We start from the raw sequence: 55,377 nt of genomic DNA, 5'->3' as shown, positions 1-55,377 counted from the left end.
ACCTGGATCGTCGGATTGCTGGTGATCGGCCTGGCGGTTTGGCAGGGCGTGGCGCTGCTGTTCTAGCCCTGGCCGGCCAACAGGCGGGTGTCCTCGGCGGCGGCGGCCAGGGCGTTCTCCAGGGCCTCGAACAGGCGGCCGATCTCGATGGGCTTGGCCACTAGGCCGTTCATGCCGGCGGCGTCGTACTCGGCCCGCTGGTGGGTCATGGTGTTGGCGGTGAGCGCGATGATCGGCGTCCAGCGCCGCCCGGTCTCCGCCTCGCGCGTCCGGATGGCGCGGGCCGCGGCGGGGCCGTCCATTTCCGGCATCTGGACGTCCATCAGGATGATGTCCCAGTCCTCGCGCTCCCAGGCCTCCACGGCCTCGCGACCGTTGGCGACGATCACCGGCTCGATCCCGGCCTGCATCAGCAGGGTCTTGAGCACCAGCTGGTTGACGTCGTTGTCCTCGGCGGCCAGCACCCGGATGTCGAGGGACTGCGGCCCGGTCTCCGGGAACGGGGCCGGCGCGCGCGCCGGCTTGGCCACGGCGTCGCCGACCCGCGGCAGCGGCAGGACGACCCGGAAGGTGGAGCCCTGCCCCAGGACACTCTCGGCCTCGATGCCGCCGCCCATGAGGCCGGCCAGTTCGCGGCAGATGGCCAGGCCCAGGCCCGAGCCGCCGAACCGGCGGGTGGTGGAGGCGTCGGCCTGGAAGAAATTGTCGAACAGCCGCGACAGGCTTTCCGGCGCCATGCCGATGCCGCTGTCGACGACGGTGATCTCGACGATCTCGTCGCGGCGCACGATGGACAGGTTGACCCCGCCGGACTCGGTGAATTTCACCGCGTTGGAGATCAGGTTGTAGAGGATTTGCCGCAGGCGGGTGGAGTCGCCGCGATAGGCGCCCAGGGCGGTGTCCTCGATCTCGAAGCCGAACGAGACGCCCTTGCGGTTGGCCAGCGGAGTGAAGGCCGCCACCACGCCGCGCGCCAGGTGGGCCATGTCGAAGTCGACGAGCTCCAGCTCCAGCTTGCTGGCCTCGATCTTGGACAGGTCCAGCACGTCGTTGAGCACGGCCAGCAGGGTCTCGCCCGAACGGCGGATGACCCTCAGGCGTTCGCGCTGCACATCCGACAGCTCGTCCCCGCCCATGGCCTGGGCCATGCCCAGCACTCCGTTCAGCGGTGTGCGGATCTCGTGGCTCATGGTGGCCAGGAAGTGCGACTTGGCGCGGTTGGCGGCCTCGGCGGCGCGCTCGCGCTCCTGGGCCTCCTGCTTGGCGGCCGACAGCTCGGCCCAGGACTGGGCCAGTTGCGCGCGGGCGGTCCAGAACAGGGCGGCGAACAGGCCCAGGACCGCGGCCGGCGTCAGGGCGGCCAACAGGTCGCCGCGCGCCAGGGCGGTCTGGGTGAGGCCGAAGCCCACCAGCCCCAGCACCGCGATGTGCGGGCCCACCCCGACGAGGAAGGCCCACGGCGACAGGTGGTGGCGCATCAGGACGTGGACCATGCAGACGGCCATCAGGGCGAAGCTGAACAGCCGCGCGGCCGGGTCGCCCCAGATGATCAGCCCCAGCGCCGCCCCGGCGTAGAGGGTGTTGGTGACCGCGACGAGCGCCGCGCCCCGCCAACCGCGCCGGGTATGACGCGCCTCGGTCCAGACGGCGCCGAGCACGACGGCCGTCCAGGCGGCGACCGCCACCCAAGGGACCAGGGGCAGGGCGGCCACGGCGGCCAGGGCCGTGATGATCAGGCCGCCGGCCAGGTCGCCGCGCCGTCTGACGGGCGTGGCGGCCGGACTCGTCGTCGCGGGTTGCGGGCTTCCGACCATGAGACGCACCTCCGTGCGACAGTGGCGGTCAAAAACCCTGAAATTGCGTTACCCGTTATAGTAGCGCTTCGCCATCGCCACCGTCTCAAATTGAGAGGGTTAGGCGCCTACGACCGCCAGCGACCAGACGATCCGACCCAGGGCCCCGAACAATAGGACGGCGGTGGCGGCGAACTGGATCATGAATCCGGCCTCGCGCTTGCCCGGGTCGGCGAAATAGCCAAGCGCATAGACGATGCGGCCCACGATCCACACCACGCCCAGGCCGGCGGCCACCAGGTCGTTCCAGTAGACGGCGAACAGCCAAAGGCTCGCCAGGAACACCGGCAGGGCCTCCAGGGTGTTGTAGTGGACCCGGATGGTCCGCTCGAGCAGCGGGTCGCCGACCATGGCCGGGGCGGAGATCCCACACTTGGCGCGGGCCTGGCCGACGCGGACCATCATCCAGAGATAGGTGAGAAGCGCCGCGATGGTGACGAGCGCGACATAGCCGTGTGGTTGCATGGATTTTCCCCCGAAACGCTGTTGGCGGTAGCTCCGCCGTTGGCGGCAGACTGCCACGGCGCGAAGGCCGAAGGGAACTAATCCGCCAAGTCGACGCGTTCTTAAGGTCGGTCCACGGAACGTTGGGAGACCCACCATGCAGGTCGAGTCCGAGGCTATCCGCGACATCCGCTATGACGAAGCGCGGGCGAAGCTCTTCGTCACCTTCCACGACGGCGATGCGTACGTCTATGTGGGCGTGCCCGGCGAGGTGCACCGCAGCTTCGTCGACGCGGATTCGAAGGGCCGGTTCTTCGCCTTCGAGATCCGCGACCAGTACCCCTACAACAAGCTCGGCGGCTAACCCTTGATGCGCTGGTCGCGCTTGGCGGCCACGCGCAGGCGAAGCGCGTTGAGCTTGATGAAGCCCGCCGCGTCGCGGTGGTCGTAGGCGACCTTGCCCTCCTCGAAGGTGACCAGGTCCTGGTCATACAGCGAGTAGGGGCTGGTGCGGCCGACGATGCTGACATTGCCCTTGTAGAGCTTCACCCGCACCTGGCCGGTGACCATGGCCTGACTGTGGTCGATGGCCGCCTGCAGCATCTCGCGCTCGGGGGCGAACCAGAAGCCGTTATAGACCAGCGATGCGTACTTCGGCATCAGCTCGTCCTTCAGGTGCATGGATCCGCGGTCCAGGGTGATGGACTCGATGCCCCGGTGGGCGGCCAGCAGGATGGTCCCGCCGGGGGTTTCGTAGACGCCGCGCGACTTCATGCCGACGAAGCGGTTCTCCACCAGGTCCAGGCGACCCACGCCGTTGTCGTGGCCGAGCTCGTTGAGCCGGGTCAGCAGGGTGGCCGGGCTCATCTTCACCCCGTCGATGGCGATCGGGTCGCCCTTCTCGAAGTCCATGGTGAAGACGGTCGCCTTGTCCGGCGCGTCCTCGGGGGCGATGGTGCGCATGTGCACGAATTCGGGGGCCTCGACCGCCGGGTCCTCCAGCACCTTCCCCTCGGAAGAGGAGTGCAGCAGGTTGGCGTCGACGCTGAAGGGGGCCTCGCCGCGCTTGTCCTTGGTGATCTGGATCTGGTGCTTCTCGGCGAAGTCCAGCAGGGCCTCGCGGCTCTTGAAGTCCCATTCGCGCCAGGGGGCGATCACGTGGATGTCCGGCTCCAGGGCGTAATAGCCGAGCTCGAAGCGGACCTGGTCGTTGCCCTTGCCGGTGGCGCCATGGCTGACCGCGTCGGCGCCGGTCTGCCGGGCGATCTCGATCTGGCGCTTGGCGATCAGCGGCCGGGCGATGGAGGTGCCCAGCAGGTACTGGCCCTCATAGACCGTGTTGGCGCGGAACATCGGGAAGACGAAGTCGCGGACGAACTCCTCGCGCACGTCCTCGATGAAGATGTTCTCGGGCTTCACGCCGGCGGCCAGGGCCTTGGCGCGCGCGGGTTCGATCTCCTCGCCCTGGCCCAGGTCGGCGGTGAAGGTGACCACCTCCGCCCCGTACTCGGTCTGCAGCCACTTGAGGATGATCGAGGTGTCGAGGCCGCCGGAATAGGCGAGGACGACTTTCTTGACGGAGGGCGTGGTCGTGTTCATGGGCGGCACCTTAGGCCAAGATCAAAACAATTGGATTGCAAAGACACCAAGAATGAGTGCGATTGCAGCATTGGATGCCAATCTGGCGTAGGAATGAGGCGTGTGGCGCCAATGAAACTCGACGCGATCGACCGGCGCATCCTGCGCGCGCTGCAGCGGGACGGCCGCATGCAGAATATCGAACTCGCTCGGGAGGTGGGTTTGTCGCCTTCGCCCTGCCTGCGCCGGGTGCGTCTGTTGGAAGAGGCCGGCGTGATCGAGCGCTATGTGGCGGTGCTGGATGGCTCGAAGCTCGGGGTCGGGCTGACCGTGTTCGCGCGCGTCTGGTTCAAGACCCAGGACGCCGACGTCACCAACCAGTTCGCCGAGGCCGTCCGGAGGATGCCGGAGGTGATGGAGTGTTATCTGACCACCGGCGAATGCGACGCCCTGTTGCGGATCGTGACTGCCGACCTCAACAGCTACTGGCGCTTCCAGGCCGACCACCTGACCCGCATCCCCAGCGTCCAGAGCGTCAAGACCGACGTGCCGATGGAGACCGTCAAGCGCAGCTTCGAGATCCCGCTTCCCTGAGCGCGGGCCTCAGGGTTTGAGCGCACCTTCGGCCTCGAGAGCCGCCAGCGCGCCCCTCAGCCACTGGAGGTGCATCAGGGCGATGACCGCCGCCAGGGTGGCCCGCAGGCCGAAGAAGATCACGTCGTAGCTTATGCTGGTCACGCTACGGTGTCCCCACAGCAGGACCGCCCCGAAGGCGAAGGCCAGGACCATGGGCAGGCCCAGCGCCAGGTTGCGCTTCAGGCGCAGGGCCTTTCGCGGGTCGCCCTGCATCGGCACCTTGGTGTCGGCGTCCATGCGCCGCCAGGCGGTCAGGCTGGCCGAGGCCATGATCGAGAGGGCGACGATCCAGAGGATGTCGGCGGCGATGGAGAGCAATGTCATCTAGACCGTCACCTGGGTTCCGAGCTCGACCACCCGGCCCGGGGGGATCTTGTAGAAGTCGGTGGGATTGGCCGCGTTCTTCATCAGGAAGATGAATACCTTGTCCTGCCAGAGCGGCATGCCCGACTGGGCCGAGGGCACGATGGAGCGGCGGCCGAGGAAGAAGCTGGTGGCCATGATGTCGAACTTCAGGCCGAGCTTGCGGCACAGGCCTAGCGCCTTGGGCAGGTTCGGGCTCTCCATGAAACCGTAGGTGATGAAGACCTTCTTGAAGTCCTCGTTGACCGGCTCAATGCGGATGCGGTCGTCCTCCCTCACGCGCGGCGTTTCGGCGGTGACGATGGTGAGAATGATGTTCTTCTCGTGAAGAACCTTGTTGTGCTTGAGATTGTGCATCAAGGCGACCGGCGCCATGTCCGGGTCCGAGGTCAGGAAGATCGCGGTGCCGGGCGCGCGGTGTGGGGCCCGGGCCTTGAGGATTTCCGACAGCTCGATCAGCGGCACGGAATCGCGCCGGGTCTTCTCGCTGAGGATCTCGGCGCCGCGGTTCCACGTCCACATGATGACGACCAGGGCGCCGCCCATCACGAGGGGCAACCAGGCGCCCTGGGGAATTTTCAGAAGGTTCGAGCCGAGGAAGATCACGTCGATGGCGCCGAAGCCGATCACCGCCGCCAGGGCCTGCCACAGCGGACGCTTCCACATGTAGCGGATGATCACGAAGAACAGCAGGGTGTCGACGAACATCGCGCCGGTGACGGCGATGCCGTAGGCCGCCGCGAGACCCGATGAACTCCGGAACATCGCCAGCAGCACCAGCACGCCGATCAGCAGATAGGTGTTCACCTGCGGCACGTAGATCTGCCCGGCCTGGGTCTCGCTGGTTCGGCGTATGTCGATCCGCGGCAGCAGGCCAAGTTGGACCGCCTGCTGGGTCAGGGAGAAGGCGCCTGTGATGACCGCCTGGCTGGCGATCACCGTCGCGGCGACCGACAGCAGCCACACCGGCCAGTAGATGACCTCTGGGATCATCTGGAAGAAGGGGTTCACCCGGGCCATCGGGTTGTCGAGCACCAGGGCGCCCTGGCCGAGATAGTTCAGCACCAGGGCGGGCAGGACCAGAATCACCCAGGCCGTGCGGATGGGCTTCTTGCCGAAATGCCCCATGTCCGCATAGAGCGCCTCGGCCCCGGTGACCGCCAGGAAGACGCTGCCCAGGATGACGAAGCCGAGCAGGCCGTTGGAGAACAGGAACATCACCCCGTAGTGCGGGAGCAGCCCCCGGATGATCGACGGATCGTCGCCAATATGCAGCAGCCCAAGCGCTCCAAGGGTGACGAACCATAGGGCCGTGATCGGTCCGAACAGCCGCGCCACGCTGGCCGTGCCGCGGGACTGCACCATGAAGAGGGCGATGAGGATGCCCGCCGACAGGGGAAGCACGAGGGGCGCCAGCCTATCGCCCATGCCGGGGACTTCCTTGAGCCCCTCGATAGAGCCCAGGACCGAAACGGCGGGGGTGATCACACCGTCGGCGTAGAACAGCGCCGCGCCGACCACGCCCAGGATGAACACCGCCCGGGACCGCCGGCCAAGCGAACGCTGGGCCAGGGCCATCAGGGCCAGCGTACCGCCTTCGCCCTTGTTGTCGGCGCGCATCAGGAAGACGACGTACTTGATCGTAACGATGAGGATCAGCGCCCAGGTGACCAGCGACACCACGCCTAGCACGGCGAGTTCGTCGGTTCCGCCGCCGCGCGAATGGGCCAGGGCCTCGCGCATGGCGTAGAGAGGGCTGGTGCCGATGTCGCCGAACACCACGCCCACGGAGCCGAGGGCGAGCGCCCAGAAGCCTTCCTTCTTGTGAGCGGAGTGCGACTCTTCTCCAGCACCCCGAAGGGCGTCGGCCGGATCAGCCATCCAAAGTCTCCGGGAACGAGGAGGAGGTTCCCTTGGGCGGCCCGATGCCGTCGCGGCGGGCGCGATACACCCGATTGGAGCCCCATACAACGTCGGCGTGGCCGCGTCATGCTGACGCTCACGGTCTCGAAGCGCGCGCGGCTTGACCTTCCCGGCGCTTTGGCCACCTTCGGAGCCTGACCGCTTCGAGAGGTTCGAGGGCCGACATGGATCGCAGACTGGCGCTGGTGACGGGGGCTTCGGCCGGCATCGGCGCGGCCTTCGCACGGATCTTCGCCAGCCACGGCTACGACGTGGCGCTGACCGCCCGGCGCACCGACCGGCTGGACAAGCTGGCCGAGGAGATCCGCCTGCGCTACGGCGTGGAGACCCTCACCGCCACCGCCGACCTGGCCGAGCCCGACGCGCCCGTGGCGATCCTGGAGCACCTGACCGCCCACGGGCGGGTGGTGGACGCCCTGATCAACAACGCCGGCTACGGCATCCCCGGCGGCTTCCTGGAGACCCCGTGGGAGGCCCACGCGGCCTTCCTGCAGGTGATGCTGACCGCACCGACGGAACTGGCCCACAGGGTGCTGCCGGGCATGGTCGAGCGTCGCTTCGGGCGGATCGTCAATGTGGCCTCCCTGGCCGGCCTGATCCCCGGCTCGGCGGGGGCGACGCTCTATGGCGCGACCAAGAGCTATCTGGTGAAGGCCTCCCAGAGCCTGCACCTGGAAAACCAGGCGACCGGCGTGCATGTGAGCGCGCTGTGTCCGGGCTTCACCTATTCGGAATTCCACGACGTCAATCACACCCGCGACCAGATCAGCCGCGGCGTGCCCGAGTGGATGTGGCTGGGCGCCGACGAGGTGGCCGCCGCCGGCTACGAGGCCGTGGAGGCCAACCGCGCCATCTGCGTCCCCGGCGCGCCCAACAAGGCCATCGCCGCCTTCGCCAAGCTGGTCCCCGACGACTGGGCCCTGGCGCTCATGGCGAGCCAGGGACCGCGATTCCGGGGGAAGGTCTAGAGCTATACGAAGGCCGTCATCCCGGTTTGCGAGGCAAGACCGGGACCCATGAACACCTGATGGGGCAGGAAGTGGCGGGCGCTTCGCCATCTGGATTGGATTCGGCGCCTATGGGTCCCGGACAAGCGCTCCGCGCTTTCCGGGATGACACTCTTTGATTGGAAGTAGCGCTACTTCGCGTAGGGCGCCGCCGCCTCGCGCAGGATGACGCCCGCCGTCGACTCGGCGATCCCCGCCAGGATGAACTGCACCGCCAGGGCGCACAGGATCAGGCCCAGCACCCGGACCACGATGGTCAGGCCGATGCGGCCCAGTAGCTTGGTGATCACCGGGGTGGCCCAGAAGCTGAGCATGGTGGCGAGCGCCAGGGCGGCGATCACCGCCACGCCAACCGCGGCCCCGGCCAGCCCGAACCGCTTGGCCTCGCTGGCGTAGATCACCACCGTCGAGATGGCGCCGGGCCCGATCAGCAGCGGCATGGCGAAGGGGACGATCATCCGCTCGAACCGGGCGCGGGCCTGGGCCTTGCCGCCGGCCGTCGTCCCGTCGTCGCCGTCGAGGGTCAGGCTGGCGGTGAAGTCGTTGCGCACCATGTCCAGGCCCAGCAGGAACAGGATCACCCCGCCGGCGATCCGGAAGGCCGCCAGCGAGATGCCGAAGAACTCCAGCAGGGCCAGGCCGGAAAAGTAGAAGAAGGTCAGGAAGACCAGCACGAACAGCGAGAGGTAGACCGCGATCAGGCGGCTCTCGCGGCCCTTGACCCCATTGGTCGCCGCCGCGAACAGCGGGACGTTCCCGATCGGGTCGATCAGGGCGAACAGGGCGACGAAGAAGTTGACCGCGAAGTCCCACTGGCTCATGGCTGGGTCTTAGCCCAATTCGACGCCGCGCCGAACTCCGCTTTGGAGGTCGCGCGCCCCTGCATGGAGCCCGCCATGAGCCTCGCCGCCGCCGCCGTCCGCTGCGATCCCCGCCTGATCGTGCCGCTGGACCTTCCGACGGTGGAGGAGGCCTGCGCCCTCGTCGCGGCGTTGGGCGACGCGGTGAGCTTCTACAAGGTGGGGCTGGAACTGTTCGCCACCGGCGGCGGCATGGGCCTGGCCCGCGAGCTGAAGGGCCAGGGCAAGCAGGTGTTCCTGGACTGGAAGCTGCACGACATCGGCACCACGGTGCAGCGGGCCGCCAGCGTCCTGGCCGACACTGGCTGCGACTTCCTGACCGTCCACGCCGAGCCTCAGGTCATGGAGGCCGCGGTGCGCGGCAAGGGCCGTTCGTCGCTGAAGATCCTGGGCGTCACCGTCCTGACCAGCCTGGCCGATCCCGACCTGATCGAGATGGGCTTCACCGAGACCGCCCGCCAGTTGGTCGAGCGGCGCATCCATCATGCGGTGAAGGCCGGCTGCGACGGGGTGATCGCCAGCCCGCACGAGGCGGCCCTGGCCCGCGCCATCGGCGGCAAGGACTTCCTGGTGGTGACGCCGGGCGTCCGCCCCGACTGGTCGGCCAAGAACGACCAGGCCCGCGCCGCCACGCCCGCCGAGGCGCTGAAGGCCGGGGCCAGCCACATCGTCTGCGGCCGCCCGATCAGCGCCGCCAACGACCCGCGCGAGGCGGCCCTGCGGGTGGCGGCCGAGATGTTCGGGGCTTAGTGCTTGCCGCCGCCGCAGCCGCCCTTGCAGCCGCCGCCGTGGTGGCCGCCGCGGCCGCCGATGCCGACATTGACGCGCGAGGACGAGACGGCCGAGGCTGAGGCCCGCGACGAAGCGCCGGCGAAGGCGCCCGCTCCGACGACGGCGTAGCCCCCGCCCCCGCCATAGCCGCCGCCGTCCATGTAACCGCCGACGCCGCCGTAATCGTAGAAGAAGCCGGGGTGGACACCGATCTCGCCCGCGACGCGGCCGCCGCAGGTCGAGCGACAGGCCGCGCCCGGCCAGCCGTAGTTCTGCGAGGCGTAGCCATAGGTCGGGATCTGGTAGCCGTAGCCTCGAGTGCGCTCGCGGCCATGGTCGTAGCGCGGCGCCTCGACATAGCGGCGCTCATGGTCGGACGGGCCGTAGCGGTCTGGGACGCGATCTGGGTCCACATAACGCCCGCGCCAGCCGCTGTCGTATTCCTCGTCCTGGATGCTGCGCTCGGCATAGGCCATCCGGCGGTCGTCGGCGTAGCCGCCCTGTTCGTAGCGCTCACCGTAGCGGTGGCTGGGACCCTGTCCCGGCCCGCCCATCAGCTCGGGGTAGCGGTCCTGGGCGACGGCGGAGCTCGCGCCGCTCACCAGGGTTAGACCGACAACCGCGCTCAAGATCCGACGCATGACCGCCTCCGCACACAAGACTTCGAGCGGAACCTAGGCGCGGGGCGGCCACCTCGCGACCGCTTGCCCCTCAGGCGGGAGCGTTAGGGTTAAAAATCAACCGCTATGCCCTTGCGCTCCCAGTCGCCGAAGCGCGTGGGTTCGGGGCCCTTGGGACCGCCCAGCTCGGCGGCGCGTTCGGCGGCCTCGGCCTCGACCGCATGGCGCGCGGCGGCTTCTTCCAGCGCCCGGCGGGCGGCGGGGGTGAGCGCCTTGTCCGGCGCGGCGTTCGGCGGGGTCTGATCGGTCATGGGTCGAATTTAGGGCTTTCGTCGACCGTTCGCCAGCATCGGCGGGCTTGCGTCGCCGCTTCTTTGGGGGCACGCCGCGCCGGTGACCACAGACACCGACCTCGGCCTGCCGGCCCGCCGCGCGGCCCTCGACATCCTTTCGGCCAGCCTGGCGCGCCGCGCGGGCTTGGACGAAGCGCTCAACCGCCCGGCCTTCGGCGCCCTGCCGCCCCGCGACCGGGGCTTCGCCATGGCGCTCGCCATGGCCACCCTGCGCCGGCTCGGCGCCGTCGATCGGGCGCTCGACGCCAAGCTCGCCAAGGCCCCGCCGGACGCGGTGCGCAACATCCTGCGGATCGGGGTGATCCAGGCCTTCGTGCTGGACACCCCCGCCTTCGCCGCGGTCACCACCAGCGTCGACCTGGCGGCCAGCCATTCCTCGACCCGGGCCTTCAAGGGCCTGGTCAACGCCGTGCTGCGCGGCCTGCTGCGCGAGCCGCCGAACCTGGACGAACCCGAATCCCTGGCCCCGGGCTGGCTGTACGCCCGCTGGAGCGCGGCCTTCGGACCCCAGGCGGCGCACGACATGGCCGCCCTGATCGCCGACGAACCGGCCACCGACCTGTCGGCCCGGTCGGCCGAAGGGCTCGAGGCCCTGGCCGCCGAGCTCGAGGCTGAGGCCTTGCCCGGCGGGACCCTGCGCACCGCCCGCAAGGGTGACGTGGCCGCCTGGCCCGCCTATGAGGCCGGCTCCTGGTGGGTGCAGGACGCCAGCGCCGCCATCCCCGCGCGCCTGCTGGACGTCAAGCCCGGCGAGACCGCCCTCGACATGTGCGCCGCGCCCGGCGGCAAGACCCTGCAGTTGGCTGCGGCGGGGGCCACCGTCACGGCCATCGACCGTTCCGCCGCGCGCCTGGTGCGGGTGAGCGAGAACCTGCAACGCATGGGGCTCGGCGCCGAGGTCACCGCCGCCGAGGCCGGCGACTGGGCCGACACCCGCGAGTTCGACGCCGTGCTGTTGGACGCCCCCTGCAGCGCCACCGGCACCTATCGCCGCCATCCCGACGTTCTGTGGGCCGCCCGCCCCGGCGACGTGGCCGCCCTGGCCGGGGTGCAGGCGCGCCTGCTGGACTCCGCGGCGCGGCGCACCAAGGTCGGCGGGCGGCTGGTCTACTGCGTCTGTTCGCTGGAGCCCGAGGAGGGCGAGGGCCAGGTCGCGGGCTTCCTGGCGCGCCATCCCGGCTTGTCGCTATCACCCGTCGCGCCCGGCGAGGGCGGCGCGCCGGAGGCCAGCCGGCTGGCCGACGGGACGCTGCGGCTGCTGCCCCACCAGCGGCCGGGCGGGCAGGACGGCTTCTACGTGGCCCGGTTCACCCGTAACGCCTGACGAAATGTCGGTTGGCGCGACGGCCGGGCTTGGCTAAGTCGAGGATCATGACCCGCGCTCCGATCATCGCCCCGTCCATCCTGGCCTCGGACTTCGCCAAGCTGGGCCAGGAGGTCGCCGCCATCGAGGCGGCCGGCGCAGACTGGGTGCATGTGGACGTCATGGACGGTCATTTCGTGCCCAACATCACGCTCGGTCCCGACATCGTCAAAGCCCTGCGCCCGCACGCCAAGATCCCCTTCGACGTCCACCTGATGATCGCCCCGGTGGACCCCTATCTCGAGGCCTTCGCCCAGGCCGGCGCCGACATCATCAGCGTCCATCCCGAGAGCGGTCCGCACCTCAACCGGACCCTGAAACGCATTCGCGAGCTGGGCGCCAAGGCGGGGGTCGTGTTCAACCCCTCCACGGATCCCAGCGTCATCCAGTGGATGATGGACGAGGTCGACCTGATCCTGGTCATGTCGATCAATCCGGGCTTCGGCGGCCAGAAGTTCATGCATTCGCAGCTCAGGAAGATCGAGCGCCTGCGCAAGATGATCGACGAGACCGGCCGGCCGATCGAGTTGGAAGTCGATGGCGGGGTGACCGTGGAGACCGCCCCGCTCTGCGTGGCCGCGGGCGCCACGGCGCTGGTGGCCGGCACCGCCGTGTTCAAGGGCGGCCCCGAGGCCTATGCCGGCAATATCCGCGCGCTGAAGGGCGGCTAGGGTCTTGGCCGGCGGCCCTCCGGCGATCTTCGACACACCCGGCGGCGCCTGGGCCCTGGCCCTGGCGGAGGGCGGACGCCGCGCGCTTCGCCGCGAATGGGCCGGGACCGGGCTGCACCGCTGGCTGCTGTCGCGCCCGAGGGCCGAGGGCCTGGCCGGCGAACCCAAGGATCCTCGCCCGGCCGATCTGGCCGCTGGACGGCGCATCCTGGCCGGACGTTTCGAGTTCGGCGGCGCCAGCCTGGAGGCCGGGGTGGGCGGCGATCCCTGGGACCGGCCCAGCCCGTCCCGCCGCTTCGCCGCGGCCCTGCACCGGTTCGACTGGAGCCGCGACCTGATCGCCGTGGGCGACGACGGCGCGGCCGAGGCCTTGCGGCTGACCCTGGACTGGCGGCGGCTGTTCGGCCGCTGGAACGGCTTCGCCTGGTCGCCCGAGGTGCTGGAGCGGCGGGTGTTCAATCTGGCCTGCGCGGCCAAGGCCATCAGCGCCAAGGCCTCGGACGCCGAGGCCGGACTGATCGCCCAGGACCTGGCCCGCCAGGCGCGGCACCTGGCGGGCCTGATCGACGGACCGGTGCGCGCCGCCGAGCGCGCCTGCTCCGCGGCCCTGGCCGGCGGCGCGCTGGCGGGCGACGCCGGGGAGGACCTGATCGCCAAGGGATTGTCGCGGCTGCAACGCGTCCTGCCGGTGACGGTGCGGCCGGACGGCGGGCACGCCTCGCGCTGCCCACGCGCGGCCTTGGAACTGCTGTTCGACCTGCAGGCCCTGGACGAGGCCCTGGTGCATCGAGGGATCGCCCCGCCCGACGAGATGCTGCGGGCCATCGACCGGCTGGCCGGCGCGGTGCGCTTCTTCACCTTGGCCGACGGCGGCCTGCCTGACCTGCAGGGCGGCGAGGGCGGAACCGCCGCCTATGTGTCCGCCGCCCGGGCCAGCGAGGGCGCCTCGGCCAAGCTGCCCACGGCGCGCAACGGCTACCAGCGACTGGAGGGCCGCAGCCTGCAGGTGATCGCCGACGCCGGCCCGCCGGCCCGAGGGCCGTGGAGCGTCACCGCCTGCGCTCAACCCCTGGCCATGGAGCTGCTGATCGGCGGCCGTCGGGTGATCGTGGCATGCGCCTGGTCGCCCGATGCGGTGGGCCCCCCGGCCCTGCGGACGGCGGACGCCGGCTCGACCGCCACCCTCGGCGACCAGGCCTGCGGCGCGCCGCTGGGCGGGTTCCGCGCCGGGGTGCTGGGGCCGCGGCTGGTGGGCGCCTATGACGCCGTCGACGCCCGGAGGCAGGAGGCCGAAGGGGCGGTCTGGCTGGAGCTGGCCCATGATGGCTGGGCCAGGCGGTTCGGCCTGCGTCACGAGCGCCGGCTCTATCTCGACCTCGCCGCCGACGAGCTGCGCGGCGAGGACCGCTTCCTCCCGGCCCGGCCCGGCGTCGACCTGGGCGAGGCCGGCCGCCGCTTCGTGCCCTTCACCGTGCGCTTCCACCTGCACCCGGACGTCAAGGCCAGCCTGGCCCGCGACGGCAAGAGCGTCCTCTTGCAGGCGGGCGACCAGGAGCACGGCTGGTGGCTGCGCAACGACGCCAACGACGCCTCGGTGGAGCCCTCGGTCTTTTTCCAGGATAGCCAGCCCAGGCGAGCCCAACAGGTCGTCCTGCGCGGCCAGGCCCGGGTTGAAACCGGCGCCCGCATCCGCTGGAAACTCGCCGCCGCCGACATCTGGCCGCCGCCACAGTGACAATGCGCTGTCAATCCGCTGCTGGATTGACCTGACGCCGCTCCGGGCCTATGCCGCCGCCATTCCGTGTGACTGGCGAATGAAGGTGGGCGACCACCGGGGAGCGCGGAATCTCATATGCCGCTCGCCTGGGCAATTTCCTTGAAACGCATCAGGAGACTGCCGTGCCCGCCGCGCCGAATTTCCCGCCCGCCCCCGACCGTGTCGCGCCCAAGCGCGCCCTGATCTCGGTTTCCGACAAGACCGGCCTGGTCGAGGCCGCCAAGGTCCTGGCCGAACTGGGCGTCGAGCTGGTTTCCACGGGCGGCACGCGCGCCGCCATCGCCGCCGCCGGCCTGGCGGTGAAGGACGTCTCGGACCTGACCGGCTTTCCCGAGATGATGGACGGGCGAGTGAAGACCCTGCACCCCATCGTGCATGGCGGGTTGTTGGGGGTGCGCGACGCGCCCGACCACGCCAAGGCCATGGCCGACCACGGCATCGGCGCCATCGATATCGTCTATGTGAACCTCTATCCGTTCGAGGCCACGGTGGCGAAGGGCGGCTCCTTCGAGGACTGCGTCGAGAACATCGACATCGGCGGCCCGGCCATGGTGCGCTCGGCGGCCAAGAACCACGGCTATGTGGCCATCTGCACCGAGATCGCCGACCTGGAAGAGGTGCTAGCCGAGCTCAAGGCTGACGGCGGCACGAGCCTCGACCTGCGGAAGAAGCTGGCGGCGCGCGCCTATGCCCGCACCGCGGCCTATGACGCGGCCATCTCGGCCTGGTTCGCCAGGTCGCTGGGCGAGGCCGCCCCCACCCGCCGCGCCTTCGCCGGCAAGCTGGTCCAGACCATGCGCTATGGCGAGAACCCGCATCAGGCCGCGGCCTTCTACGCCGAGGAGACCCCGCGCATCGGCGTCGCCACCGCCCGCCAGATGCAGGGCAAGGCGCTCAGCTACAACAACATCGCCGACACCGACGCGGCCATCGAGCTGGTGGCCGAGTTCGACCCTGCGTCGGCCGCCGCCGTGGCGATCATCAAGCACGCCAATCCCTGCGGCGTGGCCCTGGGCTCGGACCTGAAGAGCGCCTATGAGCGCGCCCTGCAGTGTGATCCGGTCTCGGCCTTCGGCGGCATCGTGGCGGTCAATCGCCGGCTGGACGCCGCCGCCGCCCGGGAGATCATCAAGGTCTTCACCGAGGTGGTGGTGGCCCCCGAGGCCGACGAGGACGCCATCGCGCTCTTCGCCAAGAAGAAGGACCTGCGCCTGTTGCTGACCGGCGGCCTGCCCGATCCGCGCGCGGCGGGCGACGCCTACAAGCAGGTGGCTGGCGGCTTCCTGGTGCAGAGCCGCGACACCGCCCACATCACCGCCGCCGACCTCAAGATCGTCACCAGGCGCCAGCCGACGCCGGCCGAGATCGCCGACATGCTGTTCGCCTTCACCGTGGCCAAGCACGTCAAGTCCAACGCCATCGTCTACGCCAAGGATGGCCAGACCGCGGGGATCGGCGCGGGCCAGATGAACCGCAAGGACTCGGCGCGGATCGCGGCCCTGCGGGCGGGCGAGGCGGCGGAGGCCGCGGGCTTGCCGGCGTCGCTGGCCAAGGGCTCGGCCTGCGCCTCCGACGCCTTCTTCCCCTTCGCCGACGGTCTGCTTCAAGCCGCGGAAGCTGGCGCGACCGCTGTGATCCAGCCGGGCGGCTCGATCCGCGACCAGGAGGTGATCGACGCCGCCGACGCCGCCGGCCTGGCCATGGCCTTCACTGGCGTGCGGGTGTTCCGGCACTAGCTCACCGGGCTGGCCCTACCGCTTCTTCCCCACCTCCGCGCTCGCCAGTTCGCGCAGGGCGGCGTTGGCGATGGTGAGCTTGGCGAAGCTCCAGCCGCCGCCGGCCGCCTCGATCTCCTCCACCGACTTGCGGGCGGCCTCGGCGAGGTCGCGGCGCAGGGCGGTCCAGGAGCCGATGGCGGCCTGGGCGGTCTCGACGCTTTCGCCCGCCTGGGCGTTCCCGGCGAAGGCCATGATCGCCCGGGTGACCGCGGCCTGTTCGGCCAGCAGGTCCTCCACCAGGCGCCGCACGGCGGTGCGCTCGAAGCTGTCGCCGGCCGTGAATCCGCCGGCTGCGGCGCGAAGGCGGTCGAAGGCGAAGACGCGTCCGACCTGGTGATAGAGCCGGGCGACGTTGGCCAGGGCCCAGCTTGAGGCGTCGGCCAGGTCGACCAGGTCGACGGCGGTGGTGAGCGGCTGCAGGTTGGCGACCGGGCGGGCCAGGTCCTCGGGCGCGCCGGCCTCGATCATGCGAGCCACCTGGGTCTCCAGGCGCTCGCGTTCGACCGGGGAGAGGACCTCCGGGATCAGCTTCTTGAGCGTCGCCGCGCCGGGGCCGTAGCGCTTGACCAGGGCATCGACCCCACCGCCGGAGCGGGCCGCGCGGCGGGCCAGCCAGAAGGTCTCGCCGCGCAGGGTGTAGGCCAGGCGCCGGTAGAGGGCCATCTGGCCCGCCGCCGGGATCTTGCCGTCCAGGGCCGAGACCTGGTTCCACAGGGCCGGGAGGCCCAGCACCGCCTTGGCCGCCTCATAGGCGGTGATGAAGGCGGTCACGTCGCAGGAGGCCGCGGCCATCAGCCGTTCGGGGAAGGACGGTCCGCAACGGTTGATGACGTCGTTGGCCGTCACGGTGGTGATGATCTCGCGGCGCAGGCGGTGGCGGCGCAGGGCCTCGTCGAACCTGCGCACCCCCTTGGGGAAATAGCCCTCCAGGACATCCTCGAAGAACGGGTCGTCCGGGACCTCGCTCTCGACCATGTGCCGCTTGAGCTCCAGCTTGCCATAGGCCAGCAGGATGGCCTCTTCCGGCCGGGTCAGCCCCTTGCCGGCCTGGCGACGCTCGGCGATGGCATTGTTGTCGGGCAGGCCCTCCACCGCGCGGTCGAGCTGGCCGCGGGATTCCAACAGACTCATGAACCGGGCGTGCGGTTCCAGCTCGCCCGGGGCGTCCTGGTCCATCAGCGAGAGCGCCAGGGTCTGGTCGTAGTTGTGGGTCAGCACGTGGCGGCCGACATCCTCGGTCATCGACTTCAGCAGCTTGTCGCGCTTGGGCCGGTTGAAGACCCCGTTGCGCTCCAGCATGCCGGTGAGGATCTTGATATTGACCTCGTGGTCGGAGGAATCGACCCCGGCGGAATTGTCGATGGCGTCGGTGTTGATCCGCCCGCCCTTCAGCGCGAACGCGATGCGGCCGGCCTGGGTGAGGCCGAGATTGGCGCCCTCGCCGATCACCTTGACCTTGAGCTCGTCGGCGTTGACGCGGATGGCGTCGTTGGCCTTGTCGCCGACCTCGATATGGGTCTCATGGCGCGCCTTTACATAGGTGCCGATGCCGCCGACATAGAGCAGCTCGGCCGGCGCCTTGAGGATGGCGTGCATCAGTTCTGCCGGGGTCAGGCTGTCGGCCTCGACGCCCAGCAGGGCCTTGATCTCGCGGCTGAGCGGGATCGACTTCAGGCTGCGCGGGAATATCCCCCCGCCCTTGGATATCTTCTTGCGGTCGTAGTCGTCCCAGGACGAGCGTGGCAGGGCGAACATCCGCTCGCGCTCCTTGTAGGCGGCGGCGATGTCCGGATCGGGGTCGATGAAGATGTGGCGGTGGTCGAAGGCCGCCTGCAGCCGGATTTGGGTCGAGAGCAGCATGCCGTTGCCGAACACGTCGCCGGACATGTCGCCCACGCCGACCACGGTGAAGGGCTCGGTCTGGATGTCCTTGCCCAGTTCGCGGAAGTGGCGCTTGACCGCTTCCCAGGCGCCGCGGGCGGTGATGCCCATGACCTTGTGGTCGTAGCCCGCCGAGCCGCCCGAGGCGAAGGCGTCACCCAGCCAGAAGCCGTAGGACTCAGCCACGCCGTTGGCGATGTCGGAGAAGGTGGCCGTGCCCTTGTCGGCGGCGACCACCAGATAGGGGTCGTCCCCGTCATGCACCACGACGCCCTGCGGATGGATCACCTTGCCCTCGGCGTCGAGGTTGTCGGTGAGGTCGAGCAGGCCGCAGAGGAAGGTGTTGTAGGCGCGGATGGCCTCGGCGCGGATGGCGTCCGGGGTCCCGCCCTTGGGCAGCTGCTTGGGATAGAAACCGCCCTTGGAGCCCACCGGCACGATGACGGCGTTCTTGGTCTGCTGTGCCTTCACCAGGCCCAGGACCTCGGTGCGGAAGTCGTCGCGGCGGTCGGACCACCGCAGGCCGCCGCGGGCGACGGGGCCAAAGCGCAGGTGCACGCCCTCCACGTGGGTCGCCCAGACGAAGATCTCGCGATAGGGCTTGGGCAGGGGCAGGTCGGCCACCTGCGGAGAGGCGACCTTGAAGCTGATATAGGGCTTCACCCGGCCCTCGGCGTCGAGCTGGTAATAGTTGGTCCGCACGGTGGCGGCGACCAGCAGGGCCAGGCGGCGCAGGACCCGGTCGTCGTCCAGGCTGTCGACCAGCTGCAGGGCCGAGGTGATCTCGTCCATGACCTTCACGGCCTGGGCGGAGCGGGCGTTCAGATCGGCGGCGATAGCCGGGTCGAACTTGGTGCGGAACAGGTCGAGGATCAGCCGCGCCACGCCCGGATGGTTGGTGAGCGCGGTCTCGGTGACCCGCTGGCTGGGATCGAGGCCCGACTGCTGGCGGTGACGCGACAGGGCGCGGATCAAGGCGGCCTCGCGCCAGGAGATCGAGAGCTCCAGCACCAGGCGGTTGAAGCCGTCGTTCTCGGTGGCGCCGGTCCAGACCGCCACGAAGGCGTCCTCGAAGGCCGCGCGCAGGTCGTCGAACACCAGATGCTCGCCGTGGGCGTCGTCGATCTCGAACTCGTGGACATAGACCCGCCGGGCGCCGGCCGGCGTCACGGGGAAGCCGCTCTCGACCATGGCCATGAGACCCATGTTCTCCAGGATCGGCAGGACGTCGGCCAGTGGTGCGGGCGCGCCCGGGCGGTAGAGCTTGAAGCGGAACTGGGTCTTGGAGTCCGCGGCCCGGCGGAAGGCGCGCACCCGCACCGGCTCACCGGGAGCCAGGCTCTCGATGACCGCGATGTCGGCCAGGGCCTCCTCGACGTGGTAGCGCTCGCGGTAGCCGGCGGAAAAGGCCTCGGCGTAGCGGCCGACGATCTGGGCCACCTGCGGGGTGTCGCGGCCCGAGCCGCGCACGGCCGCGGCGAAGCGGTCGGACCAGGTGCGGGAGGCCGCGGCGATCTGGGCCTCGACGGCCTTCAGGTTGGGTTGGTCGTGGGCGCCCGGCTGGAAGCCGATGATGAAGTGCACCCGGGCCAGCGGCGAGTCCGAGAAGGTCGGATAATAGGCCGACACCCGGCCGCCATAGGCTTCGGCCAGCAAGTCGCCGGCCCGCTCGCGCAGGGCGGAATCGTAGCGTTCGCGTGGCACGTAGAGCAGCACGGAGGCGAAGCGGTCGAAGGGGTCGCGCCGCTCGAACAGCCGCACGCGGGGCCGGTCGTAGAGGTGCAGTATGGCCAGCGACATGGCCAGAAGGTCGTCCTCGGCCGCCTGGAACAGCTCGTCGCGGGGATAGCTCTCCAGGATGTTGCGAAGCCGCTTTTCGTTGTGGCTGCCGGGGACCTTGCCGGCGCGGGCCAGGATGTTGGCGACCTTGGCGCGGATCAGCGGCACCGTATGGGCCGGCTCGTCATAGGCCTCGGCGGTGAACAGGCCGACGAAGCGGATCTCGCCCGAGGGTTTGCCGTCGGCGCCGTACCGCTTGACGCCCACATAGTCCATGTAGCCGCGCCGATGGACGCGCGAGCGGACATTGGACTTGGCCACGGTCACCGGATCGGCCCCAAGGCTGGCCTGGATCTGGGCGGTTAGCAGGGCGGGCTCGGAGGTGCGGCGCAGGACCGTGCGCGTGGGATCGCGCAGCACGCCCAGGCCGTCCTCGGGCAGGAAGAGCGGTTCCTCGGCGGCATAGTCGCCGTTCTTCAGGCGCGGATATTCGTAGATCCGCGCGCCGAGATAGACGAAGTGCTCGTCGTGCAGCCACTCCAGGAAGTCCGCGTCCTCGTCGCGAGCGGCGCTGGCGGGCGAGATCTTCAGCTCAGCAATGGCGCGAGCCATCAGGGCCAGCATGGCCGGAAAGTCGTCGACGGCGGCGCGCACGTCGTCGAGGGTCGCCTTCAGCCCGGCGATCAGGGCGGCCTCGCGATCGGCCCCGACCTTCTCCAGGATCACCTGGATCATCGATTCGCGGCGGGGAACGCCCTCGGCCAGCCGCGCGCCCTTGCGGTCTCGGGCCACGGCGACGATGGGGTGGAACATGGCCCGCACCGACAGCCCCTGATCGGCGATCTCGCCCATCACGCTGTCGACCAGGAAGGGCGCGTCGTTCTGCAGGATCTCCAGCCGTTCCAGCTCCGGGGCGCCGTCCACGGGGGCCAGCCGGATCGCCGGGGCCGAACCCTTGCGCGTGGCGGCGAAGCCCCAGAAGTCGGCCAGCAGGGCCGCGAGCGCGGCGGTCGAAATCTCGGGCAGTTCGTCCGGGGCCGCGTCCTCCGCCGCCTGGGTGATGAAGTCGCGGGCCGCGTCGCTCTCGTCGCTGACGAGCTTGCCGAAGGCGGCGATCAGGGCGCGCTGGGCGGAGCTTTTTCTGGGAGCCTTGCTCACGACCCGCCTCCATTCTCAAGAAGGGGGCCTCCAGACACGAGAACGCCGCCGGAGGAGAGAGTCCGGCGGCGCGTTGTTCCGCCCTGGGGGGCGAGGCGGAACACTCGGGGCTCGCGGCGGCTGGGGCTAAAGCCGGCGTCGCCAGGAGATCGGGGGTTTCCCGAACAAGACTGAGATAGGTAGGAAGAAGCCAAGTTGAAGACCCTGGTTTTCAGGATATGGGTTCACGCTTGCGTGACGCGGGGGTGCGCCTTTCGGGCGAGGGTTTCTTGTCCGGCGTGCCGGTCGGTTTGTGGTCGCGCAGTTTCTCCGGCTCGCCGTCGGCCGAGAGCAGCACCGCCAGCCAGCGGGTGCCGCTGAACTGGGCCAGGATCACCATGGCCATGACGGTGAGCGGCGTGGACAGGAACATGCCCGCCATGCCCCAGAGCACGCCCCAGAAGGCCAGGCTGAGCAGGACCACAACCGGGTCCATGTTGAGGCTGTCGCCCTGCATGCGCGGCAGGACGATGTTGCCGACCACGAACTGGATGGCCTGCAGCGCCCCCAGCAGGATCACCGCGGGCCAGAAGGTCGGGAACTGGACTAGCGCGAAGATCGGCGGCGCCAGGATGCCCACCGCCCCGCCGATCACCGGGATGTAGGAGGCGATGAAGATCAGGAAGGCCCAGAAGATCGCGTTGTCGAGGCCCATCACCGCCATGGCGATCCAGGACGCCACCGCGATGATCAGGCCGGTGACCGTCTGGACCCACAGATAGCGCTCCACCCCGTCGCGGATGCGGCGGAAGGCCGCCATGGCCTCCGCCCGCTCGGCATGGTGCGGGAACAGGCCCACGACCTTGCGCTGGAACCCGCGCCGCGAGGCGATGATGAAGCCAAGATAGATCAGGATGAAGAAGGCGTCGGAGGCGAATCCCTGCAGGCCCTTGGCGACGTCGGCCAGGTAGGCGCCGGGGTTCAACTGGACGAAGAGCTCGTTGACCGTCGGCGGCACGTCGACGCCCAGCAGGCCCGCCACCTGGGCGATCAGGCCGTTGAGGCGAGGCGTGTAGGCGACCAGCTGTCCGACGAAGCTGGTGGCGTTCTCGGCGATGACGAAGGTCGAGCCGCCGAACAGCAGCACCGAAAGCACGATGGCCGCCGGCAGGGCCGCCCGCTCGCTCACCCAGGGCAGGCGCGAGCGGATCACCCGGGCGAAACCGTCGATCATCACCGCCAGGAAGACCGCCAGCGCCAGGGGTGTAAGGATGCCTCGCAGCCAGTAGAGCGCCGCCCCGCAGGCGATCACCGCCAGGATGACCGTGGCGGTGCGGGTGACGGACGATTGGGAGGCGGCTTCGGGCATCGGTCTCTCGCGGAGCTCCCTGTTCGACCGCGACTGTCCGCGTCGGGGAGGTCCGCGTCAATTTTGGCGATCCCTACCCTGGTTCGAGCGGGAATTGCAGGTGTTTTGCCGTCGGATCGTTAAATTTCGGTCCAACCTGCTCGGATTCTACAGGTAATCGGCATTCACATTTCGCTCCCGGTTTGTCGGTGGTCGCCGGCGCACGGCGCGGCTAGCTTGGCCGACGCTACGAAGTGTTTGGGAGCAAACGATGTCCGACGGCGTCATGATCGGCTTTTCCGACCATCCGGAAATGCTGCGGCTGGACCGCGCCAACCGCCATGGCCTGGTGGCCGGCGCCACGGGGACCGGCAAGACCGTCACCCTGCAGATCCTGGCGCAAGGGTTGTCGGACGCCGGCGTGCCGGTGTTCGCCGCCGACGTGAAGGGCGACCTCTGCGGGATCGCCGCGTTGGGCGCACCCAATGAGAAGATGCTGGCCCGCGCCGCGACCATGAACCTGACGCTCAACCCGGCCGCCGCTCCGGTGGTGTTCTGGGACCTGTTCGGCGAGCAGGGCCACCCGATCCGGGCCACGGTGTCGGAGATGGGCCCGCTGCTGATCTCGCGCATGCTTGAGCTGAACGACGTCCAGGAGGGCGTGCTGAGCGTGGTGTTCCGCGCCGCCGACGACGAGGGCCTGCTGCTGCTGGACCTGAAGGACCTGCAGGCGGCGCTCACCTTCGCCTCGGACAACGCGCCGGCCCTCGGCGCCAAGTACGGCAATGTCTCCCCCACGACGGTGGCCACCATCCAGCGCAAGCTGCTGATGCTGGAGGACCAGGGCGGGGCGGGCCTGTTCGGCGAGCCGGCCCTGCAGCTCTCGGACCTGATGCGCACCGATGGCTCGGGACGCGGCTACGTCAACATCCTGGCGGCCAATCGGCTGATCGCCAGCCCGCGGCTCTACGCCACCTTCCTGCTGTGGCTGATGAGCGAGCTGTTCGAGGAGCTGCCCGAGGTGGGCGATCCCGACAAGCCGCGACTGGCCTTCTTCTTCGACGAGGCCCACCTGCTGTTCCGCGACGCCCCCAAGCCGCTGCTGGAGAAGGTCGAGCAGGTCGTTCGCCTGATCCGCTCCAAGGGGGTGGGGGTCTATTTCGTCACCCAGAACCCGGCCGACATTCCCGAGACGGTGCTGGGCCAGCTCGGCAACCGCATCCAGCATGCCCTGCGCGCCTATACCCCGGCCGAGCAGAAGGGCCTGCGCGCCGCCGCCCAGAGCTTCCGGGAGAACCCGGCGTTCGACACCGCCGAGGCGATCCAGGGCCTAGGCGTGGGCGAGGCCCTGGTCTCGGTGCTGGACGAGCGCGGGGCGCCGACCGTGGTGCAGAAAACCCTGGTCCGGCCGCCGGCTTCGCGCCTGGGTCCGATCACGCCCGCTGAACGCACGGCGGTCATGGGCCAGAGCCCGGTGCGCGGCCTCTATGACGCCGCCAAGGATCGCGAGAGCGCGTTCGAGACCCTCAAGGCCCGCGCCGCCGCGGCGGCCGAGGTCGTGGAAGCCCCGCCCGCCCGGCGAGCCGCGGAGCCGGATGACGAACCCGCGCGCCGCGCCCAGCCGCGCGCCCGCGCCTCGAACCGCCAGGGCATGGGCGAGGCCTTCGCCAAATCCTTGCTGCGCCAGGCCGGCAGCACCATCGCCCGCGAGCTGATGCGCGGCCTGCTGGGCAGCCTGAAGAAGCGGCGGTGAACATTCGGGACCGCTGCCCTAGCCCGTCCTCTCGAGCCGTCGTCTCGAGGCAAGGGTGGGTGAGGGGAACCCCGCCCTAGACGCCCACCCGCTCATCGCCCAACGCGCCGCGGACGGCCGCGGCGAGCTGGTCGGCCCGGAACGGTTTACGCAGCACGGGCCAGGATGAGGCGTCCGGCGCCTCGTGCAGGCGGTCGCCGGCATAGCCGGTAGTGAGGATGATCGGCAGGTCGGGATGGCGCGCCCGCGCGGCGCGGGCGAGCTCCGCCCCGTTCACGCCGCCCGGCATGACGATGTCGGAGATCAGCAGGTCGAAGCGCTCCGGCCCGGCGAGCCGGCGCAGGGCCGAGGGCCCATCGGCCTCGCTGGCCACCCGGCAGCCGAGATCGGCCAGCAGGCCCTCGGTGACCGCTCGCACGGCGCTGTCGTCCTCCACCAGCAGGATCCGCGCGCCCTGCGCCCGGCCGTCGTCATCGACGTGGTCGGCGGGCGGCTCGGCCTGCGCCTCAGGTTCGGCGGCGGGCAGATAGAGGGCCACGGTGGTCCCGCGCCCGAGTTCGGACTCGATGGTCACCGCCCCGCCGACCTGCTTGATGAAGCCGTAGACCTGGGCGAGCCCCAGACCCGTTCCCTTGCCGACCTCCTTGGTGGTGAAGAAGGGTTCGAAGGCCCGTTCCAGGGTCTCGGCCGCCATGCCGACGCCGGTGTCGGTCACGCTGACCACGATGTGGTCGCCGGCCTGGGCGCCGGCGACCTCGCCCTCCGCCAGGGTGCGACGGGCGGTGGCGATCTCCACGCTCGCCCCGGGCCGGTCGGCGGTGGCGTCGACGGCGTTGACCACCAGGTTCAGCAAGGCGGCCTCGAACTGGGCCGGATCCAGCCGGCTCATGCCGACCCCGGGATCGCCGCTCAGGGTCAGCGGGACGCTCTCGTCGCCGACGCGGCGCGCCAGGGGCTCGACCTGTTCGATCAGGCCGTGGACGTCGACCACCTCCAGCTTCAGCTCCTGGCGGCGGGCGAAGACCAGCAATTGGCGGGTCAGGCGCTCACCGCGACGGCCCGCGGCCAGGGCCGCTTCGCCCAGCCGGCGCACCCGGGCGGTGTCCTCCGGATGACGCAGGATCATGTCCAGGCCGCCGATCACCACGGTCAGCAGGTTGTTGAAGTCGTGCGCGACGCCGCCGGTCAGGCGGCCGACGGTCTCCAGCCGCTGGGCCTGGGCCAGGGCGGCCTCGGCGCGCGCGCGCTCTTCCAGGCTCTGCTGCAGTTCGCGGGTGCGTTCGGCGACGCGGACCTCCAGGTCGGCGCGGGCCTCGACGATCTCGGTGATGTCGCTGGACGTGCCGAACCAGCGGTGGATCGCCCCGGCCGGGTCGCGGATCGCCGAGGCGCGGCCGTTGAACCAGCGATAGACCCGGTCATGGCGGCGGATGCGGTATTCGATGTCGTAGGGCAGGCCGCCGAGCACCGCCTGGGCCCAGGCCTGCTGGACTCCGTCGCGGTCCTCGGGATGGACGGCCTCCAGCCACCCGTCGCCATAGTGGTCGGCCGCGGGGACGCCGGTATAGGCGGTCCATTGCGGGCTCAGATAGTCGCAGTAGCCATCGGCCCGGTTCGACCAGATGAGCTGCGGCAGGCTGTCGACCAGGGCGCGGACGCGGGCCTCGCCTTCGCGAAGAGCGGTTTCGGCGACACGCCGGTCCGTCATGTCGACGCACGAACCCACATAGCCCATGAAGGCGCCTTCGCTGTCGAAGGCCGGGGCGGCGGCCTCGTCCAGCCAGCGGTAGCGGCCATCGTGACGGCGGATCCGGTATTCCAGCCGCGCGGACTCGCGGCGGGCGAAATGCTCGGCATAGGCCGCCAGCAAGGGCTCGCGGTCGTCGGGATGGACATTCTCCAGCCAGCCGCGGCCCTGTTCCTGTTCCAGGGTGCGGCCGGTGAAGGCCAGCCAGGTGTCGTTGAACCAGTTCGCCCGCTGGTCGACGCCGCTCATCCAGATCAGCACGGGCGCGGCGTTGGCGATATTGCGGAACTGGTCGCGGCCCCGGACGGCGGCGGCCTCGGCCTCGCGTTGCGCGGTCACGTCGCGGAACGAGACCGCCACCCCACCCTCGAGCTTCACCGCGCTGGAGCGCAGATAGCGTTCCTGGCCGTCGATGACGCGGCGGACCTCGATATCGTCCGGGCCGCCGGAGGTCATCACCGCGGCGAAGCGGGCGATGGTCGCCGCTCCGGTCTCGCCGGGAAAGGCCTGGCTCACCCGGCGGCCGACCAGGCCCTTGACGCCGTCCGGGGCGATCTCTTCGGCGGCGGGATTGGCGTAGACCCAGGCGAAGTCGACGACCGCCCCGTCCTCGATGACCGCCTCGAGGATGACGAAGGCGTCCAGTCCGTGCTCTTGGAATATCCGGAAACGCTCCTCGGCGGCGATCCCGCGGACGATGGCCAGGCGCAGCGCCTTGGCGATGACCACGGTGGTGAGCGCCGTGACCATGAAGAAGATGAGCTGCGAATAGTTCGGGGCGTCCATCCACGGCGCGGCCACGACGCCGACGCTGGCCAGGGTGGCGATCAGCCCTCCGCGCAAGCCCGCCACCAGCGTCGCGAACAGCACCGCGGGATAGAAGGCCATGAAATTGGGGGGATCGGCCAGGATGAAGCCGGCGGCGTGGTGGAGACCGCTGGCGAGCGCCACCGCGCCGAGGGCCGCGGCATAGGCCGCCGCCGGGTGTTCGATCGCGGTGGCGAACCTCTGCGCCCAACGTCCGATCATGACGCGATCACGCCCCCCAACAAAGCACTCCGCCCTACGGAAGGCCGAAACGGGGCGGAGGTAAAGCCGCGTCATAGATAAGGCGGACCGGCCTTATCGACCGGTCCGCCCGAAGGCCCTATCGCGGGGCCATCCGGATCGCCCCGTCGAGGCGCACGTCCTCGCCATTGAAATAGCCGTTGGTGATCATCTCCAGCGCCAGGGAGGCGTAGTCCTCAGCGTTGCCGAGGCGCTTGGGGAAGGGCACCGAGGCGGCCAAGGCTTCCTTCACCTGCGGTGGCGCGGCGTTCATCAGCGGGGTGTTGAAGATGCCGGGCAGAATGGTGTTCACCCGGATGCCGTCGCCGGCCAGGTCGCGGGCGATGGGCAGGGTCATGCCGACCACACCGCCCTTGGACGCCGAATAGGCCGCCTGGCCCATCTGGCCGTCCTCGGCGGCCACCGAGGCGGTGTTGACGATCGCGCCGCGCTCGCCGTCGATCGGCTCCAGGTCCAGCATGCCCTTGGCCGACTTGGCGATGCAGCGGAAGGTGCCGACCAGGTTGATCTGGATGATCATGTTGAAGGCGTCGAGCGGGAAGTGGCGGGTCTCGCCGGTGGTCTTGTCGCGGCTGGCGGTCTTGGCCGCGTTGCCGGTGCCGGCGCAGTTGACCAGGATCCGCTCCTGACCGTGGGCCGCGCGGGCCTTGGCGAAGGCCGCGTCGACCTCGTCGTCAGAGGTCACATTGACCTTGCAGAACACACCGCCCACTTCTTTTGCGACCGCTTCGCCCTTGGCTTCGTTCATGTCGAAGATGGCGACCTTGACGCCGTGGGCCGCGAGTTGGCGCACGGTGGCTTCGCCGAGGCCCGAGGCGCCGCCGGTGACGACCGCGGCGATAGAGGAATCGAGTTTCATGGACGCTTGGCTCCCGTTCTCGTCTAAACTGATGTCGGAGGCTTTAGCCCGATGAGCGCAGACTCAAAAGCGTCACGCCACGTCAACGGCGGCGCTTTCGATCCCAAGCAGGCCCTCGATCCGGCTAGGGCCCTGGTCCCGTCGGTGGTCCAGGTCAACGAACAGCGGGTGGCCAAGGGCTTCTGGCCGAAGATCCGGCGCACGGCGGCCAAGATCCCCTTCGCCGGCGACGCGCTCTCGGTCTGGTTCTGCGCCAAGGATCCCGCCACGCCGCGCACGGCCAAGGCCATGATGATGGCGGCGCTCGCCTATTTCGTCCTGCCGGCCGACGCGATCCCAGATGTGCTGGCCGTGGTGGGCTTCACCGATGACGCGGCGGTGTTCGCCGCCCTCATGGCCCTGGTGGGCAAGAACCTGAAGCCTCGGCACCGCGAGGCGGCGCAGGGCCTGCTGACCCAGATGAAGCGCGACGACGACTAACGGGCGCGCCAACCCCCTGAAGGGTCGTCATCCCCGGGCTTGTCCTTGGGGACCCATGCACGCGGATCGTTCAGGCAAATTCGCGACCGCGGAGTTCATGGATGGCCGGCACGGAGGCCGGCCATGACGAGCTTGGTTGGGGTCTAGAGCGGCTCTTCGCTCACCACGACGCCGGCCTTCTTGAGCTTGCTGAGCTGGTGCTCGCGCCAGGTGATGAACAGGGTCGAGGCCACCACCAGGGCCGCGCCGGCCACGGTCCAGACGCTGGGGATCTCGTGGAACAGCGAGACCCCGACGATCACCGTGAACACCAGGCGGATATAGTCGATGGGCGCCATGGCCGCCGCATCGCCGATCGACATGCCCTTGATGTAGCAGCCCTGGGTGATGGTCCCCAGCACCCCCATGGCGCCCAGCAGGACCAGGTCGAAGGGCTCCGGCCAGCGCCAGGTTAGGATCGCCCCGGGTATGCCCAGGATCAGGCCCAGCGTCGCGGCCCAGACCAGCAGCACGGTGGGCGAGTGGTCCCGGGTCATCACCTTCATTCCGGTGATGGTGAGCGCGAACAGGAAGGACGAGGCCAGCATGGCCAGCGCCGGCAGGCCGATGGCGAACGCACCGTCCACCCCCGGCCGCAGCATGACCAGCACGCCGACGAAGCCGACCACGGCCGCGCCGATCCGCAAGGGGCCTACGGTCTCGCGCACCACCAGGGCCGCCAGCGGCACCAGCCACAGGGTGCGGGTGAAGCTGAGCGCATTGGCGTCAGCCAGGGGCATCTTCTGGAAGGCGTAGAAGGACAGGATCATCCCCACCGTGCCCGCCGCCGAGCGGAACAGCAGGATGCCCGGCCGGGTGGTCGTATAGGCGCCGCGCCCGCGTCGGATGATGATCGGAAGCAGGACGATGAAGCCGGCCAGCTGACGGTAGAAGGTCTGCAGCGCCGCGGGGTAGTCGTCGCCCAGGAACTTGATCAGCGTGGTCATGCCGGTGAAGGCCAGAGCCGAGGCCACCATCCACAGGGCCCCGTGCACATTGGGCGTCAGGGCGGCGCGGGGCTCAGCGCTCACGGATCCATCCGGTGACCGACAGCCGCTCGCCGGCCGCGTAGCTGGCCACCTGGGTCACCGCGTGGAGTTGGGGCACTCGGAAGATGTTCAGCGCATTGAAGGTCGGGACATAGGCCTCGGCCACATGGCCCTCGGCGTCGTGGAAGGCCAGCAGCCCACCCCAGTCGGTGCGCCAGGCCGGGGTGAAGTTCAGCACATAGGCGTAGAGCCGGTTCTTGCCCTCGACGCCGTCGTCGTGGACGGAGAGGAAGTCGCCGGCCCGGTAGCGGGTCGCCTGGGCGTCCACATAGGCCGGACGCGGGTCGCCCGTCAGCCTGCGGACGAACTGGAGGAAGGCCTCGCTGTTCAGCAGGTCATAGACGGACTCCAGGGGCGCCAGGGGGCCGCCGACGCGCTGGCCGGCCTCCATCAGGTCCGACAGCCGCCAAGCGTCGAACTGGTACTGGAACCCCGCCTTGCCCCCCTCGACCATGGCCGCGGCGAGCGCCGCCCGGCGCTCGGCCGGCATGGCCGCCAGTGTCTCCAGGGCGAAGTCGTAGCCCTTGGCGCCGACATGCATGGACTTGTGCCATGGCGTGGCGGTCGCCAGCGCCGTGCTCACCGCCCGAGCCTGGGCGAGCGGCAATATGCCGGGCAGGTGCAGGCGGCCGAAACGGGCGAAGGCGGCCGCCAGCTTGCCGGGGTCGAGCCCCGGCGCGAGTTTCAAGCTGGGGGCCGGGCCGCTCAAGACTGGGCGGGCGCCAGGTCGCCGAACATCGCGGCGAAGGGCGAGCCGGCGCTTTGGTCCCAGGAATGGCGGCTGCCCACGGTGATCCCGCCGTCGACCACGATGTGCGTGCCCGAGACGAAGGCCGCGGCGTCGGAGGCGAGGTAAAGCGCGGCTTGGGCGATGTCGTCGGGCATGCCGGCCTTGGGCACCGGCTGGACCTTGGCCCCGGCGTCGGCGACGCGGGCGGCCATCTGGTCGGCGACCTCGCGCGGCAGGCCCATGGAGGCGCCGAAGATCGAGGTGGCGATCAGGCCGGGGCAGATGGCGTTAACCCGGATCTTCTGCGGCGAGAGCTGGGCCGCGGCCGAGCGGCTCATATGGATGACGCCGGCCTTGGCGGTGGAATAGGCGATGGGTCCCCAGCCCGCCTGCAGGCCGGCGATCGAGGCGGTGTTGATGATCGAGCCGCCGCCGCGCTCCAACATCAGCGGCACGGCGTGCTTCATGCCCAGCGCCGGACCGCGCACCAGGACGTCGAAGATCCAGCTCCAGTCCTCGGCGGTGATTTCGGTGATCGAGGTCATCCGGTCGGAGATGCCGGCGTTGTTGAAGAGGATGTCCAGTCCGCCGAACTCGGACTTGGCCAGCTTCAGCGCGGCCTCGATCTCGCCCTCGTCGGTGACGTCGCAATGGGCGTAGGCGACCTGGCCGGGGAAGCGCTTGGCCAGCATGGCGCCCTTTTCGTCCTGGATGTCGGCGGCCACGACCCGGGCGCCCTCGGCCACGAACAGCTCGACCGTTCCCAGTCCGATCCCCGACGCGGCCCCGGTGATCACCGCCACCTTGCCGCCCAGACGTCCCGCCATGCTTTCCCCTCCGCTATGTGATCGGCGATAACTAGAGCCGGATCGACGTCGCGTCGAGAGCTAGGCGCCGTTCGGGTGTCGCGCCAAGCCCAGATGCTTCGCCGCGCGGGGAAGCATCTGGAGGGGTCGTTCATCAGTCGATGGTGACCACGACCTTGCCCATGGCCTTGCGGCTGCCCAGGTGGGCGATGGCGTCGGCGCCCTTGGCGAGCGGGAAGCTCTCGGAGACATAGGGCTTGATCTTGCCCTTGGCGTAGAGCTCCAGCAGCTCCTCGATGCTCTGCTGGAAAAGGCCGGGATTGCGCGCCGTCCAGTTGCCCCAGAACACGCCGACGATGTCGCAGCCCTTCAGCAGGGCGAGGTTCAGCGGGATGCGCGGGATGTCGCCGGCGGCGAAGCCGATCACCAGGTAGCGGCCTTCCCAGGCGATGGAACGCAAGGCCGGCTCGGCGTAGTCGCCGCCCACCGCGTCATAGATCACGTCGAAGCCCTCGGCCCCGCCGGCTTCCTTGAAGAGTGCGCCCAGAGCCTTCTGGCCGTCCTTGTCGAAGGGCCCGCGGCCATAGACCACCCCGGCGTCGGCGCCGTGCTTGATGGCCAGGTCGACCTTCTCCTGGGTGGAGCAGGCGGCCACGACGCGCGCGCCCATGGCCTTGCCCAGCTCCACGGCCGAGAGGCCGACGCCGCCGGCCGCGCCCAGCACCAGCAGGGTCTCGCCGGCCTTGATGTGGCCCCGGTCCTTCAGCGCGTGATAGCTGGTGCCGTAGGTCAGGATGAAGGCCGCGGCGATGTCGTAGGGCATGGCGTCGGGGATCTTGGTCAGCCGCCCGGCCGGGGCGCTGACCTGCTCGACCATGCCGCCGGAGCCGATCTGGGCCAGGACGCGGTCGCCGATCTTCACATTGGTCACACCCTCGCCGATGGCGGTGATCACGCCCGACAGCTCGCCGCCCGGCGCGAACGGGCGCGGCGGCTTGGCCTGGTACTTGTCCTCGATCATCAGCACGTCGGGGAAGTTGATCCCCACGGCCTTGACGTCGATGGTCGCGAAGCCGGCCTTGGGCGCTTCGGGCGCGGGGATGTCCTCGTAGACCAGGGTCTCGGGTCCGCCCGTAACCTTGCTGAGCACCGCTTTCATCGTCGTCTCCCGCGTCGTTTTGGATTTGCGGCGGACGCTAGCGCAGGGGCGCGGGGCGCGGAAGGGTCGGACGAACATTTGTTTGATTGCCGCCGCGCGGGAGGGCCGTAGGCCGTTCATTTGGCGGAAGGGTCGCCTTGGCCTATATTGGCCGGCTTCCAGACAGCGAGTTTCCCTTGGGCGTCACCCTTGATCTTTCGCGCGGATCGTCCGCGCCCGCGGCCGTGAAGCCGAACCTCTCCGGCCTGACCCGCAAGGGTCTCGCCGAGGCGCTGGTCGTGGCCGAGGTGGTGAAGCCCGAAAAGGCCAAGATGCGGGCGACCCAGCTCTGGCGCTGGATCCACCACTATGGCGTCACCGACTTCGCCATGATGACCGACGTGGCCAAGGAGACCCGCGCGGCGCTCGCCGAAGCCTTCTCCCTGACCCGCCCCGAGATCGTCGAGCGCCAGGTGTCCAAGGACGGCACCCGCAAGTGGTTGATCCGCATGGCTCCGGGCATCGAGGTCGAGACCGTCTACATCCCCGATGTCGGCCGCTCCGGGGCGCTCTGCGTCTCCAGCCAGGTGGGCTGCACGCTCAACTGCACCTTCTGCCACACCGGCACCCAGGCCCTGGTGCGCAACCTGACCGCCGCCGAGATCGTCGCCCAGGTCCAGGTCGCCCGCGACGACCTCAGCGAATGGCCCTCGCCCAAGGAGGACCGCCGGCTCTCCAACATCGTCTTCATGGGCATGGGCGAGCCGCTCTACAATCTGGACAATGTCGCCGACGCCATCGACATCATTTCCGATGGCGAGGGCATCGCCATCTCGCGGCGGCGGATCACCGTCTCCACCTCGGGCGTGGTCCCGGAACTGCACGAGCTGGGCGAGCGCACCCAGGCGATGCTGGCCATTTCGCTGCACGCCACCAACGACGCCCTGCGCGACGTCTTGGTGCCGCTCAACAAGAAGTACCCGATCGAGCAGCTGATCGCCGGCATCCGCGCCTATCCGGGTCTGTCCAACGCCCGGCGGGTGACCTTCGAATACGTGATGCTGAAAGGCGTCAACGACAGTCCGGCCGAGGCGCTCGCCCTGCTGAAGCTGCTGAAGGGCGTGCCGGCCAAGATCAACCTGATCCCGTTCAATCCCTGGCCGGGCACGGACTACGAATGCTCGAGCTGGGGCGCCATCGAGAAGTTCGCCGCCATCCTCAACAAGGCGGGCTACGCCTCGCCGATCCGCACCCCGCGCGGTCGCGACATCCTGGCGGCCTGCGGACAGCTCAAGTCGGAGAGCGAGAAGGTCCGCGCCAGCGCTCGGCGGAAGGTCCCGGCCGAGCCGCTGGCGGCGGAGGGCATTGTGGTCTAGCGCCACCGTGATAACCCTTCGCCCCGACCTTTAACATTCGCTGACGGGCCCCCATGCCGCCAGACCTGCAGTCCCCCGAGATCCAGGCCTTCGCCACCGGCTTCCCGATCACCCTGATGCATATCGCGGTGACGGTGCTGATCCTGGTCCTCGCCGCGGGCGTCTACATCCTGCTGACCCCGCATAAGGAGATCACCCTGATCCGGGCGGGGAATTCGGCCGCGGCCCTGTCGCTGGGCGGCGTCCTGCTCGGCCTTTCCATTCCGCTGGCAACCTCGCTGGCGCGCTCAACCTCCATGCTGGAGATCGCGCTCTGGGGCGCCGCCGCCGTGGCGCTGCAGCTGCTGGTCTTCCGCCTGGTGGACATGCTGCTGCGCGGCCTGCCCCAGCGGATCCAGGAGGGCGAGGTGGCCGCCGCGGCCCTGCTGGTCGGGGCCAAGCTCGCCACCGCCGTGATCATCGCCGCCGCGGTCTCGGGCTAGGCCCCGGATGCATTTCCCACGCCTGCCCGACTGGCTGGTCTATCTGGCGGTGGTGCTGGCCCTGCTGATCGCCGCCGTGGGCCGCCAGGAGCGCGCCGACGCCCCGCCGCCGCCGCCGCCGGTGGCCGGCGACGAGGGCCTGCCGCTGGGTCCCGCCTCGCCCTTCGACCCGTCGGTGGTGGTGGACGTTCCGGACAGGGCCGAGCCCGGGGTGGGCACCGCCTTCTCGGTGGCCGACAAGGGCGTCTGGGTCACCGCCCGCCACGTGGTCGACGGCTGCTCGCAGACCGCCATCGTGGTGGCCGAGGGTCGCGGCGTGGAGGCCACGGTCCGCATCGACCCGCGCGGGGAGGCTGCGATCCTCACCACCGAGGGCGGGGCGCCGCCCCTGCCCATGGGCCTGGACCAGCCCCTGCGCCGAGGTGACCGCGCCTATCACCTGGGCTTCCCGCAGGGCCAGCCGGGCGAGGCGACCTCGCGTCTGCTGGGCCGCGAGAACCTGGTGGTGCGCGGCCGCGGCGCGCGCACCGAGTCGGTGCTGGTCTGGGCCGAGACCGGCCGCACGGACAATCTGAAGGGCTCCCTGGCCGGGCTTTCCGGCTCGCCGGCCCTGGATCGCGCGGGCCGCGTGGTGGGCGTCACCGTGGCGGAGTCCCCGCGCCGGGGGCGGATCTACACCACCGCGCCGGAGACCGTGACCAGCGCGCTCTCGGCCACCAAGGAGCGAGCCTCGGGCTTCGCCATGGGCGAGCCGATCACCATCGACAACTACGGCCGGGTCGCCGACACCCTGCGCCGCGACCTGCGGGTGGCGCAGGTGATCTGCCTGAAGACCTAGGCGGGTCCAGATCCTCCCCCAGCGCGGAGCGCGATTTGGGGGAGGCGGACCGCAAAGCGGTGGAGGGGGTTGAAGCGCGCGAGAGCGAGTCAAGGTCCTCCTCAGTCGGCTTCGCCGACAGCTCCCCCAGAGGGGGAGCATCTGGTCTAGGCTAGATCGCGGGCTCGACGGCCGCGTCGGTGTCCGCCACGGCCCTTGGCGTCTTGGCCGCGACCATGAAGGCCAGGACCACGCCGATCACGCCGATCAGGGCCGAATAGAGGAAGAACACCACATAGCCGGCGCCCAGCGCCTGGGCGGTGACCCCCGACTTGGCCGCCGCCGCGGCATAGGCCTCGGGCGGGGTGGCGACGAACAGGGCCTTGAGCGCGGCGAAGGCCCCCCCGGCGTCGGCCGAGGCGGCCGCCCCCTCGACGATCCGCCCTGACTGCGAAGCCACCAGCTTGCCCGGCAGGGAATAGAGCGACGAGAACAGGGCGTACTGGGTGGCGGTGAAGCCCGCCGAGGTCAGGCTCGACATGTAGGCGATCAGGCAGGTGCCGGAGAAGCCGCCGGCGATGTTGTCGACACCGATGGCGATGGTGAGCGCGCTCATCGATGCGCCCTGGGTGGCCAGCCAGGCGAAGACCAGGTTGCTCAACGGTCCCGCGAAGGCGCCGACCACCAGGGCCCGCAACAGGCCCAGCCGCACCACCGCGAACCCGCCCAGGCCCACCCCCAGCATGGTCATGGGGATGCCGAACACCTTTCGGATCTCGGCGATCTCGATCTTCGAGAACCCCAGGTCCTGGTAGAACGGGTTCATGATGTTGAGCACGAAGTCCGAAAGCCGGTAGAGGCAGATGGTGGCCAGGATCAGGGCCGCCAGGCCCCCGAACCGGGCGAAGAACTCGCGGAACGGTTCGCCGAGCGCCACGCCCAGATAGCGGCCCGGCCGGGTCTGGACCCCGGGCACCGGGCAGGCGGCCAGGAAGATGATCGTCCCGCCGACGATGACCCCGGCGATCTGGGCGAAGACGCCCCACGGCTTGGCCTCCCAGGCGGCCTTGAAGCCCTCGGCGGTGCTGGCCTGGCCCAGGCGGGCCATGGCGTCCGTGAGGATCGCCACATTGCCTGACAGCCCCGAGCCCAGCACCAGGGCGCCGAACACCAGCACCGCCAGGCGGGCGAACCATTCCGGGATCTCGAAGGCCGGGCGCGAGGGGATGTCCTCGGCGTGGATCGGGCGGATCTCGTGCTGGGCCTCGCGCGGCGCCCCAAGGACGCCCGCGACGCCGATCAGCATCAAGAGCGCCATGATCGCATAGCTCATGTTCCAGGACAGGACCTCGGCCAGGGCCAGGGCCGCGGCGCCCGCCGCCACATTGGCCAGCCGCCAGCCCCACTGGTAGGCGGCGGCCATCACGCCCTGCTTTTCCTGGCCCGCCGCCTCGATCCGCCAGGCGTCGATGACGATGTCTTGCGTGGCGCCGGCGAAGCCGACCACCACGGCGAAGAGGGCGATCAGGCCCAGATTGGTCGCCGGATTTCCGCCGGCCATCAGCCACAGGCCGATCATGATCGCCGCCTGGGCCACCAGCATCCAGGAGCGGCGATGGCCCAGCCACTGGGTCAGGCCCGGCACCTTGGCGCGGTCGATCAGCGGCGCCCAGAGGAACTTGAAGGAATAGGCCAGGGTCGCCAGGCTGAGGAAGGCGATGGTCTCCAGGCTCAGGCCCGCGTCGCGCATCCAGGCCGACAGGGTGTCGAAGATCAGCAGGTTGGGCAGGCCCGAGGCGAAGCCCAGGGCCAGCATCACCAGGGACCGGCGCTCCAGATAGACGGCCAGGGCCTGCAGGGCTCCGCGCTTGGGCGCCGGCGCAGCTTGGCTTTCGGTGGTCATGGACAGGCGTTCCTGGCGCGCGGGGCCGGCCCCGCCGTCAGCGGACCTTGGCCCGCTCCGCTTTTCCCGTCCAGTCGCCGCGCCCGGTCCATTTGGCCAGCGCCCGGCGCAGGGCGTCGGGGGAGAGCGGCTTGACCAGGAAGTCGTCCATGCCGGCCGCCAGGCAGGCGTGGCGGTCTTCCTCGAAAGCGTTGGCGGTGAGCGCCACCACCGGGGTCCGGACCCCCAGGATCCGCGCCCGCTCGGTGGTCTGCAGGCCCGACATGCCGGGCATGCGCATGTCCATCAGGATCAGGTCGTAGTCGCCGACCGCCAGCGCCGCGAGCGCCTCTTCGCCGCCGCCCGCCTGGTCGACGGCGCAGCCCTCGCGGGTCAGCAGGGTGCGGGCCAGCAGGGCGTTGATGGGATTGTCCTCGACCAGCAGCACGCGCGCGCCCGGCGCCGCGGCCGGGGCGACGCGGTCGTCCTCCGGCGCCTCGACGCGCTCGGCGCCCGTGCGCAGGCCGGCGGCGGCCAGCACCCGCTCGGCCAGGGATCCCCGGCGCAGGGGCTTGATCAGATAGCCGGCGAAGCCCGCGGCGCGGTAGCGGTCGATCAGGCCACGATCCTCCGGCGCCAGCAGCACGATGGCCGTGCGCCCGGCCGGCAGGGACAGGATCTTACCGGCAGCGGCCAGGGCGTGGTCCAGCAACAGGACGTCGGCAGGGCCGGTCCGGGCGATCAGGGCCGCGACGCCCGTGGCGACGACGGCGTCGCCGCCGCCGGCCTCGATCTGGCGGCGCGCGGACTCGGCGAGGACGGGATTGGCGCTGGCCAGCGCCACGGTGCGGCCGCGCAAGGCGAATTCAGGCGTTGCGGGCAGGCGTTCGAAGTCCGCCTCGAACCAGAAGGCCGCGCCGCCCCAGGCCGAGGTCTCGACGCCGACCGCGCCGTGCATGGCGCTGGCCAGCTTGCGGGCGATGGCCAGGCCCAGGCCCGCCCCGCCCAGCTGCACGTCGTGCGACGGGTCGGCCATCTCGAAGGCCTCGAAGATCTTGTCGCGCGCCGCCTCGGTGACCCCTGGGCCGGTGTCCGCCACGGCGAAGCGCAGGCGTTCCCCGACCTCGGCGACGGTGACCAGCACGCCGCCCTTTGTGGCGAACTTGATGGCGTTGCCGGCGAAGTTCAGCAGGATTTGGCGAAGCCGGCCCTCGTCGGCGAAGGCCTGGCCGATCCCGGCGGGCGCGGCCCAGGCGATCTCCAGCCCCTTTTCGCGGGCTCGCGGCGACATCAGTTCACAGACTGAGCGCAACAGGCCCTCGACCTCGAAGGTCGACGGCTGCAGCTCGATCTTGTCGGCGCCCAGGCGGGCGAAATCCAGCACGTCGTTGACCAGGCCCAATAGGTGTTCGCCGGAATCGCGCAGCGCCGCCACATAGGCGCGCTGTTCCTGGGTCAGGCGGGTGCCTTCCAGCAGCCGAGCCATGCCCAGCACCCCGTTCAGCGGCGTGCGGAATTCGTGGCTCAGGGAGGCGAGCTGTTCGGCGCTGACGTTCGCGGCGCGGGGCGGGGTCTTGCGGGCCATGGCGTCAACCCTAACCGCCGCCGCTTAATGGAGGGTCAAACCCCCTTTAGGACGAGCGCTGGACCGCCATTTCGCGGGCCAGGGCCACCAGGGCCGTCCGCGCCGAGGCCTTGGGGATGTCGACGAAGGCCTCCAGCAGATCGACCGCCCCAGACATGGCCAGGGCCTGGACGATCTCGTCGGCGGCGTCGGAGATCGCGCCCTCCTCGCCCACAAGCCAGCCGACGGTGGTGTCCAGCGCCGCGGCGACCGCCACCAGGGTGGAGCCCGAGACCCGGTTGGCCCCGCGCTCGTATTTCTGCACCTGCTGGAACGACACGCCGATCTGATCGGCTAGCGCCCCTTGGCTTATCCCCAGGGATTTGCGCCGCAAACGCATCCGCGCGCCGATGGCGATATCGACGGGATCGGGCCCGGCAGCGTCGTCGAGGGCCATGTTGCGACCTCCTCAGCCGCTCTGCGGCCATTTGCGGCTCGGGAGCGTAGCCATAGCGAGTAGACTCGTTCTCGCGCCGGTGTCTAACCTGTTCACCTTATGCGCGCGCCGCAAGAGACGATCGAGGACCTTGTCGAGCTTCTCACTCCCCGGGAGCGGGATTGCCTGCGGCTTGTCGATCGTCATCTCAGTTCCAAACAGATCGCCCGGGAGCTTGGCATGTCCAAGGCCTCGGTCGACACCTATTGCGACCGCGCCCGGCGAAAGTTGGGCGTAGGCGACCGCTACAGCGCCGCGCGCGCGCTGGCCGACCACGACGCGGTTGTCCCCATCGCGTCGGGACACGATCCAATCAGGACAGACAGCGAGGCCCGCCTGCCGCTCCATGACGCCGAACAGGGAGATGCGGCGTATGGGCGAGTTGTTGCGAGAGCTGGCGGACGTCCGGGCGATCCGGGCGGGACTGGCGGCCGATCCAGACCACGCGATCCGGCGGGCGGACATCGGGCGGGCCCTGCGCCTGCGCCGGGAGGTGGACGCCTTCGAGCGCCGCTGGTCGAAGCACCGGACCGACCAGCCGATGGGTCCAGCGTTTTCCTGGAACCAGCTGGAGCGGCAGCTGGCGGACCTCGTCGACACCCCGGTCAAGCAGGCCATGGCGCGGGAGCTGGTCTCGGCCACCCGCAAGATGGCCCGCTTCAAGCCGCCCGAAATGATCCTGCGGGAAATCCTCTGCCTCAGCTGGGCGCTCTTGGACGAGAGCTTCCACCCGGAGCCCGGGGAGGGATCGGCCGAAATGACCTAAGCCCCGCGATTCGCCTGGGCCTGGTCGGTCTCATCGCCATCGTCTCGGCCCTCGCATTCGGGGCCCTGCTGGCCGGCCTCCACGCCCTTCAAGACCTCATCTGAATCCACCGAAATTCTGGAACTTCCATCAACGCACCGGGGGGCTACCGGCGCGCAGGAGAGAACTCATGCTCAAGCAACGCCGAATGATCGCCGACCAGATCGCCGCCAGCCTGTTCGAGGCCGAGGCCGCCATCGATGTCGCCCTGGCCAAGACCGCCCGCCTCGCGGGCGTCATGCCGGGGCTTCGGGCCGACGCCGGCCTCTCGGCCCTGATCGGCCAGGACGCCGTCGAACGCGCCAGCGAGGCCATCACCGCGCTCGCCAGCGCGCGCCGCGCCATCGTCGAGACCCATAAGGAGCTGGACGCCGCCAAGACCCAGATCGGCCTTGGCGCGGTGATGTACGGGGAAGCCGGCGACAAGCCGCCGCAATTGGCGCTCGGCAAGCGGGCGCTGCGCCAGGTTCAAGCCGCCTGATCGGCAGCTATCGGCGGACCGACGCTTCTGCCAGGATCGGAACCCTTACCCCAGTGAGGGTTCCGTGGGCCTGGATACGACGCCGGAGATAATCTGGTTCATCTCAATGACTCTGGTCAGCCTCGCGGCCCTCAGATGGGGCGGCGGGGCTGAACGCGTTGTCGCAGTCGCCAATCTCGCAGCCTGGCTGGCCTCCAGGGTCACATTCGACGCCTTAGGCGTCGGCGCTCACCAGTGGGGCGTCCTGCTGGTGGATATTGGCTTCCTCGCAGTTCTTCTTGTCGCTGCGGCCCGAGCCGACAGGACCTGGATCCTATTCGCCGCCTCCTTCCAACTCCTCGGTGTTGTTATCCATGTGACGACAATGGTCGATCCCCAGATTCGCGCCCTGACCTACATGCGCGGCTTGGTGATCTGGAGCTATCTCATCCTGGTATCGATGGCCGTCGGCACCTGGCTGGAACACCGTCGCCGACGCCGTCAGCGTCCATAGTTCCCCGGAACCTGCTTCACCCCGTCGGTGATCTCGTACCAGGCGGGCTTGGAGGCGACATTGAGGTGGATGACCGGCCGCAGGCCGGGATCGTCGTCCAGGGCCGAGGCCGCGATGGGAAAGGTCTTGTGTTCGTCGGAGGGCTCGCCGATGGGCGAGCCGCAGGTTCCACAGAAGCCGCGTACGTGGCGGAACGGCGGCTCGGGCGTGTAGCGGCGGATGTGCTCGGCGCCGGAGAGCAGGCGGAAGTCCCGCGCTCGGACCATTAGCACCGCGGCGAAGACGCCGGCCGACTTGCGGCAGCGCGAGCAGTGGCAATAGGATAGCGACAGCGGCTCGCCGACGATCTCGAATCGCACCGCGCCGCACAGGCAACTTCCGCGGATCATCATCGTCTCCTTCAGACCATGGCTGCCCAGTCGGCCAGCGCGTCGGGCGGCAGGATGCCCATGGCCCCCATGACCGCCAGCGCGATGGGCAGGTCGTAATGGGCGCCTTCCTTGGGCAGGTCGGCCGGCGCGAGGTTGGCGATGATCCGCCGCGCGGGCATGGCCAGGCCCAGCCCCGCGAAGGCGGCGCGGGCCCGTTCGCGGCTCTCGGCGACCGCCTTGTCGCCCAGGCCGACCAGCATGAATTTCGGGTCGCCGCCGGTAAGCTGGACCTCGACGTCCACGCGCCGCGCCTCGACGCCCTGGAACGCCACCGTGACCACCCGCGACGCCATTCAGATCCCCGCCCGTCCGACTTGATTCAAGACCTGAAGCTCGCCGAAGCCCGTCTTTACTTTCGGCGATCACGCGCTTGAAAGAGTTCAACTTTATCCACAAGCCCAGCACGCCGCGCGGCTCGGATCAAGAACAAAAATAGAACTTAAGGGGAAAGTGAGACGTTTCCGCGACTTGTGCGGGTGTCTTGAGGCCCAAGCTAAGCCTTGGCGCGGAGGGCTTCAATCCGTTTCCACATGACCTCGGTCGCATCGATCCCGCTGAAGCGCTTCAGGGCCTGGGCGCCGGTCGGCGAGGTGACATTGATCTCAGTCATATAGTCACCGATCACGTCGATGCCGACGAACATCAGGCCGCGGCGCTTCAGCTCCGGCCCGATGATGGCGCACAGTTCCAGGTCGCGGGCCGATAGCTCCACGGCCTCGGCGACGCCGCCGACCGCCAGGTTCGAGCGGATCTGCCCGGCCTTGGGCACACGGTTGATGCCGCCGACCGCCTCGCCATCCACCAGCAGGATGCGCTTGTCGCCCTTCGAGACCGCCGGCAGGAATTTCTGGGCGATCACCGGCTCGCGGCCGATGGCCCGGTGCAGGTCCAGCATGGCGTCCAGATTGGGGTCGTCGGCCAGCAGCCGGGCCACCCCCGAGCCGCCCAGGCCGTAGAGCGGCTTCAGCACGATGTCCCCGTGCCGGGCGCGGAAGTCGTAGATCGCCTCGACGTCGGAGGTGATCAGGGTCGGCGGCTGGACGCCGGGGAAGTCGGTGACGAACAGCTTCTCGGGCGCGTTGCGCACCTCGGCGGGGTTGTTCACCACCAGGGTCTCGGGGTGCACCTTGTCCAGGAAATGGGTCGAGGTGATGTAGCTCATGTCGAACGGCGGGTCCTGGCGCAGCAGGATCACGTCGAACTCGGCCAGCTCACGGACCTCCCATTGCCCGAACGTGGCGTGAGCGCCCTTGACCCGCTCGACGGTCACCGACCGGCCACGCGTGAAGACCTTGCCGTCCTCCATCGCCAGCCGGTCAGGGGTGTAGACGAACAGCTCATGCCCGCGCGCCTGGGCGTTCTCGAGCATGAGGAAGGTCGTGTCGCCCTCGATATTGACGGCCTCGAGGGGGTCCATCTGGACGGCGACCTTCAACGACATCGGCTCGGTTCCTTACGGCGAAGGCGTCTGAGATAGGCGGCGGGACGTCCAAGCGCCAGCGAGGATCGCTAAGGACGCTGTCAGTTCAGCCGCAGGCGCACCCGCTCGCGCTGGGCGCGGGCGGCCAGCGCCGCGCCGCCGTCCAGGGTCCCGGCGTGGGTCAGGGCCTCCATGGCGCCGGCCAGCGCGCCCTGGCCCTCGCGGGCGGCGGCGACGTCCAGCCAGGGCCGGTGATCGGCGGGATCGAGCAGGGCCCGGCGCAGGGCGGCGCGCTCGGCGCGGGGGAAGTCGCGGGCGTTGCTGGCGCGGGCGAAGATGTTGTTCTGCAGGCGGATCAGCACGTCGCGGTCGCTGGCCGGGGCCATCAGCCGGTCCAGCCGGTCGGCGACATTGGGGGTCAGGCCGGCGTGCAGGGCGCGGCGGGTGAGCTCGGACGGCAGCACCACCCGGCCCTCGCTGAACGGGTCCATGGCCAGCGGCCCCTCGGCGGTCTCGATGCGCAGCAGGAAGTGGCCGGGGAAGTCGACGCCCTGGACGGTCAGGCCGCACTTGCGCGCCACGTGCAGGTAGAAGACCCCCAGCGCCACCGGCAGGCCCTTGCGCCGGGTGGCCACGGCCACGACGTCGGCGTTGTCGGGATGCTCGTAGGTGAACAGGTCGCCGCCCAGGCGCAGATCGCCGGCCATGGCCTCGGCCAAGGCCTCCTCTGGGCTCTCCAGGGCCAGGCGCTCGGTCAGGCGTTCGACCCCGAAGCGGGCCAGGTCGCGGGCGGTGTCCGGATCGCGCTCGGGATCCTCGTGCACGGCGCAGGCGATGGCGGCTTCCAGCAGCGGGAAATCGCCGTCGCCGGCGCGGCCGGCTTCCTTCAGCAGGGTTTCAGCGTCTTCTCGGGTCATCGGTCCCTAACGACTCAGGCGCCGTTCCAAGCGTCCCGACTATGAATCGGAAGCTTGCCGGGCGCGAGGGCGATCAGATCGAGGCGAACCGCGAGATTTTGCAAGCTGGGCCGTCGGGCTGCGAGCATTTGACCCGCCCGGCGCAGCCGATCGCGCTGGGTTTCGGTGACAGCCTCAAGGGCGGATTCCAGGGTCGTGCGCTGCTTGACCTCGACCACCGCCAGCACCTGGCCCCGCTGGGCCAGCAGGTCGATCTCCCCCTGGGGCGTGCGCAGGCGGAAGCCGAGGATGCGGTAGCCTTGGCCATCAGTCAGATCGCCGCCCAGACCTCGGCGCGGCGGCCGGCCAGCCGCGCCGCGGCCCCGCGCGCCTGGCGGATGGGGTTCATTCGCCGTCTCCGGCCTTGAGCGCCATGGCCCGGCGGTAGAGGTCGCGGCGCGGCAGGCCCAGCGCCTTGGCCACCTCCGAGGCGGCCTCGGCCGGGCGCAGGCGGGCGAGCGCGTCGCGCAGGGCGGTGTCGGCGTCGGCGGCGGAGGCGGCCTGCGCCCGGCCGGGCCCGACCATCAGGACGAACTCGCCCTTCGGCGCGACCATCCGGGGATCGGCGGCCAGTTCGTCCAGCGACCCGCGGGTCACGGTTTCGTAGAGCTTGGTGAGTTCGCGGGCGACGACGGCCTCGCGCGGCCCGAACACCGCGGCCATGTCGGCCAGGCTGGCGGCCACCCGCGAGCCGCCCTCGAAGAACACCAGGGTGGCGCGGATCCCGGCCAGCTCCTCGAAGAAGGTGCGGCGCGCGGCGCTCTTGGGCGGCGGGAAGCCCGCGAACAGGAAGCGGTCGGTGGGCAGTCCGGCGATGGACAGTCCGGCCAACAGGGCCGAGGCGCCGGGGATCGGATAGACGGCCGAACCTTGCGCGATCGCCTCGCGCACCAGCAGGAAGCCGGGATCGGAGACCAGCGGGGTGCCGGCGTCCGACACCAGGGCCACCCGTCCGCCGTCGGCGAGGACGGCGAGCGCCTTGGGCCCGGCCCGCTCGGCGGCGTGCTCGTCGTAGCGTTCGAGTTTCTTCGAGAGGCCGAAGGCGTGGAGCAGCTTGCCCGCCACCCGCGTGTCCTCGGCCAGGACCAGGTCAGCCGCCGCCAGCACGTCCAGGGCCCGCAGGGTGATGTCGCGCAGGTTGCCGATGGGCGTGGCCACCACATAGAGGCCGGGCGCGAGCGGCGCGTCGGAAAGCTGCGGCGGCGGGGGATGGCGCGACATGGGCAAGGCTTCGCCGCTCAGGAGGAGGAAGGCAAGGCGGTTCGCCCGATCAGGGAGCCGCAGCCTCAGCTCGCCAGCCGGCCGGTGAGGTGGTCCAGCAGCAGGCGCCCGGCGGCGGTGGCGCGCAGGCGCAAGGGGTCGTCGGCGATCAGGCCGGCGGAGACCAGGGAGACCACTTCCGGGTGGTCGGGCGTCAGGCCCAGGGCCGCGACCTCGGCGAAGGCCACGCCTGGCCCGATCCGCAGGCCCGAAAGCAGGCGTTCTTCAGCGGTCTGCCGGGGATCGAGGGTCTCGCGGGTGGCGAGCCCGGTCCCGGCCACCCCGACGGCCGCGATATAGTCGGCGGGCCTGGCGTGGGCGCAGGTGGCGGTGCGCCGGCCGGCCAGGGTCAGGCGGCCATGGGCGCCGGGGCCCGCGCCCACATAGTCGGCGCCGGTCCAGTAGACGAGGTTGTGGCGCGAGCGGGCGGCCGACCCGCGTGCGTGGTTGGAGACCTCGTAGGCCTCGAAGCCGGCAGCCTCCAAGACCCGCTGGGTGGTCTCGAACAGGTCCGCGGCGTCGTCTTCGCCCGGCGGGACCAGGATCCCGCGCTTCACCGCCCGGTCGAAGGCGGTGCCCGCCTCGATGGTCAGCTGGTAGGGCGAGATGTGCTCCGCGCCCAGCTTGATCGCCGCCTGCAGCTCCTCGGCCCAGGCCAGCGGCGTCTGGCCGGGCCGGGCGTAGATCAGGTCCAGGGACAGCCTCGGGAAGGTCCGGGCGGCGACCTTGGCGGCGCGTCGCGCCTGGGCCGCGTCATGGTTGCGGCCTAGCAGCTTCAGGGCGTCGTCGTGCAGCGACTGCAGGCCCAGCGACAACCGGTCGACCCCGGCGGCCGCGAAGCCTGCGAACCGGTCGGCCTCGGCGTCGGTGGGATTGGCCTCCAGGGTGACCTCGATGTCGGCGGCGGGGGTCCAGAGCCGCTTGGCGAGCGCGACGATCTCGCCGGCCCAGTCCGGGTCCATCAGCGAGGGCGTGCCGCCGCCCAGGAAGATGGAGACCAGCTCGCGCGGGCCGGTCAGCTCGCGCTGGGCGGTGAGGTCGGTGCGAATCGCCTCGACCAGCCGAGCTTGCTCCGCGTCGCGGCCTCGCGCCCGCACGACGTTGAAGTCGCAATAGGGGCAGATGCGCGCGCAATAGGGCCAGTGGATGTAGACACCCAGCGGCGGTGCGGGGCTCAAGTCAGGGCGGCCTTGAGCTTGGCGAAGGCCCGGGCCCGGTGGCTGTCGGCGTCCTTCACTTCGGGATCGAGCTCGCCATAGGTGACGTCGTGGCCCTGGGCCTGGAAGATCGGGTCATAGCCGTGGCCCCGGTCGCCGCGGCCGGGAAAGACCAGGGTCCCATCGACCCGGCCCTCGACCACCACCGCCGGCCCGTCCGGCCAGGCGACAGCGAGCGCGCAGGTGAACCAGGCGCCACGATCCTCGCTTCCGGTCTCCTCCAGCCGCTCCTCGACCTTGCGCATGGCGCCGCCGAAGTCCTTGTCCGGGCCGCCCCAGCGGGCCGAGAAGATGCCCGGCTGGCCGTCCAGCGCGGCCACCGACAGTCCCGAATCGTCGGCCAAGGCGATCAGGCCCGAGGCCTCGGCGGCGGCGCGGGCCTTCAGGAGGGCGTTGCCGGCGAAGGTGGCCTCGGTCTCCTCGGGCTCCGGCAGGCCGAGGCTTCCGGCCGTGACCAGCTCGAAGCGGTTGTCGAGGATGGCGGCCAATTCGCGGGCCTTGCCGGGATTGTGGGTGGCGACCACCAGCTTGGCGCCGGGTTCGAGCTTGAGGGCCATGGGGACTCCGAGACTGGATGGCGGGCGACCATAGGCGAGGCCGGGTCGGCCCGCCATCTTCCCGGCCCGGACGTCTCTGCTGCATTGCGAAAAGTTCATAATGTTACGTCGATTTAATATCGATAATCGATAATTTGATTGATCGAAAAGCGATGTGGCCCTATTCCTGCTGCTCAGAAGGGCGCGACAAATGTTGCGTCGCACAATGAGACAGGAGATTGAAAATGTTCTCTTCCATGATGAGCGCGATGGACCGGATGCTGATGGCGGCGGTTGTGGTTATGGCGGCGGTTCCGACCGTGGCCGTGGTGGCGCAGCGCCTGATCGCCTAGTCTGGCGCCTTCGCTTTCGACGGAGGGCCGCAATGCGCGCCTTGGGACCCGGCTCGGTGTCGAGCTTCCTGAAGACCATCCTCGACGTGGTGTTCTTCGCCCTCTGGGCGGGTGTGGTCCTAGTGGGCGTGCTGATGCTGCTGGCCTTGCTGCTCAGCTTCAATCCGGAGCTGATCGACAGCATCTCGATCCGCGCCGGCGCCGCGGAGATCGCCAATCTCGGCCCCGTCATGGTGGGCGGACTGGCGGCTGCGGCGCTCTACATGACTGGCGTCCTGTTCATCGTCGATCGGCTGCGGCGGATCTTCATGACCTTGACGGCCGGAGACCCCTTCCACCCCGATAATGTGCGGCGCCTGCGGGTGATCGGCCTGATCCTGGCCGGTCTGGAGCTGCTGCGCTACGCGGTCTGGGCGGTGGGCGCCTGGCTGCTGCCCGGCGCCAATGAGGTCGAACCCAATTTCAGCCTGACCGCCTGGTTCTCGGTCCTGGTGGTCTTCGTACTGGCGGAGGTGTTCCGCGAGGGCGCGCGCCTGCGCCGCGAAGCGGAACTGACGATCTGACATGCCGATCCGCGTAAACCTCGACCGCGTGCTGCTGGAGCGGCGCATGTCGCTGACCGAGCTCGCCGACCGGGCCGGCGTCACCATCGCCAACCTGTCGATCCTGAAGACCGGCAAGGCGCGCGCTGTGCGCTTCTCGACCCTCTCGGCCCTGTGCCGCGAACTCGACTGCCGGCCGGGCGACCTGCTCGACTACGAGCCCGGCCCCGATGACGGCCCCGGCGACGACGACGGCTTCTAGACCGCGGCGCCACAGCGCCCGGAAAATTGCAGCGCACGCGTCAAAAATATCGACCTTACCATTGATAAGTTAGGGATCGGCTCATATGTGCGCTGCAACAATTGCTGCATTGCACACAAGGAGCTGGATCATGGCTCAGGCCATTGAGACCTTTATCATCAAGCTGATGGGCCCGTTCGCCCGCGAACTCGCCCGCAGCGGTTCGTACCGCTACCCGCTGTTCGGCGTCTAAGACGGCGCGGGCGGCCTAGCCGCCCGTCGCGATCCTCTGCAGCTCGCAGAGCTCGCCGATCCCCTTGCGGGCCAGGGAGAACAGCGCCTCGAACTCGCCCTGGCTGAAGCCGCGCTTCTCGCCGGTGGCCTGGACCTCGACGATGTCACCCTTGCCTGTGAGCACGAAGTTGGCGTCGGCCTCGGCGTTGGAGTCCTCTTCGTATTCCAGGTCCAGGACCGGAACGCCCTTGAAGATCCCGCAGGAAATCGCGGCCACCTGATCCAGGATCGGGTCCTTCACGATCAGGCCTTCCTCCATCAGGTATTTGGTCGCCACGCGCAGAGCCACCCAGGCGCCGGTGATCGCCGCCGTGCGCGTGCCGCCGTCGGCCTGGATCACGTCGCAGTCGATGGAGATCTGCCGCTCGCCCAGCGCCACGGGATCGACGATGGCGCGCATGGAGCGGCCGATCAGCCGCTGGATCTCCTGGGTGCGGCCCGACTGCTTGCCTTCCGAGGCTTCGCGGCGGCCCCGGGTGTGGGTGGCGCGCGGCAGCATGCCGTACTCGGCGGTGACCCAGCCCTGGCCACGACCGCGCATGAAGCCTGGCACCCGGTCCTCGACGCTGGCGGTGATCAGCACCTTGGTGTGGCCGAAGGAGGCCAGGCACGAACCCTCCGCATAGCGGTTGACGCCAACCTCCAGGGTCACGGGACGGAGCAGGTCGGCGGTACGGTCGGAGGGGCGCATGGGAAACCTTGGCGATGGTGCTGGCGTCTTGCGCCGGCGGGCTTATCCTAGATCGAAGAGGTTCCGTCCATGGCTCGCAACGAGCACCGCCGCCCATCGTGACCAGCCCCCTGCTTTCACCCGGGCCTTCGCTGGCCGAACTGGACGCCCGCGCCCGCGATATTTTCCGCCGCGTGGTGGAGAGCTATCTGGAGACCGGCGACCCGGTGGGTTCGCGCACGCTCTCCAAGGGCGGGGTGCACCTGTCGCCCGCCTCGATCCGCAACACCATGCAGGACCTGACCCAGCTCGGCCTGCTGGGGGCGCCCCATGTCAGCGCCGGCCGCGCGCCGACCCATGCGGGCCTCCGGCTGTTCGTCGACGGCCTGCTGGAGGTGGGCGACGTGGCCGAGGACGACCGCCGCTCCATCGAGGCGCGGCTGACCGGCAAGGGCATGAACTTCGAGGAGGCGCTGAACGAGGCCACCGCGATCCTGTCGGGCCTGGCGGGCGGCGCCGGCGTGGTGGTGAGCCCGGTGCGCGACGCGGGGGTCAAGCACGTGGAGTTCGTCTCGCTCTCCACCGACCAGGCCCTGGCGGTGATGGTGTTCGAGGACGGGGTGGTCGAGAATCGGCTGATGAAGCTGGCCGCGGGGGTCACCCCCAGCGCCCTGCAGGAGGCGTCGAACTTCATGAACGCCCGGCTGCGGGGCCGGACCCTCAACGAGGCCAAGGCCGAGGTGCGGCATGAACTGGACACTGCCCGCACCCAGCTGAACGAGGTCGCCGCACGCCTGGTCGAGGAAGGCCTGGCCGGCTGGGGCGGCGGCGAGGGCGCCGAGCGGTCCCTGATCGTCCGCGGTCGCGCCAACCTGCTGCACGATCGCGAGGCCCTGGACGACCTGGAGCGTGTGCGCATGCTGTTCGACGATCTTGAACAAAAGGAACAGCTGATCGGTTTGCTGGACGACGTGCGGGAAGCCCAGGGCGTGCGGATCTTCATCGGCGCGGAAACGCGGCTGTTTTCGCTTTCGGGTTCCGCCGTCATCGCCGCGCCCTATATGACGGGCCAACAGAAGGTGCTGGGCGCGATCGGCGTGATCGGGCCCGCGCGTCTCAACTATGCCCGGGTGATCCCGCTGGTGGACTATACCGCCCGCGTGCTCTCCCAGGTCGCGAACGGGTAAAGGATTTTAGATGTCCGACGATCAAACGCCGGCTGAAGACTTCGAAGAGATCGCCGACGCCGCAGCCGACGAACTCGTGGCCCTGCGGGCCGAGAACCAGGCGCTGAAGGACCAGGTCCTGCGCGTGGCCGCCGACGCGGAGAACACCAAGCGCCGGACCGAGCGCGAGGCCAATGACGCGCGCGCCTACGCCATCCAGAAGTTCGCGCGCGACCTGATGACCGTGGCCGACACCCTGTCGCGGGCCCTGACCACCCCGCCGGCCAGCGGCGAGCCGGCGGTGAACAACTTCGTGGTGGGCGTCGAGATGACCGAGAAGGCGCTGCAGACCGCCTTCGAGAACAACGGCCTGAAGAAGATCGATCCGGCCGCCGGCGCCAGGTTCGACCCCCACCAGCACCAGGCGGTGATGGAACAGGCCTCGGCGGACGTGGCCGCCGGCGGGGTGATCTCCACCCTGCAGCCGGGCTACGAGCTGCTGGGCCGGCTGATCCGTCCAGCCATGGTGGTGGTGGCCGCCAAGGGCTCCGGCGCCCAGGCCCCGGGCGGCGGCGACGCCCCGGCCAACCCCTATGCGGCCAACGACGGCGAGGACTCCGGCGGCGCGGTCGACACCCGGGCGTAACGTCTGAGTTACCCCTTGTCCTGCAAGGGGAATCCCGACCTCGGCCATTTGACCCCGACCCGTGCCAGGCGTAAGCTCGGCCTAGAACAAAAAGGGGTCGGAAACGTGCAGGCAGGGTCACAGACTCGCCGGGCGATGATGGGATGGAGCGCCGCCGCTGGCGGAACCCTGCTCACCGCGCCGGGCTGGGCGTTCGGCCAGGAGGCCGCGCCCCCCATTCTTCCCGCCAATCTTCCCGAAGTCCTGGCCGAGGTGGCCGACGAAGACCATCCGCCGACCACCGTCGACACCACCTCCAGCAATGTATTCGACCACGTCACCGCGCCGGTGATGATCAATGGCCGCGGACCCTTCCGCTTCATGGTCGACACTGGGGCCAACACCTCCTGCGTCTCGCAGGCCCTGGCCGAGACCCTGGCCTTGCCGCGCGGCAGGGCGCTCAGGGTGCACACCGTGGTCGGACCGCGCTCGCGGGCCAGCGTCAATATCGACCGGCTCGACATCGGCTCGCGCACCCGGCGCAATATCGAGGCGCCGGTCCTGCCCATGGCCGGGTTCGGGATCGACGGCGTGCTGGGGATCGATTGGCTGAAAGGCCAGCGCCTGGTCCTGGGCTTCGCCGGCAAGACGCTGGAGATCACCAAGTCCCGCCGCGAGGCCAGCGCCGAGGGCAAGATCGTGGTGCCGGCCCGGCGCAAGTCCGGTCAACTCACCATCGTCGACGCCGATCTCAGCGGTCGCAAGATCAGCGCCATGATCGATTCCGGCTCGCAGTTCTCCCTGGGCAACACCGCCCTGCGGCGAATCATCGAGCGGATGGACCCCAAGGCGGCGTCCAAGGCCCAAAAGGTCGGCATGCTGTCCATCGCCGGCGAGGCCTTCACGGGAGAGCAGCTCAACCTGCCGTTCATGCGCCTGGGCGGCCTGACCCTGGGCAATGTCCCGGTGGTGTTCAGCGACGTGCCGGTCTTCAGGCTCTGGGACCTGCATGACACCCCGACCATGATGCTGGGCATCGACCTGCTGACCCAGTTCACCACGGTCTCCCTCGACTTCGGCCGCTCCTCGGTCCGGTTCGACATCGCCGACAGCGCCAGGGCGTAGCAGCGAACCGATCCCGACCCGTCGATATCCCCAGGCCGGACGCCGCAGGCGCCGGGGCCCTCTTCCCCGCGGCTTCTAAATGATTAAAGTCCCAGGTCCCTTCCTGTGGGGGGCGCCGGCGACTCCCTCGCACCGGCGCTTGGAGGTCCGGACCACATCATGAAGCTTACGATCGAACGGGCGGCGCTCATCAAGGCGCTGGGGCATGTGCAGAGCGCCGTCGAGCGGCGCAACACCATCCCGATCCTGTCCAATGTGCTGCTGTCGGCCGAGCGCGAACGGCTGACCTTCTCGGCGACCGATCTCGACATGGAGATCATCGACGAGGCCTTCGCCCAGGTGGACCAGCCGGGCCAGATCACCGCGCCCGCCCACACCCTCTACGAGATCGTCCGCAAGCTGCCGGAAGGCGCCGACGTCTCCCTGTCCTTCACCGGCGAGGATCCGCGCCTGACGGTCTCGGCCGGACGCTCGCGGTTCAATCTGCCGGTGCTGCCAGCCGGCGACTTCCCGGTCATGTCCTCCGACGGGCTCTCTTCGCGCGTGCCCGTGGACGTGGGCGACCTGATCCGGCTGATCGACAAGACCCGGTTTGCGATCTCCACCGAGGAGACCCGCTACTATCTGAACGGCCTCTACCTGCACACGGTGGTGGAGGACGGGGTGGCCAAGCTGCGCGCCGTGGCCACCGACGGCCACCGCCTGGCCCTGGCCGAGATGATCGCCCCCGAGGGCTCGGCCGGCACCCCCGGCGTCATCGTGCCGCGCAAGACCATCGCCGAGGCCAGGCGCCTGCTGGAGGACGCCGGCGAATCGGTCGACCTGCAGCTCAGCGCCCAGAAGGTTCGTCTCGACTTCGGCGGAGCGGCGCTCACCTCCAAGGTCATCGACGGCAATTTCCCCGACTACAGCCGGGTCATCCCCAAGGACAACAACCGGGTGATGATGGTCGACAACAAGCTGTTCGCCCAGGCGGTGGACCGCGTCGCCACCATCTCGGCCGAGAAGAGCCGCTCGGTCCGCATGGCCATCGAGCCCGGCAAGGTGATCCTCACCGTCCGCAACATGGAAGCCGGCCAGGCGGTGGAGGAGATCGAGGTCGACTACGACGGTGAGGCCTTCGAGCTCAGCTTCAACGCCCGCTACCTGCTGGACGTCACCGACCAGATCAGCGCCGAACAGGCCGAGTTCCGCTTTGGCGGTCCCAACGACCCGGCCCTGGTGCTCGATCCCACCGACGCCGACGTCCAGTACGTACTGATGCCTCTGCGGGTCTGACCCTCGACGTACGGCTACGCGGGTATAGACTTCACCCATAAGACTACGGGTGGAAACGTCTATGCGTCGCGTGCTGATCGGCGGTCTCGCCGCCCTGCTGACGGGCAGCCTCGCCCTGGCCGGGACGCCTGTGGTCAAGCGCGAGGTCGGGGCCCTGGTCACCGAGAACGTGCCCGAAACCCCGCCCGCCGTGCGCGAGCAGTTGCGCCGCTACCAGAACGCCCGCTCGGCCACCTTCCTGGACTGGCTGGGCGACGGCACCATGCTGATCGCCACCCGTTTCGGCCAGGCGCCGCAGATCCACCATGTGAAGGCGCCCGGCGGCGATCGCACCCAGCTCACCTTCTTCGCCGAGCCCGTGACCTCGGCCGCCGCCCAGCCGGTGGTTCCGGGCGCCTTCGTCTTCGCCCGCGACGCCGGCGGGGATGAGTACTTCCAGGGCTACGCCTCGGCGGTCGATGGCGGCGAGGCCCAGGTCACCGAGCCGAAGACCCGCAACACCGGCTTCGTCTTCTCTCCGGACGGGAACCAGCTGGCCTGGAGCCGGGTGACCCCTGGTAAGGGCGATTACGACATCATGCTGATGCGCACGGGCCAGGCGGCCACCCGCCGCGTGGCCCTGAAGGGTAGGGGCGCCGTCGGGCCGGTGGCCTTCTCCGCGGACGGCGGCAGGATCCTCTTCAGGCGCGCCATCTCGGCCCAGTCAAGCAAGGTCTTCGTGCTGGAAACCGCCACCGGCAAGGTGGTCGAGATCAACCCGACCCGGAAGCCGATCGCCTATTCCGGCGGCGAGTTCACGCCCGATGGCCGCCGGGTCCTGATGCTGTCGGACGAAAAGTCCGAGGTCGCTCGGCTGGTCGAATACGACCTGGCCAGCGGTCGCAAGACGGTGGTGGCCGACGGCGGCGCCTGGGAGATCGAGGCCTTCGACCTCTCCGAGAACGGCCGGTTGCTGGCCTATGCGATCAACGAGGGCGGCCGCTCCCGGGTGGTGGTCGCCGACCTGGTCACGCGCCGCGCCTTGCCCCAGCCGGAGCTGCCGGTGGGCGTTCTGGCGGACCTGAAGTTCTCGCCCGACGCCCTGCGCCTGGCCATCGGGCTGAACTCGGCGACCTCGCCGGCCGACGTCTGGACCTGGAATATCGCCGAGGCGGCGCTCGTCCGCTGGACCCACAGCGAGATGGGGGGGCTCAAGTCCGCCGACATGGTCGAGCCGGCCCTGATCCGCTTCGCCAGCTTCGACCAGCGCCAGATCCCGGCCTGGGCCTACCGGCCCAAGGCCACGAAAGGACCCACGCCGGTCATCATCGACATCCACGGCGGACCGGAGGGCCAGTCGCGGCCGGGCTTCTCGACCGCTTATCAGTACTGGGTGAACGCGCTGGGCGCGACGGTGATCTCGCCGAATGTCCGCGGCTCGACCGGCTATGGGAAGACCTATCTGGCGCTGGACAACGGCATGAAGCGACAGGACTCGGTCCGGGATATCGGCGCCTTGCTGGACTGGATCGCGACCCAGCCGGACCTGGACAAGAGCCGGGTGGTGGTGTCCGGCGGCTCCTATGGCGGGTTCATGACGCTGGCGGCGCTGGCGGCCTATGACGATCGCCTGGCCGGGGCCATCGACACGGTGGGCATCTCGGACTTCACCACCTTCCTCACCAACACCGAGGGCTATCGCCGCGACCTGCGGCGGGTCGAGTACGGCGACGAACGCGACCCGGTCATGAAGGCCGAGTTCGACCGGATCTCGCCGCTGAACCTCACCGACAGGATGACCAAGCCGCTGTTCGTCATCGCCGGCTTCAACGATCCGCGGGTGCCCTGGACGGAGGGCGAACAGATGGTCGCCAAGGTCCGCGCCAACGGCGGCGAGGTCTGGTGGATGATGGCCAAGGACGAAGGCCATGGCTTTCGCAAGAAACAGAACCGCGACGCGCTCCGGGAGGCCGAGACGTTGTTCCTGCGGAAGCTGTTCGGGGCTGGGTCCTAGCCCCCGCTCCGCATGAATTGGGCGCGCCCGCGAAACCCGCTATGACGCGCCGGTGACCGCCTTCAGCCATCTGACCCTGACGGACTTCCGCTCTTATGGCCGGGCCGAGCTCGCCCTCGACGGCCGGCCGGTGTTCCTGGTGGGGCCCAATGGGGCGGGCAAGACCAACCTGCTGGAGGCGATCAGCCTGTTCACCGCCGGCCGGGGGCTGCGCGGCGCGGCCATCGCCGAGCTGGGCCGCCGCCAGCCGGGCGAGGCCCAGGGGCGGGCCTGGGCCGTGGCCGCCGTCATCGTCGAGGCCGGCGAGGAGACCCGGGTGGGCACCGGCGTCGAGACCCCCGGCGCGGCGCGGCGCACCGTGCGGCTGGAGGGCGAGGCCGTGCCGCCCGGCCGCCTGGCCGACCTGCAACGCCAGGTCTGGTTGACCCCAGCCCAGGACCGGCTGTTCCTGGAGGGCGCGGGCGACCGCCGCCGGTTCCTGGATCGCCTGGTCTTCGCCGGCGAGCCGAGCCACGCGGCCCATGTCTCGGCCTATGAGAAATCCCAGCGCGAGCGCATGCGCCTGCTGACCGACGGGCCCGCCGACCCGGCCTGGCTCTCGGCCCTGGAGGCCCGGCTCGCCGAGGCCGGGGCGCTGATGGCCGAGGCCCGCGCCCGGACGCTGGCCGCCCTGCAGGCCGAGATCGACGGCCGCGGCGACCGGCCCTTCCCGCAGGCGAAGCTGACCCTCACCGGCGACTGGGAGCGGATGGCCGGCGACGGGGTCGAGTTCGCCGAGATCGAGGCCCGGCTGGCCCGGTCGCTGGCGTCGGCGCGCCACCGCGACGCCGCCGCCGGGCGGGCGCTCACTGGCCCCCACCGGGGCGATCTGCTGGTGGTCCACGCCGAAAAAGACCGTCCGGCGGCTGAATGCTCGACCGGTGAGCAGAAAGCCCTGATTTTGAACCTTGTTTTGGCCCAGGCGGCGCGTCTTTCGCGTGCAGAATCGGCGCCAAACCCTATATTGTTGCTGGATGAGGTCGCAGCGCATCTGGACCGCCGCAGGCGGGCCGCGCTGTTCGAC

At 69.8% G+C, this 55,377-nt stretch carries 51 protein-coding genes, 3 pseudogenes and 1 riboswitch (1 of these 55 only partly in view); of the genes and pseudogenes, 26 read left to right on the top strand and 28 right to left on the bottom strand.

The genetic code is table 11. The features are described 5' to 3' along the window. A protein-coding gene (locus tag Q8Q88_RS22280; protein ID WP_305677372.1) for a sulfite exporter TauE/SafE family protein crosses the window boundary here: on the top strand, positions 1–66 show its 3' end. Its footprint begins 705 nt before the window's first position; the window shows 66 of its 771 coding nt (coding positions 706–771); the start codon falls outside the window, past its left edge; its stop codon occupies positions 64–66. Here the strand turns inward: Q8Q88_RS22280 and Q8Q88_RS22275 are convergent. Both Q8Q88_RS22275 and Q8Q88_RS22270 read right to left on the bottom strand, forming a co-directional pair. Continuing rightward, on the bottom strand, positions 63–1,814 hold the full coding sequence (locus Q8Q88_RS22275; protein WP_305677371.1) for an ATP-binding protein: 1,752 nt from the start codon (positions 1,812–1,814) through the stop codon (positions 63–65). The two genes, Q8Q88_RS22280 and Q8Q88_RS22275, sit on opposite strands and share 4 nt — an antisense overlap. A gap of 99 nt (positions 1,815–1,913) precedes the next feature. Further along, the gene (locus tag Q8Q88_RS22270) at positions 1,914–2,318 is read right to left on the bottom strand and encodes an MAPEG family protein (protein ID WP_305677370.1); all 405 of its coding nucleotides are present in this window, start codon (positions 2,316–2,318) and stop codon (positions 1,914–1,916) included. 136 nt (positions 2,319–2,454) lie between these two features. On the opposite strand from Q8Q88_RS22270, the gene Q8Q88_RS22265 reads away from it, so the two are divergent. Further along, the gene (locus tag Q8Q88_RS22265; RefSeq protein ID WP_305677369.1) at positions 2,455–2,661 is read left to right on the top strand and encodes a KTSC domain-containing protein; all 207 of its coding nucleotides are present in this window, start codon (positions 2,455–2,457) and stop codon (positions 2,659–2,661) included. Here Q8Q88_RS22265 and Q8Q88_RS22260 read toward each other — a convergent pair. Then, entirely contained in the window at positions 2,658–3,896 is a 1,239-nt protein-coding gene (locus tag Q8Q88_RS22260) for an argininosuccinate synthase (protein WP_305677368.1), read from the bottom strand. The two genes, Q8Q88_RS22265 and Q8Q88_RS22260, sit on opposite strands and share 4 nt — an antisense overlap. A gap of 111 nt (positions 3,897–4,007) precedes the next feature. On the opposite strand from Q8Q88_RS22260, the gene Q8Q88_RS22255 reads away from it, so the two are divergent. Further along, positions 4,008–4,469: an Lrp/AsnC family transcriptional regulator gene (locus Q8Q88_RS22255; RefSeq protein WP_305677367.1), complete on the top strand. Its 462-nt coding sequence runs from the start codon at positions 4,008–4,010 to the stop codon at positions 4,467–4,469. Between the two features lie 9 nt (positions 4,470–4,478). Here the strand turns inward: Q8Q88_RS22255 and Q8Q88_RS22250 are convergent, their stop codons facing one another. Both Q8Q88_RS22250 and Q8Q88_RS22245 read right to left on the bottom strand, forming a co-directional pair. Next, a complete protein-coding gene (locus Q8Q88_RS22250) occupies positions 4,479–4,835 on the bottom strand; it encodes a hypothetical protein (protein WP_305677366.1) in 357 nt (118 codons plus the stop codon). Then, positions 4,836–6,755: a potassium transporter Kup gene (locus tag Q8Q88_RS22245; RefSeq protein WP_305677365.1), complete on the bottom strand. Its 1,920-nt coding sequence runs from the start codon at positions 6,753–6,755 to the stop codon at positions 4,836–4,838. A gap of 206 nt (positions 6,756–6,961) precedes the next feature. Between Q8Q88_RS22245 and Q8Q88_RS22240 the strand changes: the two genes are divergently transcribed. Beyond that, complete coding sequence (locus Q8Q88_RS22240) at positions 6,962–7,765, top strand: SDR family oxidoreductase (protein WP_305677364.1); 804 nt, start codon at positions 6,962–6,964, stop codon at positions 7,763–7,765. Positions 7,766–7,935: 170 nt separating this feature from the next. Here the strand turns inward: Q8Q88_RS22240 and Q8Q88_RS22235 are convergent, their stop codons facing one another. After that, positions 7,936–8,625, bottom strand: a complete 690-nt coding sequence (locus tag Q8Q88_RS22235; protein WP_305677363.1) for a MarC family protein — start codon at positions 8,623–8,625, stop codon at positions 7,936–7,938. Between the two features lie 75 nt (positions 8,626–8,700). On the opposite strand from Q8Q88_RS22235, the gene pyrF reads away from it, so the two are divergent. Next, positions 8,701–9,414, top strand: a complete 714-nt coding sequence (gene pyrF, locus Q8Q88_RS22230) for an orotidine-5'-phosphate decarboxylase (RefSeq protein ID WP_305677362.1) — start codon at positions 8,701–8,703, stop codon at positions 9,412–9,414. On the opposite strand, the gene Q8Q88_RS22225 is transcribed toward pyrF, so the two are convergent. Continuing rightward, a complete protein-coding gene (locus Q8Q88_RS22225; RefSeq protein WP_305677361.1) occupies positions 9,411–10,076 on the bottom strand; it encodes a hypothetical protein in 666 nt (221 codons plus the stop codon). The genes pyrF and Q8Q88_RS22225 overlap by 4 nt on opposite strands. 89 nt (positions 10,077–10,165) lie before the next feature. Continuing rightward, positions 10,166–10,366, bottom strand: coding sequence for a DUF1674 domain-containing protein (locus Q8Q88_RS22220; RefSeq protein WP_305677360.1), 201 nt, complete (start codon positions 10,364–10,366; stop codon positions 10,166–10,168). 82 nt (positions 10,367–10,448) lie between these two features. On the opposite strand from Q8Q88_RS22220, the gene Q8Q88_RS22215 reads away from it, so the two are divergent. The 4 genes from Q8Q88_RS22215 (at position 10,449) to purH (ending at position 15,955) form a co-directional block, all read left to right on the top strand. Further along, the gene (locus Q8Q88_RS22215; protein WP_305677359.1) at positions 10,449–11,732 is read left to right on the top strand and encodes an RsmB/NOP family class I SAM-dependent RNA methyltransferase; all 1,284 of its coding nucleotides are present in this window, start codon (positions 10,449–10,451) and stop codon (positions 11,730–11,732) included. Between the two features lie 47 nt (positions 11,733–11,779). Then, on the top strand, positions 11,780–12,442 hold the full coding sequence (gene rpe / locus Q8Q88_RS22210) for a ribulose-phosphate 3-epimerase (protein WP_305583938.1): 663 nt from the start codon (positions 11,780–11,782) through the stop codon (positions 12,440–12,442). A gap of 4 nt (positions 12,443–12,446) precedes the next feature. Next, on the top strand, positions 12,447–14,177 hold the full coding sequence (locus Q8Q88_RS22205) for a heparinase II/III family protein (RefSeq protein ID WP_305677358.1): 1,731 nt from the start codon (positions 12,447–12,449) through the stop codon (positions 14,175–14,177). Between the two features lie 58 nt (positions 14,178–14,235). After that, a riboswitch (ZMP/ZTP riboswitch) is annotated at positions 14,236–14,318 on the top strand. Positions 14,319–14,341: 23 nt separating this feature from the next. Continuing rightward, positions 14,342–15,955: a bifunctional phosphoribosylaminoimidazolecarboxamide formyltransferase/IMP cyclohydrolase gene (gene purH, locus Q8Q88_RS22200; protein WP_305677357.1), complete on the top strand. Its 1,614-nt coding sequence runs from the start codon at positions 14,342–14,344 to the stop codon at positions 15,953–15,955. A gap of 15 nt (positions 15,956–15,970) precedes the next feature. Here the strand turns inward: purH and Q8Q88_RS22195 are convergent, their stop codons facing one another. Then, a complete protein-coding gene (locus Q8Q88_RS22195; RefSeq protein ID WP_371129897.1) occupies positions 15,971–20,815 on the bottom strand; it encodes an NAD-glutamate dehydrogenase in 4,845 nt (1,614 codons plus the stop codon). Positions 20,816–21,026: 211 nt separating this feature from the next. Further along, entirely contained in the window at positions 21,027–22,163 is a 1,137-nt protein-coding gene (locus Q8Q88_RS22190; protein ID WP_305677356.1) for an AI-2E family transporter, read from the bottom strand. A gap of 250 nt (positions 22,164–22,413) precedes the next feature. Between Q8Q88_RS22190 and Q8Q88_RS22185 the strand changes: the two genes are divergently transcribed. Beyond that, positions 22,414–23,895 carry a helicase HerA-like domain-containing protein gene (locus tag Q8Q88_RS22185; protein ID WP_305677355.1) on the top strand — a complete coding sequence of 494 codons (1,482 nt, stop codon included), beginning with the start codon at positions 22,414–22,416 and terminating at the stop codon, positions 23,893–23,895. 76 nt (positions 23,896–23,971) lie between these two features. Here Q8Q88_RS22185 and Q8Q88_RS22180 read toward each other — a convergent pair whose 3' ends face one another. Both Q8Q88_RS22180 and Q8Q88_RS22175 read right to left on the bottom strand, forming a co-directional pair. Beyond that, positions 23,972–26,671 (bottom strand): PAS domain-containing sensor histidine kinase, encoded by a 2,700-nt coding sequence (locus Q8Q88_RS22180; RefSeq protein ID WP_305677354.1) that lies wholly within the window; start codon positions 26,669–26,671, stop codon positions 23,972–23,974. 118 nt (positions 26,672–26,789) lie between these two features. After that, positions 26,790–27,569, bottom strand: a complete 780-nt coding sequence (locus Q8Q88_RS22175) for an SDR family NAD(P)-dependent oxidoreductase (protein WP_305677353.1) — start codon at positions 27,567–27,569, stop codon at positions 26,790–26,792. 51 nt (positions 27,570–27,620) lie between these two features. Between Q8Q88_RS22175 and Q8Q88_RS22170 the strand changes: the two genes are divergently transcribed. Further along, positions 27,621–28,049 (top strand): YkvA family protein, encoded by a 429-nt coding sequence (locus Q8Q88_RS22170; protein WP_305677352.1) that lies wholly within the window; start codon positions 27,621–27,623, stop codon positions 28,047–28,049. Between the two features lie 143 nt (positions 28,050–28,192). Here the strand turns inward: Q8Q88_RS22170 and Q8Q88_RS22165 are convergent, their stop codons facing one another. The 4 genes from Q8Q88_RS22165 to Q8Q88_RS22150 form a co-directional block, all read right to left on the bottom strand. Next, positions 28,193–29,065, bottom strand: coding sequence for a DMT family transporter (locus tag Q8Q88_RS22165; RefSeq protein WP_305677380.1), 873 nt, complete (start codon positions 29,063–29,065; stop codon positions 28,193–28,195). Positions 29,066–29,108: 43 nt separating this feature from the next. Further along, positions 29,109–29,846 carry a 2OG-Fe(II) oxygenase family protein gene (locus Q8Q88_RS22160; RefSeq protein WP_305677351.1) on the bottom strand — a complete coding sequence of 246 codons (738 nt, stop codon included), beginning with the start codon at positions 29,844–29,846 and terminating at the stop codon, positions 29,109–29,111. Continuing rightward, positions 29,843–30,694 carry an SDR family NAD(P)-dependent oxidoreductase gene (locus tag Q8Q88_RS22155; RefSeq protein WP_305677350.1) on the bottom strand — a complete coding sequence of 284 codons (852 nt, stop codon included), beginning with the start codon at positions 30,692–30,694 and terminating at the stop codon, positions 29,843–29,845. The genes Q8Q88_RS22160 and Q8Q88_RS22155 overlap by 4 nt, the downstream gene beginning before the upstream one ends. A gap of 133 nt (positions 30,695–30,827) precedes the next feature. Continuing rightward, positions 30,828–31,832 (bottom strand): NADPH:quinone oxidoreductase family protein, encoded by a 1,005-nt coding sequence (locus tag Q8Q88_RS22150; RefSeq protein WP_305677349.1) that lies wholly within the window; start codon positions 31,830–31,832, stop codon positions 30,828–30,830. A 176-nt stretch (positions 31,833–32,008) separates the two neighbouring features. Here Q8Q88_RS22150 and rlmN point away from each other — a divergent pair, with 176 nt between their 5' ends. Genes rlmN through Q8Q88_RS22135 form a run of 3 tightly spaced genes read left to right on the top strand, consistent with a single transcriptional unit; the run spans position 32,009 to position 34,507 of the window. Next, the gene (gene rlmN, locus Q8Q88_RS22145) at positions 32,009–33,187 is read left to right on the top strand and encodes a 23S rRNA (adenine(2503)-C(2))-methyltransferase RlmN (protein ID WP_305677348.1); all 1,179 of its coding nucleotides are present in this window, start codon (positions 32,009–32,011) and stop codon (positions 33,185–33,187) included. A 53-nt stretch (positions 33,188–33,240) separates the two neighbouring features. Next, the gene (locus tag Q8Q88_RS22140) at positions 33,241–33,669 is read left to right on the top strand and encodes a DUF350 domain-containing protein (RefSeq protein ID WP_254835260.1); all 429 of its coding nucleotides are present in this window, start codon (positions 33,241–33,243) and stop codon (positions 33,667–33,669) included. A 7-nt stretch (positions 33,670–33,676) separates the two neighbouring features. Beyond that, positions 33,677–34,507, top strand: coding sequence for a serine protease (locus tag Q8Q88_RS22135; protein WP_305677347.1), 831 nt, complete (start codon positions 33,677–33,679; stop codon positions 34,505–34,507). Positions 34,508–34,658: 151 nt separating this feature from the next. Here the strand turns inward: Q8Q88_RS22135 and Q8Q88_RS22130 are convergent, their stop codons facing one another. From Q8Q88_RS22130 to Q8Q88_RS22120, 3 genes are read right to left on the bottom strand one after another with little or no spacing between them, the layout of a single operon-like run. Next, on the bottom strand, positions 34,659–36,389 hold the full coding sequence (locus Q8Q88_RS22130) for an MFS transporter (RefSeq protein ID WP_305677346.1): 1,731 nt from the start codon (positions 36,387–36,389) through the stop codon (positions 34,659–34,661). A 37-nt stretch (positions 36,390–36,426) separates the two neighbouring features. After that, entirely contained in the window at positions 36,427–37,953 is a 1,527-nt protein-coding gene (locus tag Q8Q88_RS22125) for a response regulator (protein ID WP_305677345.1), read from the bottom strand. A gap of 46 nt (positions 37,954–37,999) precedes the next feature. Beyond that, on the bottom strand, positions 38,000–38,389 hold the full coding sequence (locus Q8Q88_RS22120; RefSeq protein WP_305677344.1) for a helix-turn-helix domain-containing protein: 390 nt from the start codon (positions 38,387–38,389) through the stop codon (positions 38,000–38,002). Between the two features lie 99 nt (positions 38,390–38,488). On the opposite strand from Q8Q88_RS22120, the pseudogene Q8Q88_RS24865 reads away from it, so the two are divergent. From Q8Q88_RS24865 to Q8Q88_RS22105, 4 genes and pseudogenes are all read left to right on the top strand, one after another. Then, positions 38,489–38,677 (top strand): annotated as a pseudogene (locus Q8Q88_RS24865) (response regulator transcription factor); the annotation flags it as partial. Positions 38,678–38,801: 124 nt separating this feature from the next. Continuing rightward, positions 38,802–39,194, top strand: a complete 393-nt coding sequence (locus Q8Q88_RS22115) for a hypothetical protein (RefSeq protein ID WP_305677343.1) — start codon at positions 38,802–38,804, stop codon at positions 39,192–39,194. Positions 39,195–39,363: 169 nt separating this feature from the next. Continuing rightward, entirely contained in the window at positions 39,364–39,714 is a 351-nt protein-coding gene (locus tag Q8Q88_RS22110) for a hypothetical protein (protein ID WP_305677342.1), read from the top strand. Between the two features lie 64 nt (positions 39,715–39,778). Then, entirely contained in the window at positions 39,779–40,207 is a 429-nt protein-coding gene (locus Q8Q88_RS22105) for a hypothetical protein (RefSeq protein ID WP_305677341.1), read from the top strand. Here the strand turns inward: Q8Q88_RS22105 and Q8Q88_RS22100 are convergent. From Q8Q88_RS22100 to rdgB, 8 genes and pseudogenes are all read right to left on the bottom strand, one after another. Then, the gene (locus Q8Q88_RS22100) at positions 40,195–40,596 is read right to left on the bottom strand and encodes a GFA family protein (protein WP_305677340.1); all 402 of its coding nucleotides are present in this window, start codon (positions 40,594–40,596) and stop codon (positions 40,195–40,197) included. The two genes, Q8Q88_RS22105 and Q8Q88_RS22100, sit on opposite strands and share 13 nt — an antisense overlap. Before the next feature lie 17 nt (positions 40,597–40,613). Continuing rightward, positions 40,614–40,931: pseudogene (locus Q8Q88_RS22095) on the bottom strand (magnesium chelatase domain-containing protein); the annotation flags it as partial. Positions 40,932–41,131: 200 nt separating this feature from the next. Next, positions 41,132–42,079, bottom strand: a complete 948-nt coding sequence (gene gshB / locus Q8Q88_RS22090) for a glutathione synthase (protein WP_305677339.1) — start codon at positions 42,077–42,079, stop codon at positions 41,132–41,134. A gap of 80 nt (positions 42,080–42,159) precedes the next feature. After that, positions 42,160–42,975, bottom strand: coding sequence for a SirB1 family protein (locus tag Q8Q88_RS22085; protein ID WP_305677338.1), 816 nt, complete (start codon positions 42,973–42,975; stop codon positions 42,160–42,162). A gap of 14 nt (positions 42,976–42,989) precedes the next feature. After that, positions 42,990–43,363 (bottom strand): annotated as a pseudogene (locus Q8Q88_RS22080) (YraN family protein). Next, positions 43,360–44,235, bottom strand: coding sequence for a 16S rRNA (cytidine(1402)-2'-O)-methyltransferase (gene rsmI, locus Q8Q88_RS22075; RefSeq protein WP_305677337.1), 876 nt, complete (start codon positions 44,233–44,235; stop codon positions 43,360–43,362). The pseudogene Q8Q88_RS22080 and the gene rsmI overlap by 4 nt, the downstream one beginning before the upstream one ends. Positions 44,236–44,300: 65 nt before the next feature. Continuing rightward, on the bottom strand, positions 44,301–45,452 hold the full coding sequence (gene hemW, locus Q8Q88_RS22070) for a radical SAM family heme chaperone HemW (RefSeq protein WP_305677336.1): 1,152 nt from the start codon (positions 45,450–45,452) through the stop codon (positions 44,301–44,303). Then, positions 45,449–46,048, bottom strand: a complete 600-nt coding sequence (gene rdgB / locus Q8Q88_RS22065; RefSeq protein WP_305677335.1) for an RdgB/HAM1 family non-canonical purine NTP pyrophosphatase — start codon at positions 46,046–46,048, stop codon at positions 45,449–45,451. Before rdgB ends, hemW begins: the two co-directional genes overlap by 4 nt. 364 nt (positions 46,049–46,412) lie before the next feature. On the opposite strand from rdgB, the gene Q8Q88_RS22060 reads away from it, so the two are divergent. After that, the gene (locus Q8Q88_RS22060; RefSeq protein ID WP_305677334.1) at positions 46,413–46,943 is read left to right on the top strand and encodes a DUF2975 domain-containing protein; all 531 of its coding nucleotides are present in this window, start codon (positions 46,413–46,415) and stop codon (positions 46,941–46,943) included. Between the two features lies 1 nt (position 46,944). Beyond that, positions 46,945–47,184: a helix-turn-helix transcriptional regulator gene (locus Q8Q88_RS22055; protein WP_254835348.1), complete on the top strand. Its 240-nt coding sequence runs from the start codon at positions 46,945–46,947 to the stop codon at positions 47,182–47,184. 247 nt (positions 47,185–47,431) lie between these two features. On the opposite strand, the gene rph is transcribed toward Q8Q88_RS22055, so the two are convergent. After that, positions 47,432–48,148 carry a ribonuclease PH gene (rph, locus tag Q8Q88_RS22050; protein ID WP_305677333.1) on the bottom strand — a complete coding sequence of 239 codons (717 nt, stop codon included), beginning with the start codon at positions 48,146–48,148 and terminating at the stop codon, positions 47,432–47,434. Positions 48,149–48,162: 14 nt separating this feature from the next. On the opposite strand from rph, the gene hrcA reads away from it, so the two are divergent. The 6 genes from hrcA to recF all read left to right on the top strand — a co-directional run. Next, positions 48,163–49,314 carry a heat-inducible transcriptional repressor HrcA gene (gene hrcA / locus Q8Q88_RS22045; RefSeq protein WP_371129896.1) on the top strand — a complete coding sequence of 384 codons (1,152 nt, stop codon included), beginning with the start codon at positions 48,163–48,165 and terminating at the stop codon, positions 49,312–49,314. 10 nt (positions 49,315–49,324) lie between these two features. After that, positions 49,325–49,939, top strand: coding sequence for a nucleotide exchange factor GrpE (gene grpE / locus Q8Q88_RS22040; protein WP_305677332.1), 615 nt, complete (start codon positions 49,325–49,327; stop codon positions 49,937–49,939). 105 nt (positions 49,940–50,044) lie between these two features. After that, complete coding sequence (locus Q8Q88_RS22035) at positions 50,045–51,043, top strand: retroviral-like aspartic protease family protein (RefSeq protein WP_305677331.1); 999 nt, start codon at positions 50,045–50,047, stop codon at positions 51,041–51,043. A 159-nt stretch (positions 51,044–51,202) separates the two neighbouring features. Beyond that, positions 51,203–52,321 (top strand): DNA polymerase III subunit beta, encoded by a 1,119-nt coding sequence (dnaN, locus tag Q8Q88_RS22030; RefSeq protein WP_254835353.1) that lies wholly within the window; start codon positions 51,203–51,205, stop codon positions 52,319–52,321. A 61-nt stretch (positions 52,322–52,382) separates the two neighbouring features. Beyond that, a complete protein-coding gene (locus Q8Q88_RS22025; protein ID WP_305677330.1) occupies positions 52,383–54,314 on the top strand; it encodes an alpha/beta fold hydrolase in 1,932 nt (643 codons plus the stop codon). Positions 54,315–54,366: 52 nt separating this feature from the next. Then, on the top strand, positions 54,367–55,377 hold a 1,011-nt coding region (gene recF, locus Q8Q88_RS22020; RefSeq protein WP_305677329.1), incomplete at its 3' end, for a DNA replication/repair protein RecF.

This window comes from Phenylobacterium sp. (genome assembly GCF_030697925.1).
Classification (GTDB): domain Bacteria; phylum Pseudomonadota; class Alphaproteobacteria; order Caulobacterales; family Caulobacteraceae; genus Phenylobacterium.
Note: the sequence above shows the minus strand (reverse complement) of the source record. Positions and strands in the feature narration are given on the sequence as shown.

Coding starts and splice junctions, on each gene's coding strand:
- Q8Q88_RS22245 (WP_305677365.1), bottom strand. CDS start 6,755: ATGGCTGATCCGGCCGACGCCCTTCGGGGTGCTGGAGAAGAGTCGCAC.
- Q8Q88_RS22100 (WP_305677340.1), bottom strand. CDS start 40,596: ATGATCCGCGGAAGTTGCCTGTGCGGCGCGGTGCGATTCGAGATCGTC.
- Q8Q88_RS22060 (WP_305677334.1), top strand. CDS start 46,413: ATGCGCGCCTTGGGACCCGGCTCGGTGTCGAGCTTCCTGAAGACCATC.
- Q8Q88_RS22115 (WP_305677343.1), top strand. CDS start 38,802: ATGGGCGAGTTGTTGCGAGAGCTGGCGGACGTCCGGGCGATCCGGGCG.
- Q8Q88_RS22110 (WP_305677342.1), top strand. CDS start 39,364: ATGCTCAAGCAACGCCGAATGATCGCCGACCAGATCGCCGCCAGCCTG.
- rph (WP_305677333.1), bottom strand. CDS start 48,148: ATGCGCCCCTCCGACCGTACCGCCGACCTGCTCCGTCCCGTGACCCTG.
- rsmI (WP_305677337.1), bottom strand. CDS start 44,235: ATGTCGCGCCATCCCCCGCCGCCGCAGCTTTCCGACGCGCCGCTCGCG.
- gshB (WP_305677339.1), bottom strand. CDS start 42,079: ATGTCGTTGAAGGTCGCCGTCCAGATGGACCCCCTCGAGGCCGTCAAT.
- Q8Q88_RS22155 (WP_305677350.1), bottom strand. CDS start 30,694: ATGGCGGGACGTCTGGGCGGCAAGGTGGCGGTGATCACCGGGGCCGCG.
- Q8Q88_RS22235 (WP_305677363.1), bottom strand. CDS start 8,625: ATGAGCCAGTGGGACTTCGCGGTCAACTTCTTCGTCGCCCTGTTCGCC.
- Q8Q88_RS22250 (WP_305677366.1), bottom strand. CDS start 4,835: ATGACATTGCTCTCCATCGCCGCCGACATCCTCTGGATCGTCGCCCTC.
- rpe (WP_305583938.1), top strand. CDS start 11,780: ATGACCCGCGCTCCGATCATCGCCCCGTCCATCCTGGCCTCGGACTTC.
- Q8Q88_RS22170 (WP_305677352.1), top strand. CDS start 27,621: ATGAGCGCAGACTCAAAAGCGTCACGCCACGTCAACGGCGGCGCTTTC.
- Q8Q88_RS22085 (WP_305677338.1), bottom strand. CDS start 42,975: ATGACCCGAGAAGACGCTGAAACCCTGCTGAAGGAAGCCGGCCGCGCC.
- hrcA (WP_371129896.1), top strand. CDS start 48,163: ATGGTGCTGGCGTCTTGCGCCGGCGGGCTTATCCTAGATCGAAGAGGT.
- Q8Q88_RS22125 (WP_305677345.1), bottom strand. CDS start 37,953: ATGGCCCGCAAGACCCCGCCCCGCGCCGCGAACGTCAGCGCCGAACAG.
- Q8Q88_RS22275 (WP_305677371.1), bottom strand. CDS start 1,814: ATGGTCGGAAGCCCGCAACCCGCGACGACGAGTCCGGCCGCCACGCCC.
- Q8Q88_RS22255 (WP_305677367.1), top strand. CDS start 4,008: ATGAAACTCGACGCGATCGACCGGCGCATCCTGCGCGCGCTGCAGCGG.
- rdgB (WP_305677335.1), bottom strand. CDS start 46,048: ATGGCCCTCAAGCTCGAACCCGGCGCCAAGCTGGTGGTCGCCACCCAC.
- Q8Q88_RS22120 (WP_305677344.1), bottom strand. CDS start 38,389: ATGGCCCTCGACGACGCTGCCGGGCCCGATCCCGTCGATATCGCCATC.
- Q8Q88_RS22190 (WP_305677356.1), bottom strand. CDS start 22,163: ATGCCCGAAGCCGCCTCCCAATCGTCCGTCACCCGCACCGCCACGGTC.
- Q8Q88_RS22175 (WP_305677353.1), bottom strand. CDS start 27,569: ATGAAACTCGATTCCTCTATCGCCGCGGTCGTCACCGGCGGCGCCTCG.
- Q8Q88_RS22225 (WP_305677361.1), bottom strand. CDS start 10,076: ATGCGTCGGATCTTGAGCGCGGTTGTCGGTCTAACCCTGGTGAGCGGC.
- Q8Q88_RS22140 (WP_254835260.1), top strand. CDS start 33,241: ATGCCGCCAGACCTGCAGTCCCCCGAGATCCAGGCCTTCGCCACCGGC.
- Q8Q88_RS22270 (WP_305677370.1), bottom strand. CDS start 2,318: ATGCAACCACACGGCTATGTCGCGCTCGTCACCATCGCGGCGCTTCTC.
- pyrF (WP_305677362.1), top strand. CDS start 8,701: ATGAGCCTCGCCGCCGCCGCCGTCCGCTGCGATCCCCGCCTGATCGTG.
- Q8Q88_RS22135 (WP_305677347.1), top strand. CDS start 33,677: ATGCATTTCCCACGCCTGCCCGACTGGCTGGTCTATCTGGCGGTGGTG.
- grpE (WP_305677332.1), top strand. CDS start 49,325: ATGTCCGACGATCAAACGCCGGCTGAAGACTTCGAAGAGATCGCCGAC.
- Q8Q88_RS22130 (WP_305677346.1), bottom strand. CDS start 36,389: ATGACCACCGAAAGCCAAGCTGCGCCGGCGCCCAAGCGCGGAGCCCTG.
- dnaN (WP_254835353.1), top strand. CDS start 51,203: ATGAAGCTTACGATCGAACGGGCGGCGCTCATCAAGGCGCTGGGGCAT.
- Q8Q88_RS22025 (WP_305677330.1), top strand. CDS start 52,383: ATGCGTCGCGTGCTGATCGGCGGTCTCGCCGCCCTGCTGACGGGCAGC.
- Q8Q88_RS22055 (WP_254835348.1), top strand. CDS start 46,945: ATGCCGATCCGCGTAAACCTCGACCGCGTGCTGCTGGAGCGGCGCATG.
- Q8Q88_RS22185 (WP_305677355.1), top strand. CDS start 22,414: ATGTCCGACGGCGTCATGATCGGCTTTTCCGACCATCCGGAAATGCTG.
- Q8Q88_RS22220 (WP_305677360.1), bottom strand. CDS start 10,366: ATGACCGATCAGACCCCGCCGAACGCCGCGCCGGACAAGGCGCTCACC.
- Q8Q88_RS22240 (WP_305677364.1), top strand. CDS start 6,962: ATGGATCGCAGACTGGCGCTGGTGACGGGGGCTTCGGCCGGCATCGGC.
- Q8Q88_RS22165 (WP_305677380.1), bottom strand. CDS start 29,065: ATGGTGGCCTCGGCTCTGGCCTTCACCGGCATGACCACGCTGATCAAG.
- Q8Q88_RS22260 (WP_305677368.1), bottom strand. CDS start 3,896: ATGAACACGACCACGCCCTCCGTCAAGAAAGTCGTCCTCGCCTATTCC.
- Q8Q88_RS22150 (WP_305677349.1), bottom strand. CDS start 31,832: ATGAAAGCGGTGCTCAGCAAGGTTACGGGCGGACCCGAGACCCTGGTC.
- Q8Q88_RS22265 (WP_305677369.1), top strand. CDS start 2,455: ATGCAGGTCGAGTCCGAGGCTATCCGCGACATCCGCTATGACGAAGCG.
- Q8Q88_RS22180 (WP_305677354.1), bottom strand. CDS start 26,671: ATGATCGGACGTTGGGCGCAGAGGTTCGCCACCGCGATCGAACACCCG.